This window comes from Rhodoferax sp. GW822-FHT04A08 (assembly GCF_058801025.1).
Map to the genome: position 1 here is coordinate 57672 of NZ_JBXAMW010000014.1, position 56790 is coordinate 114461.

The 56790-nt window shown below is 60.7% G+C and carries 52 protein-coding genes, 2 tRNA genes, 3 pseudogenes and 1 riboswitch (2 of these 58 running past the window's edge); of the genes and pseudogenes, 30 read left to right on the forward strand and 27 right to left on the reverse strand.

Annotated elements, in window-relative coordinates:
- The 5 genes from AC1RMF_RS21235 to AC1RMF_RS21255 all read right to left on the reverse strand — a co-directional run.
- A protein-coding gene (locus AC1RMF_RS21235) for an alpha/beta fold hydrolase (RefSeq protein WP_493144144.1) crosses the window boundary here: on the reverse strand, positions 1-184 show its beginning. 728 nt of this gene lie to the left of the window's left edge; only the first 184 of its 912 coding nucleotides appear in the window; it begins with the start codon at positions 182-184; its stop codon lies off the left edge, out of view.
- Between the two features lie 69 nt (positions 185-253).
- Positions 254-724 (reverse strand): Mpo1 family 2-hydroxy fatty acid dioxygenase, encoded by a 471-nt coding sequence (locus AC1RMF_RS21240; RefSeq protein ID WP_493144146.1) that lies wholly within the window; start codon positions 722-724, stop codon positions 254-256.
- Positions 721-1905 (reverse strand): FAD-dependent oxidoreductase, encoded by a 1185-nt coding sequence (locus tag AC1RMF_RS21245; protein WP_493144147.1) that lies wholly within the window; start codon positions 1903-1905, stop codon positions 721-723. The genes AC1RMF_RS21240 and AC1RMF_RS21245 overlap by 4 nt, the downstream gene beginning before the upstream one ends.
- The gene (locus tag AC1RMF_RS21250) at positions 1833-3992 is read right to left on the reverse strand and encodes a dihydrolipoyl dehydrogenase family protein (protein WP_493144148.1); all 2160 of its coding nucleotides are present in this window, start codon (positions 3990-3992) and stop codon (positions 1833-1835) included. The genes AC1RMF_RS21245 and AC1RMF_RS21250 overlap by 73 nt, the downstream gene beginning before the upstream one ends.
- Positions 3989-4594: a CDP-alcohol phosphatidyltransferase family protein gene (locus AC1RMF_RS21255; protein ID WP_493144150.1), complete on the reverse strand. Its 606-nt coding sequence runs from the start codon at positions 4592-4594 to the stop codon at positions 3989-3991. Before AC1RMF_RS21255 ends, AC1RMF_RS21250 begins: the two co-directional genes overlap by 4 nt.
- A gap of 167 nt (positions 4595-4761) precedes the next feature.
- Between AC1RMF_RS21255 and AC1RMF_RS21260 the strand changes: the two genes are divergently transcribed.
- On the forward strand, positions 4762-5328 hold the full coding sequence (locus AC1RMF_RS21260) for a nitroreductase family protein (RefSeq protein WP_493144152.1): 567 nt from the start codon (positions 4762-4764) through the stop codon (positions 5326-5328).
- The gene (locus AC1RMF_RS21265) at positions 5306-5977 is read left to right on the forward strand and encodes a class I SAM-dependent methyltransferase (RefSeq protein WP_493144153.1); all 672 of its coding nucleotides are present in this window, start codon (positions 5306-5308) and stop codon (positions 5975-5977) included. Before AC1RMF_RS21260 ends, AC1RMF_RS21265 begins: the two co-directional genes overlap by 23 nt.
- On the opposite strand, the gene AC1RMF_RS21270 is transcribed toward AC1RMF_RS21265, so the two are convergent.
- The 8 genes from AC1RMF_RS21270 to ftsY all read right to left on the reverse strand — a co-directional run bounded on the left by AC1RMF_RS21270 (position 5974) and on the right by ftsY (position 14614).
- Complete coding sequence (locus AC1RMF_RS21270; protein ID WP_493144154.1) at positions 5974-7473, reverse strand: bifunctional aminoglycoside phosphotransferase/ATP-binding protein; 1500 nt, start codon at positions 7471-7473, stop codon at positions 5974-5976. The genes AC1RMF_RS21265 and AC1RMF_RS21270 overlap by 4 nt on opposite strands.
- Before the next feature lie 110 nt (positions 7474-7583).
- Positions 7584-8216 carry an ATP-binding cassette domain-containing protein gene (locus AC1RMF_RS21275; RefSeq protein ID WP_493144155.1) on the reverse strand — a complete coding sequence of 211 codons (633 nt, stop codon included), beginning with the start codon at positions 8214-8216 and terminating at the stop codon, positions 7584-7586.
- Positions 8213-8626 (reverse strand): Rieske (2Fe-2S) protein, encoded by a 414-nt coding sequence (locus tag AC1RMF_RS21280; protein WP_493144156.1) that lies wholly within the window; start codon positions 8624-8626, stop codon positions 8213-8215. The genes AC1RMF_RS21275 and AC1RMF_RS21280 overlap by 4 nt, the downstream gene beginning before the upstream one ends.
- Positions 8623-10305 (reverse strand): ABC transporter permease, encoded by a 1683-nt coding sequence (locus AC1RMF_RS21285; RefSeq protein WP_493144158.1) that lies wholly within the window; start codon positions 10303-10305, stop codon positions 8623-8625. Before AC1RMF_RS21285 ends, AC1RMF_RS21280 begins: the two co-directional genes overlap by 4 nt.
- Before the next feature lie 18 nt (positions 10306-10323).
- A complete protein-coding gene (locus AC1RMF_RS21290; protein ID WP_493144160.1) occupies positions 10324-11607 on the reverse strand; it encodes an Hsp70 family protein in 1284 nt (427 codons plus the stop codon).
- The gene (locus tag AC1RMF_RS21295; RefSeq protein ID WP_493144162.1) at positions 11604-12284 is read right to left on the reverse strand and encodes an alpha/beta hydrolase; all 681 of its coding nucleotides are present in this window, start codon (positions 12282-12284) and stop codon (positions 11604-11606) included. Before AC1RMF_RS21295 ends, AC1RMF_RS21290 begins: the two co-directional genes overlap by 4 nt.
- A gap of 31 nt (positions 12285-12315) precedes the next feature.
- The gene (locus AC1RMF_RS21300) at positions 12316-13527 is read right to left on the reverse strand and encodes an ABC transporter substrate-binding protein (RefSeq protein WP_493144164.1); all 1212 of its coding nucleotides are present in this window, start codon (positions 13525-13527) and stop codon (positions 12316-12318) included.
- A gap of 10 nt (positions 13528-13537) precedes the next feature.
- Complete coding sequence (ftsY, locus tag AC1RMF_RS21305) at positions 13538-14614, reverse strand: signal recognition particle-docking protein FtsY (RefSeq protein WP_493144167.1); 1077 nt, start codon at positions 14612-14614, stop codon at positions 13538-13540.
- A gap of 29 nt (positions 14615-14643) precedes the next feature.
- On the opposite strand from ftsY, the gene AC1RMF_RS21310 reads away from it, so the two are divergent.
- The 5 genes from AC1RMF_RS21310 to coaD all read left to right on the forward strand — a co-directional run bounded on the left by AC1RMF_RS21310 (position 14644) and on the right by coaD (position 19461).
- The gene (locus tag AC1RMF_RS21310) at positions 14644-16071 is read left to right on the forward strand and encodes a M16 family metallopeptidase (RefSeq protein ID WP_493144168.1); all 1428 of its coding nucleotides are present in this window, start codon (positions 14644-14646) and stop codon (positions 16069-16071) included.
- 23 nt (positions 16072-16094) lie between these two features.
- The gene (locus AC1RMF_RS21315; RefSeq protein ID WP_493144169.1) at positions 16095-17438 is read left to right on the forward strand and encodes a M16 family metallopeptidase; all 1344 of its coding nucleotides are present in this window, start codon (positions 16095-16097) and stop codon (positions 17436-17438) included.
- A gap of 58 nt (positions 17439-17496) precedes the next feature.
- Positions 17497-18174, forward strand: coding sequence for a hypothetical protein (locus AC1RMF_RS21320; RefSeq protein ID WP_493144171.1), 678 nt, complete (start codon positions 17497-17499; stop codon positions 18172-18174).
- Positions 18175-18280: 106 nt separating this feature from the next.
- Positions 18281-18910, forward strand: a complete 630-nt coding sequence (gene rsmD / locus AC1RMF_RS21325) for a 16S rRNA (guanine(966)-N(2))-methyltransferase RsmD (RefSeq protein ID WP_493144173.1) — start codon at positions 18281-18283, stop codon at positions 18908-18910.
- Positions 18911-18972: 62 nt separating this feature from the next.
- Entirely contained in the window at positions 18973-19461 is a 489-nt protein-coding gene (coaD, locus tag AC1RMF_RS21330; RefSeq protein WP_342616451.1) for a pantetheine-phosphate adenylyltransferase, read from the forward strand.
- Here the strand turns inward: coaD and AC1RMF_RS21335 are convergent.
- On the reverse strand, positions 19451-20875 hold the full coding sequence (locus AC1RMF_RS21335; RefSeq protein ID WP_493144175.1) for an amidase: 1425 nt from the start codon (positions 20873-20875) through the stop codon (positions 19451-19453). The two genes, coaD and AC1RMF_RS21335, sit on opposite strands and share 11 nt — an antisense overlap.
- 81 nt (positions 20876-20956) lie before the next feature.
- Between AC1RMF_RS21335 and AC1RMF_RS21340 the strand changes: the two genes are divergently transcribed.
- Complete coding sequence (locus tag AC1RMF_RS21340) at positions 20957-21226, forward strand: YfhL family 4Fe-4S dicluster ferredoxin (RefSeq protein ID WP_342616453.1); 270 nt, start codon at positions 20957-20959, stop codon at positions 21224-21226.
- A 28-nt stretch (positions 21227-21254) separates the two neighbouring features.
- On the opposite strand, the gene AC1RMF_RS21345 is transcribed toward AC1RMF_RS21340, so the two are convergent.
- The 8 genes from AC1RMF_RS21345 to AC1RMF_RS21380 all read right to left on the reverse strand — a co-directional run bounded on the left by AC1RMF_RS21345 (position 21255) and on the right by AC1RMF_RS21380 (position 27538).
- On the reverse strand, positions 21255-21713 hold the full coding sequence (locus AC1RMF_RS21345) for a hypothetical protein (protein WP_342616454.1): 459 nt from the start codon (positions 21711-21713) through the stop codon (positions 21255-21257).
- A 33-nt stretch (positions 21714-21746) separates the two neighbouring features.
- A complete protein-coding gene (pth, locus tag AC1RMF_RS21350; protein ID WP_493144178.1) occupies positions 21747-22400 on the reverse strand; it encodes an aminoacyl-tRNA hydrolase in 654 nt (217 codons plus the stop codon).
- 81 nt (positions 22401-22481) lie between these two features.
- A complete protein-coding gene (locus AC1RMF_RS21355; protein WP_342616456.1) occupies positions 22482-23147 on the reverse strand; it encodes a 50S ribosomal protein L25/general stress protein Ctc in 666 nt (221 codons plus the stop codon).
- A 103-nt stretch (positions 23148-23250) separates the two neighbouring features.
- Positions 23251-24228: a ribose-phosphate pyrophosphokinase gene (locus AC1RMF_RS21360; protein ID WP_342616457.1), complete on the reverse strand. Its 978-nt coding sequence runs from the start codon at positions 24226-24228 to the stop codon at positions 23251-23253.
- A 77-nt stretch (positions 24229-24305) separates the two neighbouring features.
- Positions 24306-24382 (reverse strand) — tRNA-Gln (locus tag AC1RMF_RS21365).
- The gene (gene ispE / locus AC1RMF_RS21370) at positions 24381-25259 is read right to left on the reverse strand and encodes a 4-(cytidine 5'-diphospho)-2-C-methyl-D-erythritol kinase (RefSeq protein ID WP_342616458.1); all 879 of its coding nucleotides are present in this window, start codon (positions 25257-25259) and stop codon (positions 24381-24383) included. The genes AC1RMF_RS21365 and ispE overlap by 2 nt, the downstream gene beginning before the upstream one ends.
- 33 nt (positions 25260-25292) lie before the next feature.
- Positions 25293-25790, reverse strand: coding sequence for a lipoprotein insertase outer membrane protein LolB (locus tag AC1RMF_RS21375; RefSeq protein WP_342616459.1), 498 nt, complete (start codon positions 25788-25790; stop codon positions 25293-25295).
- A complete protein-coding gene (locus AC1RMF_RS21380) occupies positions 25787-27538 on the reverse strand; it encodes a tetratricopeptide repeat protein (protein ID WP_493144181.1) in 1752 nt (583 codons plus the stop codon). Before AC1RMF_RS21380 ends, AC1RMF_RS21375 begins: the two co-directional genes overlap by 4 nt.
- Before the next feature lie 30 nt (positions 27539-27568).
- On the opposite strand from AC1RMF_RS21380, the gene mutM reads away from it, so the two are divergent.
- Genes mutM through mutY form a run of 3 tightly spaced genes read left to right on the forward strand, consistent with a single transcriptional unit; the run spans position 27569 to position 31431 of the window.
- Entirely contained in the window at positions 27569-28384 is an 816-nt protein-coding gene (gene mutM / locus AC1RMF_RS21385; protein WP_493144183.1) for a bifunctional DNA-formamidopyrimidine glycosylase/DNA-(apurinic or apyrimidinic site) lyase, read from the forward strand.
- A 48-nt stretch (positions 28385-28432) separates the two neighbouring features.
- Positions 28433-30385: a dynamin family protein gene (locus tag AC1RMF_RS21390; RefSeq protein WP_493144185.1), complete on the forward strand. Its 1953-nt coding sequence runs from the start codon at positions 28433-28435 to the stop codon at positions 30383-30385.
- Between the two features lie 2 nt (positions 30386-30387).
- On the forward strand, positions 30388-31431 hold the full coding sequence (gene mutY, locus AC1RMF_RS21395; RefSeq protein ID WP_493144187.1) for an A/G-specific adenine glycosylase: 1044 nt from the start codon (positions 30388-30390) through the stop codon (positions 31429-31431).
- A 13-nt stretch (positions 31432-31444) separates the two neighbouring features.
- Here the strand turns inward: mutY and rapZ are convergent, their stop codons facing one another.
- The 3 genes from rapZ to AC1RMF_RS21410 are packed head-to-tail and all read right to left on the reverse strand — an operon-like array spanning position 31445 to position 34923.
- Positions 31445-32338, reverse strand: coding sequence for an RNase adapter RapZ (gene rapZ, locus AC1RMF_RS21400; protein ID WP_342621102.1), 894 nt, complete (start codon positions 32336-32338; stop codon positions 31445-31447).
- A 29-nt stretch (positions 32339-32367) separates the two neighbouring features.
- Positions 32368-34017, reverse strand: coding sequence for a DNA repair protein RecN (gene recN, locus AC1RMF_RS21405; RefSeq protein ID WP_493144188.1), 1650 nt, complete (start codon positions 34015-34017; stop codon positions 32368-32370).
- Between the two features lie 3 nt (positions 34018-34020).
- Positions 34021-34923, reverse strand: a complete 903-nt coding sequence (locus tag AC1RMF_RS21410) for an NAD kinase (RefSeq protein ID WP_493144190.1) — start codon at positions 34921-34923, stop codon at positions 34021-34023.
- Between the two features lie 28 nt (positions 34924-34951).
- Between AC1RMF_RS21410 and hrcA the strand changes: the two genes are divergently transcribed.
- On the forward strand, positions 34952-35959 hold the full coding sequence (gene hrcA / locus AC1RMF_RS21415; RefSeq protein WP_342616466.1) for a heat-inducible transcriptional repressor HrcA: 1008 nt from the start codon (positions 34952-34954) through the stop codon (positions 35957-35959).
- Between the two features lie 24 nt (positions 35960-35983).
- On the opposite strand, the gene AC1RMF_RS21420 is transcribed toward hrcA, so the two are convergent.
- Positions 35984-36256: a DUF6812 domain-containing protein gene (locus AC1RMF_RS21420; RefSeq protein ID WP_493144192.1), complete on the reverse strand. Its 273-nt coding sequence runs from the start codon at positions 36254-36256 to the stop codon at positions 35984-35986.
- A 787-nt stretch (positions 36257-37043) separates the two neighbouring features.
- On the opposite strand from AC1RMF_RS21420, the gene AC1RMF_RS21425 reads away from it, so the two are divergent.
- A tRNA-Ile gene (locus AC1RMF_RS21425) sits at positions 37044-37131 on the forward strand.
- Positions 37132-37407: 276 nt separating this feature from the next.
- On the forward strand, positions 37408-39084 hold the full coding sequence (locus AC1RMF_RS21430; protein WP_493144194.1) for a group II intron reverse transcriptase/maturase: 1677 nt from the start codon (positions 37408-37410) through the stop codon (positions 39082-39084).
- A gap of 403 nt (positions 39085-39487) precedes the next feature.
- Here the strand turns inward: AC1RMF_RS21430 and AC1RMF_RS21435 are convergent, their stop codons facing one another.
- Positions 39488-40405: a LysR substrate-binding domain-containing protein gene (locus AC1RMF_RS21435; protein WP_493144195.1), complete on the reverse strand. Its 918-nt coding sequence runs from the start codon at positions 40403-40405 to the stop codon at positions 39488-39490.
- A 98-nt stretch (positions 40406-40503) separates the two neighbouring features.
- On the opposite strand from AC1RMF_RS21435, the gene AC1RMF_RS21440 reads away from it, so the two are divergent.
- The 16 genes and pseudogenes from AC1RMF_RS21440 to AC1RMF_RS21515 all read left to right on the forward strand — a co-directional run.
- Positions 40504-41571, forward strand: coding sequence for a tartrate dehydrogenase (locus AC1RMF_RS21440; RefSeq protein WP_493144197.1), 1068 nt, complete (start codon positions 40504-40506; stop codon positions 41569-41571).
- A gap of 79 nt (positions 41572-41650) precedes the next feature.
- Entirely contained in the window at positions 41651-42955 is a 1305-nt protein-coding gene (locus tag AC1RMF_RS21445; protein ID WP_342616495.1) for a dicarboxylate/amino acid:cation symporter, read from the forward strand.
- Between the two features lie 26 nt (positions 42956-42981).
- Positions 42982-44286 carry a glycerate kinase type-2 family protein gene (locus tag AC1RMF_RS21450; RefSeq protein WP_493144199.1) on the forward strand — a complete coding sequence of 435 codons (1305 nt, stop codon included), beginning with the start codon at positions 42982-42984 and terminating at the stop codon, positions 44284-44286.
- Positions 44287-44399: 113 nt separating this feature from the next.
- Positions 44400-44760: pseudogene (locus AC1RMF_RS21455) on the forward strand (pyruvate kinase); the annotation flags it as partial.
- Positions 44761-44975: 215 nt separating this feature from the next.
- Positions 44976-45389, forward strand: a pseudogene (locus tag AC1RMF_RS21460) (hypothetical protein).
- A 126-nt stretch (positions 45390-45515) separates the two neighbouring features.
- Positions 45516-45692: pseudogene (gene eno / locus AC1RMF_RS21465) on the forward strand (phosphopyruvate hydratase); the annotation flags it as partial.
- Between the two features lie 129 nt (positions 45693-45821).
- Positions 45822-45968: riboswitch (FMN riboswitch) on the forward strand.
- Between the two features lie 227 nt (positions 45969-46195).
- A complete protein-coding gene (gene ribBA / locus AC1RMF_RS21470; protein ID WP_493144201.1) occupies positions 46196-47311 on the forward strand; it encodes a bifunctional 3,4-dihydroxy-2-butanone-4-phosphate synthase/GTP cyclohydrolase II in 1116 nt (371 codons plus the stop codon).
- A gap of 421 nt (positions 47312-47732) precedes the next feature.
- Positions 47733-48656, forward strand: coding sequence for a transketolase (locus AC1RMF_RS21475; protein ID WP_493144202.1), 924 nt, complete (start codon positions 47733-47735; stop codon positions 48654-48656).
- Positions 48653-49603, forward strand: a complete 951-nt coding sequence (locus AC1RMF_RS21480; protein WP_342616498.1) for a transketolase family protein — start codon at positions 48653-48655, stop codon at positions 49601-49603. Before AC1RMF_RS21475 ends, AC1RMF_RS21480 begins: the two co-directional genes overlap by 4 nt.
- 13 nt (positions 49604-49616) lie before the next feature.
- Positions 49617-51083 (forward strand): FGGY family carbohydrate kinase, encoded by a 1467-nt coding sequence (locus AC1RMF_RS21485; RefSeq protein WP_493144204.1) that lies wholly within the window; start codon positions 49617-49619, stop codon positions 51081-51083.
- 52 nt (positions 51084-51135) lie between these two features.
- On the forward strand, positions 51136-52116 hold the full coding sequence (locus AC1RMF_RS21490) for an ABC transporter permease (RefSeq protein WP_493144206.1): 981 nt from the start codon (positions 51136-51138) through the stop codon (positions 52114-52116).
- A gap of 30 nt (positions 52117-52146) precedes the next feature.
- Positions 52147-53079 carry a substrate-binding domain-containing protein gene (locus AC1RMF_RS21495; protein WP_493144208.1) on the forward strand — a complete coding sequence of 311 codons (933 nt, stop codon included), beginning with the start codon at positions 52147-52149 and terminating at the stop codon, positions 53077-53079.
- 69 nt (positions 53080-53148) lie between these two features.
- Positions 53149-54660, forward strand: a complete 1512-nt coding sequence (locus tag AC1RMF_RS21500; protein WP_493144210.1) for a sugar ABC transporter ATP-binding protein — start codon at positions 53149-53151, stop codon at positions 54658-54660.
- Positions 54661-54698: 38 nt separating this feature from the next.
- Positions 54699-55679 carry a sugar-binding transcriptional regulator gene (locus AC1RMF_RS21505; RefSeq protein ID WP_493144212.1) on the forward strand — a complete coding sequence of 327 codons (981 nt, stop codon included), beginning with the start codon at positions 54699-54701 and terminating at the stop codon, positions 55677-55679.
- 45 nt (positions 55680-55724) lie between these two features.
- Positions 55725-56492: an SDR family oxidoreductase gene (locus AC1RMF_RS21510; protein ID WP_493144214.1), complete on the forward strand. Its 768-nt coding sequence runs from the start codon at positions 55725-55727 to the stop codon at positions 56490-56492.
- Between the two features lie 23 nt (positions 56493-56515).
- On the forward strand, positions 56516-56790 hold the 5' portion of the coding sequence (locus tag AC1RMF_RS21515) for an SDR family oxidoreductase (RefSeq protein ID WP_342616505.1). 520 nt of this gene lie beyond the right edge of the window; only the first 275 of its 795 coding nucleotides appear in the window; the start codon lies at positions 56516-56518; its stop codon lies beyond the right edge, outside the window.

Genomic DNA, 56790 nt, shown 5'->3' on the forward strand with positions numbered 1-56790 from the left:
TGAAGTGCTTTGCCAGCGATGGCACTATTCGATGCCACGCCACATGGGTTTGCGGGTATCCATGCAAAAGCAGCAGAGGTGGCCCACTGCCACCCACTTCAGCGTGAATCACAGCCTGCCCGTGAGGAAATTGATGGACTTTGAAGTGGTGAAAGAAGGGGTTTGGAAGGGACATCTCGCCCATCGTAGAGCAAAGCGAATGGGCGTGCTTCTTTCGTGTCGATTACAGATTGGGTTGATGCATTGCCCGTCGTTACCAGCGCAGCCCCAAGCGCTCAAACAACCGACTCAGCACAAACAGCGGGCCTACCCAGAGATACTGCACGTCTTCCAGGAACGAAGGCTTCTTGCCCTCGATGCGGTGGCCTATGAACTGGAAGATCCAGGCCATCACAAATACCGTGACGCACACCGGCAGCAGAATCCCTTTGGCGTTCAGGCCCGCAAGGATGGCCAGCATGACTACGGTGATGGCCATCATGGTGACCAGGAATATCTTCGACAGGCGCCAGTAGTACACCAGGCTGGCCGCCAGAAACAGCAGCGCGGCCAACGGGCTGAGTGCATACAGCAGGCCCACCAGGCTGAGCATGATGCAGGGTATGGCCACGAAGTGGATGCGCTCGTTGCGTGGGTTGCGGTGGCTGCTGGCGTAGTGCGCCAGCAACTGGTCCACGCGGCGGGTGGCCGTGCTTGCGGTGTCGGGTTCCAGTGTGGTGGTCATGCAGTCTCCCTAAAGCGCCGCACAAAGCGGCGGTCAATCCAGTCCTTGAGTCGCCAGACCCAGTAACCCTGCGCACTGTACTGCCCCCAGCTGGCAATGGCAAAGCCGGCGCCGCAGGAAATCAGGTTGAGCGTGTGCTCGGGTGGCTGGTGCTCCACCAGGGGCTGACCCTGTAGCGCCGCCTGCAGGTTGGTGGCCAGCGCCGGGCCGCTGCGCACCGCATAGACACCGCTGCGGGGCAGTGTGCGGTCGGTGCGGCTGCTGACATCGCCAGCGGCAAACACCATGGTGTGGCTGGTGGAGCGCTGGCAGGCGTCCACCGCCACAAAGCCGTGCGCGTCCAGCGCCAGCCCGCTGTTTGCCAGCCATGCTGGCGCCTGCGCACCGGTGGCGATGATGGGCACGTCGCAGGCCAGGGTGGCACCGCTGGCCAGCGCAACTTCCCCTGCGCGCACACCACATGCACTGTCGCGCAGGATGGTGATGCGGCGCTTTTGCAATGCCGCGTGGATGCGGGTCTGCACCTTGGGCGGATAGCCAGCGCCCGGCACGGCATCTCCGCACAGCAGGGTGAGCGCTGCGTCCGGCAAGCGCTGGCGAATCGCCATCACCAGCTCGACACCGGCGGCTCCGGCACCGATCACGGCAATGCGTAGCGGCCGCGCCTCGCCCATGGCCGCGACCTTGGGCCAGAGCACGCCAAAGGCTTCGATGGGGCGCACGAACAGGGCATGTTCGCGCGCGCCCGGCATGGCTGCTTCCAGCAGTGCGCGGTTGTGTACTGGCCCGGTGTTGATGGAGACCCAGTCGTAGTGCAGCACGCTGCCGTCGTCCAGGGTCACGGTCTGGGCAGATGCGTCCAGGCCGCGCACACTGCGCTGAATCCAGCGGATGCCGCTGCGGCGCACCAGGGGCTCCAGCGGGATCACGCAGTCCTCCAGCGCGTAGCGTCCGGCCACAAAGCCCGGCACCATGCCCGAATACAGCTGCCGGTCATACGGCGCAACCAGCGTGACCTGGGCGCCGGACCAGGGTGTGCGGGCCATCTGCGCCAGTACCTGCACGTGGGCATGGCCGGCACCCAGCAGCAGCAACTGGCGCGCCGGACTCAACCGCGCCTCCAGGCATGGAAGCGTTCCACCCACTGCAGCAGTCTTTGCGGCTGGTGCGTGCGCCGCCATTGGCCCGCTGCATATTTGTTGGCCTCGGCCATGGTGGGGTAGGTGTGCACCGTGCCCAGTATCTTGTTGAGCCCCAGGCCGTGCTGCATGGCCAGCACGTATTCGGCCAGCAGCTCGGCAGCCTGCGCGCCCACGATGGTGGCGCCCAGGATGCGGTCCTTGCCTGGCGCAGTGAGCACTTTGACAAACCCGCGCGCCTCGCCGTCGGCAATGGCGCGGTCCAGGTCATCCAATGCATAGCGGGTGACTTCATAGGCAATGCCCTGTGCAGTCGCTTCCTGCTCGTTCAGGCCCACGCGGGCAAGCTCGGGGTCGGTGAATGTGGCTTGCGGAATGGCCTGGTAGTTGACGCGAAAGCGCTTGAAGTCCCCAAACAACGCGTTGACCGCGGCATACCAAGCCTGGTGCGAGGCCACATGGGTGAACTGGTAGGGCCCGGCCACATCGCCTGCCGCATAGATGTTGGGGTAGACGGTTTGCAATGTGTCGTCGGTGATGATGGTCTTGTCGGTGGCAATGCCCAGCGCTTCCAGCCCATAGCCGGTAAGGCGCGCCTTGCGGCCTACTGCACAGAGCAGTTGGTCAAACGGCATGCGTACCTCCTGCCCGTGGTGGGACAGCACCAGTACCTTGGCGTCTCCCAAGCGTTCGCAGCGCAGCGCCTGGTGGCTGGTGAGCACCTGCACGCCGTCGGCTTCCAGGCTGGCTTGCACCATGGCGCTTACTTCTTCGTCCTCGCGCAGCAGCAGGCGCGGCGCCATTTCCACCTGGATCACATCGGCGCCCAGGCGCGCAAAGGCCTGCGACAGCTCGCAGCCAATCGGCCCGCCGCCCAGCACCACCCAGCGCTTGGGCAGCGCGTCCAACGTGGCCAAATGCTCCCACAGCGTGTCGCTGGTGAGGTAGCCCACTTCCTCCAGCCCCGGCAGGGCGGGCACCACGGGTTGTGCGCCTGCGGCAATCACGATGCTGCGGGTGCTCAAGGTCTGCAGGCTGCCGTCCGCGTGCTGAATTTCCACCGTCCAGGGATTGGTGATGCGGGCATAGCCTTGCACCACGTCCACACCCAGATCGGTGTAGCGCGCCACGCTGTCATGCGGCGCAATGTCGGCAATCACCTGGCGCACCCGCTGCATCACGGCCTTGAAGTCCACCACCGGCGTGGCAGAAAGTCCGTAGTCGCGGGCACGGCGCATCTGGTGCGCGGCCTTGGCACTGCGTATCAGCGCCTTGCTGGGCACGCAGCCGTAGTTGAGGCAGTCGCCACCCATGACCTTGGCTTCCACCAGCGTGACCTTGGCCTTGACTGCGGCGGCTATATAGGCCGCCACCAGTCCGCCCGAGCCCGCACCGATTACCACCAGGTTGCGGTCAAAGCGGGCAGGGCGCACGCTGCGCCAGCGCGCCAGCACGCGTAGCCGCTCCATGTGCCGCACGATGCGCCGCACCACCAGGGGTAACAAGCCCAGCAGCGCCAGCGACCCCAGCAGCGCCGGGCTGGCTGCGTCCGACAGGCTGTGCAGCGAGCCGATTTGAATGCCTGCGTTCACAAAGGCGGCCGTGCCCACCAGCATGCCCAGCTGACTGACCCAGTAAAAGGTCCAGCTGTTGATGGAGGTCAGCCCCATGCTCAGGTTGATCAGGAAGAACGGCACGACCGGAATCAGCCGCAGGCTCAGCAGATAGAGCGCTCCGGCGCGCTCCACTCCGGCGTTGATCTCCTTGAGCGGTATGGCAAAGCGGGTCTGTACCGTATCGCGCAGCAGCCAGCGCGCCACCCAGAACGACACGGTGGCACCCATGCTGGACGCAAACGACACTAGCAGCAACCCCCAGAAGAAGCCGAAGATGGCACCCCCCGCCAGCGTCAGCAACACCGCGCCGGGCAGCGACAGCGCGGCCACCAACAGGTACATGGCAAAGTAGGCGGCGCGTACCTGCCAGGGGTGCTCTGCGTATAGCGCTGCAAAGTCCTGCTGGCGCTGTTGCAGATAGTGCAGGTTCAGGTATTGGTTCAGGTCCAGCGTGAAGAAAAGGGTGCCGACAACCAGCAGCAAGGCGATCACGATCCAGCGCGATGCCTTCATTGAAAAGCCCTCCAGCCCCAGACGATGCGGGTCGCAGTGGTGATGGCACACAGGGCCGCAAAACCGTAGGCCAGCACGGCGAAGTACTGCGGCCACAGGCACATGGCAAGGAACACACCCAAGGTCTCGGTTGCCTCGGTCAGGCCGCCCAGAAAGTAGATCGATTTGTCGGGGTAGTCGGTGTTGTCCATGCCGCGCTTGGCCGCCAGCGCGGCAAAGGCCAGAAAGCTGGAACTGGTGCCCATGAAGGCCGTCAGCAACACCGCCGCGGGCAGGGCGTTGGTGCCAGGCTCTGCCAGCGCGAAGGCCAGCGGAATGCTGGCGTAGAACAGGAAGTCCAGTGCAATGTCCAGAAAGCCGCCCGCATCACTGGCGCGCGTCTGCCGGGCCACGGCGCCATCCAGTGCATCACAGCTGCGCGACAGCAGGATCAAGACCGCCCCGGGTGCGTACCTGGCGCTGGCGATGCAGGTCGCCGCACCCAGGCCCAGTGCAAAGCCCAGCAGGCTGATGCTGTTGGCACCAATCCCCATGCGCGCCAGCACCACGGCAGCTGCTGTCACCGGTTTGCGCAACAAACGCACGGCAAGGCGGTCTAGCATGGAAGGGTGGGGTTGGGCATGGCAGGCTGCATGGTAACGTGCTCCTGCGGGTTGTTTGATGGCGGTCAACGAAGGTTTGTGACAAAGGTCCATATTGAGGGGTGGGGCTTGTGCGCCCAGTCCATGCGGGCAGAGGCAGACCCTGTGGACGCAACGAAAGGACCATCATGCATGCTTCTTTGGAAACCATGGCACTACGCGATGCCATTCAGGGGCGCCGGTCGGTTCGTATCTTTGGCCCCGAACAGATAGAACGAACCACATTGCTGGAACTGCTGGAACTGGCGGTCCAAGCCCCTACGGCCATGCACCTGGAGCCCTGGGGGTTCATCGTGGTGCAGGACAAGAAAGTGCTGCAGCGCATTTCCGAACAGGCGCTGGGCAGCATGGCGGATCTGCCCCCCAGCTTGCACCGCGACTCGGACGGAGTGGCCGATGTGTTTCACGGGGCGCCTACCCTGGTCGTGATCTACGCTCCGAGTGCTGGGCGCTTTTCCCAGGCGGATTGCTGGCTGGCGGCGCAGAACCTGATGCTCGGTGCCTACGCCATGGGCCTTGGCACTTGCGTCATCGGCATGTCAGTGGCAACGCTCAACTCGCCGCCGATCCGTGCCCTCATCGGGTTGCCGCCGGATGTAGAGGCAGTGGCGCCTATCATCGTCGGGCAACCGCTGGCGGTACCGCCGCCGGTCGGTCGCAAGACGCCGCGCATTGCCTCCTGGATTGCGGGCTGACGCTGACAAGGAGCACATCATTCCATCCCGTCCTGCACTGGCCCAGTACCGTATGCGTGCCAACGCATACGACATGGAGTTGCTCGCCTTCGAATCCCTGCGCCGCGATGCCATTGAACAGCTGGACCTCAAGCCGGGCGACACGGTGCTGGATGTGGGTTGCGGCACGGGCCTGAGCTTCGAGCGGCTGCAGCAGATCATCGGGACGGAAGGCCGCATTGTTGCGATCGAGCAGTGTCCCGAGATGATGGAGCGGGCGCGCCAGCGTGTGCAGGACAAGGGCTGGACCAATGTCACGCTGCTGGAGTCATCCGTGGCGGATGCGCAGATTCCCTGCATGGCCGATGCGGCGCTGTTCATCTTCACACACGACATACTGCGCCAGCCCGAAGCCGTGCGGCGCGTCCTGTTGCACCTCAAGCCACACGCCAGTGTGGCCGCTGTCGGCCTGAATTGGGCGCCGCCCTGGGACGTGGCAACCAATTGCTGGGTGATGATGGCCGCACTCTATTCCGTTACTTCGCTGGAAGGGTTGGCGGCGCCCTGGAGCCTGCTGGCCGATCAGCTCGGTACGATGGAAGTCCAGCAGATGGGTGGACTGTTTACCGCAGTGAAACACGGAGCCGCAGTTCTGGCCAATGACGGCTAGGCCGGTTCAGTAACCGGCCACACGGGCTCATCCGGTTGCAGGGGCTCCACTGCAGCAAGCTGCGCGTCCAGCACCTGCAGCGAGGCTTCGGAGGCGTCGTCTCCCCGCTGCGCACGCTCCTGTATCCGCTTGCGCAATTCGTCCTGGCTTGCGCCCGGCGCCAGGATGCAAAAGCGTGCGTGGTGGCTGCGGGCCAGCTGGTGAAAGGCATCGCGTTGGGCGCGCTGCAAGAAGGTTCCATCCACCAGCACCGACCAGCCGGCGTGCAGCAGCGTGTCGGCCATGGAAAGCAGCTGGGTGTAGGTGGCCTCGTTGGCCTGTGGCGAATAGACACCGGCATTCAATGCGGAAGCGCTGGAAGCCAGCGCAGGAATGTGGAACGCACGCTTGCGTTCCAGGTCGGTGCGCAGACGCAGGATGGCGGGCTGCGCGTCATCCAGCAGTAGTTGGTTGGACGCATAGGTTTTGCCACAGCCGGACACACCGTGGGTGATGATCAGCTGCAGTTCAGCTGGTGCCGCCAGCTGAACTGCCAGCGCAATGCACTCCAGGGCATGTTCCTTGGGTTCACCGTTCTGCAGGTAGTGCACCATGGCCACCTTGGCCCGCACCAGCGCACGGTACACCGCATAAAACCGCAGCAGCGGGGCACAGGCATAGTCGCCGCTCTGGGCCAGCACCTCATTCACAAACCAGTGCGCCAGACCCGGCTGGTGCTGGGCCAACAGATCCTGGTAGGTAAAGGCAATGTCGCTGGCCACATCGATCCAGCGCAACTCGTCGTTGAACTCCAGACAGTCAAACAGGCGCATGCCGCCGTCCATCAACACCAGATTGGCCAGATGCAGATCACCGTGGCACTCACGTACGAACCCGGCCTGCTTGCGCGCCTGCAGTAGCGGGGTCAGTTGAGCAAATTGCTGCTGGGTCCAATCGCGCAGGGCCTGGAGCTGTTTTTGCTCCGCTGGCTCCGGCAGCGCCTTTAGCAGATCGTCAAAATTCTGCAGGGCCTGATCCAGCACGGCCGCGGGTGCGCCAAACGCGGAGTCGGGTGGCGCTACGGCTGCCGTGGCGTGGAAGGCCGCGACGCTGCGCGCCAGCGCACTCACCAGCGGCGGTGTCAGTTCACCACGCGCACACACGTGGTCCAGCCTGGCCTCCTGGTCGAAGCGGCGCATTTTGACTGCGTACTCAATGGGCGGACCGTTGCCTTGCCAGTGAGGGTCTTCTTGCGTGTGGAAGATGCCCACCACCTCCAGGTAGATGTCCGGCGAGAAGCGCTGGTTCAGCCGCAGTTCCTCATCGCAGAAATGTTTGCGTAGTTCCAGCGTGCTGAAGTCCAGAAAGGACAGCTTGACTGGCTTCTTGATCTTGTAGGCAAACGCGCCAGCCAGCAGCACCCAGGAGATGTGGGTTTCCACCAGACTGACTTGCGTCACGCCCTCGCCATAGCGTTCGGGCGCGAGCAGCGATTGGATCAGCACAGGCAATTGCATGGGAAGTCCTCCGGGGGAGGCGGCCACAGGCCTCAGATTCGATGGTGATGCCTTTTGCCCCACGCCGTCTTGAGAAATGTCAATTGAGTCAGTGTGCGCGCATTGCTTCGTCAGCCGGGTTCCGCAAGTCGGGTGAGCAGGGCCGGGTCGGCTACGTCCTGTGCGTCGTGGGTCACCAGCAGGGCCGGAATATTGCGCTTGCGCACCAGGTCAAACACCAGTTCCCGCATGCGCGCACGCAAAGCCGCATCCAGCCGTGAGAAGGGCTCATCCAGCAGCAGCGCCTGGGGCTGGGCCAGCAACGCCCGCGCCAAAGCAACGCGTACGCGCTGCCCACCGGACAGGGTGGCGGGATCGGCCTGGGCCAGCGGCGCGATCTCCATGGCCAGCAGGGCTTGATTCACTTGGCTCTCGCGGGTGGCGGCATCACCGCGCGGCACAGCGAACAACAGGTTCTCGCGCACCGTCATGTGGGGAAACAGCAAGGCGTCCTGGAACAGAATGCCCACCCGCCGCGCTTGCGGCGGCAGCCCATCGATGCGCTGCCCGTTGAGCAGCACCTGGCCGTCGAAGCGCAGGGCAGGGTCCAGCGTGCCGCACACCGCCGCCAGCAGGCTGGACTTGCCACTGCCACTTTCGCCCATCAGCGTGTGCACGGTGCCCGGTGCAATGCGCAGATGCAGATCCCGCAGCAACAGCTGCGACGGGGTCGCCAGTTGCCTGACCTGCAGCTCCAGGCTCATGCGCTGCTGCCTATGCGCAGCATGCCTTCGGCATCGCACTGTAGCGGCACAGCAATCAGCGACTCGCCCACGCAATCACCCTGCTCGCACATGCCGTCCGCCCAGCGGTAGCGCGCGTAGTGCACATTGCAGGTGATGCTGGTGTGGGCCTTGTAGATCAGCTTGTCCTGGCTGTTGGCCAGGGGCACGCCAAAGTGGGCGCATCGGTTGGCAAAGGCGGTCACGGTGTCACCGCTGCGCAGCAGCAGCAGGCGAAAACTGGCGGGAGCTGCAGTATCCGCCGACGTCACCACGCTGTGCATCAGCACCGCGCCATCCGGCACGGCATCGCGGTGCAGCAGCGCCGTGCCCGGCGCGGGCGCATGGGGTAGCTGATGCCACAGGGGCGGCAAAGAGGGCGTATCACTCATGGCGCGATTGTGCCCAAGGCCCGTGGCGCAGGTGCAAAGTGTCGCTGGCGTCCCAGCCGCGTCGCCAGCGCAAATACCGCCGCGGGCAACAGGAATTGCAGCGCGGCGTAGGCGGCCATCAGGCCGCGCTGCCCCCCAGCGGCCAGCGCTACCGCTTCGGTAGTGACGGTGGCAAAGCGACCGGCCCCCACATACAGGGTGGGCAGGTACTGCGCCACGCTGACGGCGAAGCCCACCGCCAGCGCAGCGGCCAGACTGGCACGTAGCAGAGGCCACTTGATACGCAACATGAACTCCCAGCGTCCATGGCCCAGCGTTGCGCTCAATTGGTACAGCCGGGTGTCAAAGCCGTTGTACGGGCCTTGCAGTGTCAGCAGCACATACGGCAGGCAGGCAACCCAGTGCGCCAGCCACAGCCCCCAGGCGGTGCCGTCCAGGCCCCAGGACAGGGTCAGGCGGTGCAGGCCAAGCACCCACAGCAAAGCAGGCAGCACCAGTGGCAGCAAAGTCAGCCCCGGCAGCCTGTGTTGCCAACGCATAGGTGCCAGTTCCAGCCAGGCAACGACCCACAGCAGGGCCGCCAGCGCGCTGCCGGCTGCAAGCCACACCGTGGTCCCCAGCGTGTCCGTGCTCTGCGCCACCGAGCGCCAGGCCGACAGGCTCCATTGCGTCGGCACGAGCTGCGGAAAAGGCCACACGCCGCTGACGCTGGCCAGCAGCAGTGCCAGTGCTACCAGCACATAGATGCCCCGGAGCCAGAAGTCGCCGCCCGTCAGGTGTGGGCTGTGCCTAGTGGCGTTGCGAAGCCGGCTGGAGTCCGGTGCGCCCCGCGTGCGGCGGACGCGCCAAAGCGGCATGCGATGCAAGTACATCGCCACGCCAGTAACCACCGCGAGGGTTGCTACCAGCAGCCAGGCTGCGGCGGCGCCTTTGGCGTTGGTCTGCAGGTCGGCATCCAGCAGCCATTGCCAGGCCAGCACGGCCAGCGTGGGCGGGGACGCTGGGCCTATGACCAGGGCCACGTCCACCACGCAGAGGCCGTAGGCCAGCACGGCCAGCAAGGGCGCCGTGAGCCGCGCCAGCAGCTGGGGCCAGACGATGCGCCACCAGGCGCTGCGTATCGGGTAGCCCAGGGTTGCAGCGACCTGGAGTTCCTGCTGCAGGCGCTGAGCCACATCCGGGCGCAGCAAATGGGCGCCTGCAGCCCAGAGGAGAAACGGCGTCTCCTTGAACGCCAGCACGGCAATCAGTCCCAACCCCCAAGGGTCTTGCGTAGTGGGCCAGTCCGGCGGGCTCTGCAGACCGGTGGCCCAAGGCGAGAGCAGGCGTAACAGCCAGCCCGACGGTGCTACCAGCAGCGCCAAACCCATGGCAAAGGCAGCATGGGGCAAGGCCAGCATCCAGGACTGGCGGCCGATTAGTCGCTGCAGGTTCTGCCCCATGCTGCAGCCCGCCAGTATCCAGGCCGCAGTGGCTGTGGCCAGGGTGGTGCTGGCCAGCCCGGTCCACAGGCTCAAAGCCAGCGCGTGCCCGGTCTGCGGGTCAGCCCACAACGCGGCCCAGGCCGCGCCATCGCATCCCGCCAGCAAGGCCTGCCACAGGCTCCAAACCAGCGGGACGGCAACCAGCAGCAGCACCAGGGTGGCGGCAGCACGGTAGGTGGGTGCGGGCCGGACCATGGTGTGCTCCGTCGCCAGCTACTGCCAGACTTGCTGCGCCGAACCGGCTACGGCCAGTCCGGCAGCCACACCGCCAAACTGGTTGCCCGACACCAGCGTGGCCTCGGGCATGGCGGCCTGTAGTGCGGCCACCAGCGGACGCAGGGCCGAGGAGCCGCCGGTCAGGTACACCGCGTCTACGCGCGACAGGCCGGACTGCTGCACGCACTCCTGGGCGCAGCGCACTACCTGGGCGATCGCCTCGGTCAGCGTCAGCTCCATGGCCTCTGCGGTGATGGACGTCGCCAGTGCGCGTTCCAGAAAATCCAGTTGTACCGGGTGGGTTTCGCCGGTGATGGAGCAGGCAATCTTGGCGCTCTCCACCGCGGCCAGCATGCGGTGCCCGTACTGGCCTTCCAGCGCCGTCATGAGGCGCTGGTGCAGCGTGCGGTCGGCAAAGTCGGCCCAGAGCTCCTTGGCGAAGTGCATGCCCTTGCGCGTGTAGGCCTGGTGGATCAGGTGCCAGGTGCTGAGGTCAAAGAACACGCTGTTGGGCACAGGCCGGCCGCCGGTACCCACGTGGCGGTAACCCAGCAAGGGCATCACCGTCGAGAGGTCCAGCAGGCGGTCGAAGTCGGTGCCACCGATGTGCACGCCGGTGGTGGCCAGGATGTCGCCACTGCGGTCGCTCAGCACACTGCGCTGCGGGTTCAGGCGGATGACGGTGAAGTCGGAAGTGCCGCCGCCAATGTCCACCACCAGCGCCGTGCGTTCCTCGGATATGCGCTGCTCATAGTCCAGCGCTGCCGCAATGGGTTCGAGTTGGTAGGCGATGTGGGTAAAGCCGGCCTCGCGTGCAGCACGGCCTAGTGTCTCTTGTGCCAGGGCGTCGCGCTCGGGGTTGTCGTCCACAAAGTGCACCGGACGGCCCAGCATGGCGTGCGTGAGGGGCTGGCCCGCACAGGCTTCGCTGCGGCGCTTGAGCTCCTTGAAGAACAGCACCACGATGTCGAAGTAGCGCATGCTGCGGTCGCCCACGGCGGTGTGTTCTTCCATCAAAGCGCTGCCCAGCAGGCTCTTGAGCGAGCGCAGCAGGCGGCCCTCGGTGCCGCTCAGGTAGGCACGCATGGCCTCGCTGCCGAACATCAGGCTGTGGGTTTCCGTGCAGAAGAACAAGGCGGTGGGCATTTCGCTGCGCTCACCATCCAGCGGTACGACCTGCAGTGCTCCGTCTGGCTGCATGAAGGCCGCTGCCGAATTGGATGTTCCAAAGTCTATGCCCAGCACCTTCTCGCTGCGACCCAAGGGTGGCCGCGCGCTCACGGGGCTTCGGGCAGTATCTGCCGCAGAAACGCCGATACGTCATCCAGCTCTTGCGGGGTGATGTTGTGCTCGGTCGGGTAGCTGTGCCATTGCACCGTGTAGCCCAGCGATTGCAGGACGTTGCGGGTGGTCTCGCCGCGGCCGTGGATCACGACCGTGTCGTCCAATCCATGGCCCATGAATATCGGGGTGAAAGCGTTGGCGCTGGAGCGTTCCTGGGCAAAGCGGTCTGCCAGTGGCAGGTACCCGGACAGGGCGATGATTCCTGCAATGGCGTAAGGCAGACGCAGCCCGGTGTGCAGGGACATGGCCGCGCCCTGGCTGAAGCCGGCCAGCACGATATGGTCCGGTGCAATGCCACGCTTGATCTCATGGGCCACCAGCGCAGTGATGGCCAACTCGGATTGCTGAATGCCTTGTACGTCCTGGCGGCTGATGAGGTCGGTGCCGGTGATGTCGTACCAGGCTGGCATGACATAGCCGCCGTTGACCGTCACCGGCATGTTGGGTGCATGCGGAAAGATGAAACGCATGGGCTGGCAGCCCCGCAGATTCAGTTCGGGGACCACTCCAGCCAGGTCATGGCCGTTGGCACCCAGGCCATGCAGCATGATGACGGAGGCCGTGGGCCGGGGTGCCGATTCCATTTCGAACCGGGTAAGCATTTTGGTAGTCATGGTGTGCGGGGACTGTCGGTTGGCGCAGGCTTCACACACCGTAGCGTGCCAGCCATTCTTTTTCCAGCGGTTCCACCCAGGAACCGTGGGGCTCGGGCAGGGCAGGCGCCGACTGGCGCACCTGTCCGGGCACGGCGTCTCCTGCAAACAGGGCCTGCTGCTGCGCGTTCAGGCGTTTGGTGTCCAGCACCGTGGGGTCGCCCCAGACGCGGATATCGGCCTTGCGGGCCTGGGCTTCGGGCTCGAGCAGGAAGTTGGCCAGTACCAGGGCGCCTTCCTTGGCGCGGGCATTGAACGGAATGGCCACGAAGTGGGTGTTGCCAATGGTTCCTGAAGGGAACTGGTAGCTGACCACGCTGGCGGGCAAGCGCCCAGCGGCGATTTCGTTGGCTGCATCGTTGGGGTTGAAGGTGAGGGCCCAGCGCAACTCGCCATCGGCCAGCATCTGGCGCATGGCGGCCGCATTGTTGGCAAACTGCTTGCCAGCGCGCCACAGATGCGGGTGCAGTGCGTCCAGATAGCTCCACAGCGGTGCAGTCGCCTTGGCCAGGGCCGGGACAGCAAACGGTTTGTAGAGCGCGTCGCGCTGGGGGGTCAGGTCCAGCAGCAGTTGCTTGAGGAATGTGGTTCCGTGGAAGTCTGGTGGCCGTGGATAGGTGACCCGCCCCGGGTTGGCACGGGCGAAAGCCAGCAACTCCTGGATGCTCTGTGGCGGTTTAGGTGTGCGCTGGCTATCCGCCATGAAAGTGAGCTGGGCCATGCCCCAGGGCGATTCCATGCCTTCTACGGCTTCAGCAAAGTCCAGACGGGTGGTGGGCTTGCCCTGCAGGTCCACCAGCGCAAAGTTAGGCAGGCTGTCGGTAAACGGGCCGTGCAGCAGGCCTTCGCGTTTCATGGCCAGAAAGTTCTCGCCATTGATCCACACCAGGTCCACCGAGCCGTCTTGCTTGCCCGCAGCTTTCTCACTGCGCACGCGCTTGACCACGTCGGCGGCGTCGCTGATCTTGACGTGCTCCAGGCGCACGCCAAAGCGCTGCTGCACCTGTTGCCCGGCCCAGCGGATGTAGGCATTGATGGGTTCGCTGCCGGCCCAGGCGTTGAAGTACACCGTCTGGCCCTTGGCCTTGGCGGTGGTTTCCTGAAAAGCATCGGCGGCGTTTGCCGGGTTGGATACGGCCAGGCTGCCCAGGCCCAGCAGGGAGAGCACATGGCGGCGATGGAGGTGCAGGGTGTCTTGGGGCATCAAGGCATTCTCAAGCGAGCAGGGCCTGCGCAAACTCGCGGGCATTGAAGGTTTCGAGCTCGTTGAGCTGTTCACCCACACCAATGAAGTACACCGGGATGGGCCTGTCGCGTGCAATGGCCGCCAGCACGCCGCCCTTGGCCGTGCCGTCAAGCTTGGTGACGATGAGTCCGGTCAGCCCCAGTGCGTCATCAAATGCCTTGACCTGCGCTACCGCGTTCTGGCCGGTGTTGCCATCAATCACCAGCAGCACTTCGTGCGGCGCACTCACGTCGGCCTTCTGGATCACGCGTTTGATTTTTTTCAGCTCTTCCATCAGGTGCAGCTGCGTCGGCAGGCGGCCCGCCGTGTCGATCAGCACCACATCCTTGCCGCGCGCCTTGCCGGCGGATACGGCGTCAAAGCTCACGGCGGCTGGGTCGGCTCCGGCCTGGCTGATGATCTCCACCGTGTTGCGGTCGGCCCAGATGCTGAGCTGCTCGCGCGCGGCGGCGCGGAAGGTGTCGGCTGCGGCCAGCAGCACGCTGGCGCCTTCTTCCGACAGATGGCGCGTGAGCTTGCCGATGGAGGTGGTCTTGCCAGCGCCATTCACACCCGCCATCATGATGACGGTGGGCGTCTGCTGGCCTATCACCAGTGGCTTTTGCAGAGGCTGCAGCAGCTCGGTCAGATCGGCAATCAGCTGGTTCTTCAGAGCTACCGGGTTGGTCAGGTTGGAAGACTTGGCCTTCTTGCGCAGGTTGTCGGTGAGGAACTGGGTGGCAGACACACCCGCGTCGGCCATCAGCAGGGCGCTTTCCAGCTCTTCAAAAAGGGCTTCGTCTACCTTGTTGCCGCCAAACACGCCTGAGAGGCTGCTGGCGGTCTTGCCCAGACCAGCCTTGAGACGGTCCAGCCATTTCTGGCGTTCGGGCTTGGGTGCAACAGGTGCCGCAATCGCATCGGGCACCGGTACCGGTGCTGCCAAGGCACTGCCGATTTGTGTGCCTGCGGCTGTGGGCTGGGCTGGCGCGGTGCTGCCATCAGGTACTGCAGCAGGAGCGGCAACCGGTGCGGGGGGGGATTTTTTCTTGAAAAAACTGAACATGGAAACCGTTCTTAGAATGGCTCCATTCTATGAAACACACCAATCACTGGCGCCGATGCGCGCAAATCGCATTCCTGGGCGTGCTGGGTCTGGTTACCAATCAGGCAGTGCAGGCAGCAACGCCTGCCGACGCGGTGCGCCAATACACCCTGGCAAACGGCATGACGCTGATCGTACGGCCCGATCACCGGGCGCCTACGGCGGTGCACATGCTGTGGGTGCGCGTGGGTGCCACAGACGAGGTGGACGGCACCAGTGGCGTGGCCCACGTACTGGAACACATGATGTTCAAGGGCACACCCACGGTAAAGGCCGGTGAGTTCTCGCGCCGCGTGGCGGCACTGGGTGGGCGTGAAAACGCCTTCACCAGCCGGGACTACACCGGCTACTACCAGCAGATACCGGCAGCTCGCCTGGAAGACGTGATGCAGCTGGAGTCAGACCGTTTTGCCCACAACCAGTGGAGTGACGAAGAATTCCGCAAGGAGCTGGAGGTGGTGAAGGAAGAGCGCCGCCTGCGTACCGAAGACAACCCGCACGCACGTCTGGGTGAGGCGCTCAGCGCGGTGGCATTCACCGCGTCGCCATACCGCCGCCCCATCGTGGGATGGATGAGCGATCTGGACGCGATGACACCCGATGATGCACGCGCCTTCTTCCAACGCTGGTACACACCTGCCAATGCGGCCGTGGTAGTGGCGGGCGATGTGGATCCGGATGCGGTTCTGGCGCTGGCGCAAAAGTATTACGGCGGCATTGCCGGGCACGCAGTACCCGCTCGCAAACCGCGTGAGGAGCCCGAGCAGGGCGGCATGCGGCGCCTGGACTTCAAGGCGCAAGCCGAGCAGGCCAGCGTGACGCTTGCCTTCAAGACGCCCAGCTTTGCCGCTGCGGCATTGGACAGCACTGCAGATGCCGCCAGCAACGATGCACTGGCGCTGACCATGCTGGCTGCGGTGCTCAGCGGTTACGACAATGCGCGGCTGGAACGCGCCCTGGCCCAGCCGCAGGACCATGTGGCCGACAGCGCGGGTGCCATGTGCGGGCTGGCCGCGCGCGGGCCGCAAATGTGCTACCTCTACGGCGTGCCGTCCACCGGCAAGACTGCAGCCCAGGTGGAAGCTGCCCTGCGTGCGCAGGTGGCGCTGATTGCCCGCGAAGGGGTGCAGGAGCATGAACTCAACCGCGTGAAGAACCAATGGATTGCCAGCGAGGTGTACAAGCAGGACAGCGTGTTCAACCAGGCCCGCATACTGGGCTCCAACTGGGCCATTGGCTTTCCGGTGGACACCGACGAGAAGCTGATTGCCCGCCTGCGCGCTGTCACCGCTGCCCAGGTGCAGGACGTCGCTGCGCGCTACTTCGGTGACGATTCCCTCACCGTGGCCACCTTGCTGCCCCAGCCGGTAGACCCCAACCGCAAACCCCGCGTTGCCATTCCCGGTTTGCGCCACTGATGCCATCTGCAATGGCGCATTCCATGACTACTCCATTTCCGCATGCCATCCGTTGGCTTCTGACCGTTGTTGCTTCGCTGTGCTGTGCTGGCTCTGCCTGGGCGGCTATTCCCATCGTGCATTGGACCCATGCCAGCGGTGCCCAGATCTTTCTGGTGGAAAGCCCGGCCATTGCCATGGTGGATGTACAGATCGACTTTGACGCAGGCGCGCGGCGTGATCCGCGGGACAAGCCAGGGCTGGCCAACCTGATGGCTTCCAGCACGGCGTACGGCGTCAAGGCACGTGGCAGTGAGGCCGCCCTGGACGAGAACGGCCTGAGCGACGCCTGGGCCGATCTGGGGGCCAGTTTTGGCGGCAGTGCTGGCTCCGACCGCTTGAGCTTTGCCTTGCGCTCGCTCACCTACCCGGACATATTGCCCAAGGCCGCTGCACTGGCGGCGCGCCAGCTGGGCGACCCGGCCTACCCTGACGCCCCCTGGCTGCGTGACCGTCCCAAACTGGTGGCCAGCATCAAGGAAGCCAATACCCGGCCTGCCACGGTGGCTGGACGCGCATTTGCCAAGGCGGTGTATGGCGACCATCCCTATGGTGCGGAGAGTACCGAAGAGTCCCTGGGCCGTATCAGCGCCGCCGACATGCGTGCATTGCACGATAAGGCACTGCGCGCCTGCAGCGCCAAGGTGAGCATTGTGGGCGCGGTCAACCGAGCCCAAGCCGATGTGTTGGTCGGCCAACTGCTGGCGTATTTGCCCCAGGGCGGCTGTGATGCCTTGCCACCCGTGCCCGAGGTGGCCGCGCTGTCGGGGCCGAAAGAGGAGCACATTGCCTTTGCTTCGGCACAGGCTCACGTGCTGCTGGGCCAGCCCGGCTTCAAGCGCAACTCGCCCGACTTCTTTGCCCTCACCGTGGGCAACCACATCCTGGGCGGGGGCGGCTTCACCGCGCGCCTGACGGAGGAGGTGCGGGAGAAACGCGGGCTGACCTACAGCGTCTACAGCTATTTCGCGCCGGGCCTGCATGCGGGCGCCTTCACCGTCGGCCTGCAGACCCGGCCAGATCAGGCGCAGCAGGCGCTCAACCTGGTGCGCGAGGTGCTTGCCAAGTTTGTGAAGGACGGCCCCACCGAGAAGGAGCTGCAGGCCGCCAAGGACAACCTGATAGGCGGCTTCGCCCTGCGCCTGGACAGCAACCGCAAGCTGCTCGACAACGTGGCCAATATCGCCTGGAACGATTTGCCCCTGGATTACCTGGAAACCTGGACGTCGCGCGTGCAGGCGCTGACGACCGAAGACATCCGCTTGGCATTTACCCGCACCTTGCAGCCTGAGCGCATGGTGACGGTGGTGCTGGGGGCGGGCAAGTAGTTTATTTTGCCGTTTACCCCATGTCCGATATCATGGTTTCAAACTCAAGGAGACTGCCATGCGCACAATGTGGAAACCGGTTGGTTTGGCTGTAGTGATGTTGGGCTTTGCGGGGTTTGCCGCTGCTCAGACCAACGCCAAGGACATGACGTTTTTCGTGACCAGTACCGGCCCCGGCAACGGTGGCGATCTGGGGGGGCTGGAGGGGGCCGACAAGCATTGCCAAAGTCTGGCGCAAGCCGTAGGGGCGGGCAACCATGAATGGCATGCCTACCTGAGCACGCAAGCACCCAAGCTCACCGATACCAATTTTGTCAACGCACGTGACCGCATTGGTTCCGGCCCCTGGAAGAATGCCAAAGGCGAGGTGATTGCGCGCTCGGTGGACGAACTGCATTCCCCAGCCAGCAATCTGAACAAGGCGACAGCACTGACCGAGAAGGGTGAGTTAGTCAACGGACGGGGCGATACACCTAACGTGCACGACATGCTGACCGGTTCCCGCCCCGATGGCACGGCGTTCCCCGGTGCACCGTTTGCCGACATGACCTGTGGCAACTGGACCAAGTCCGGCCCCGACGGCTCCGCCATGACCGGCCACCATGACCGCAAAGGCCCGCTGGAAACCACATGGGCCACATCGTGGAATTCGGCCCACCCCACGCTCGGCTGCAGCGCCGAGAAGATCAAACCCACCGGGGGTGAAGGACTGTTTTACTGCTTTGCAGTGAAGTAGGTCGAACCAGCGTCCGGGCCAACCCGCCGCGCTGTTCTCGTCCGGGAGGGGAGTGCCACTGTTTGCCGATGAAGCACAACAACCAAAACCGGCTAAGCTCACCCACATGAGTACCAAAGCCGCAAAACCCGCATCCACCCAACCCAAGCGCCCCGCCAGACCCCGTGGTGTGCATAGCAACGAGGTCCGCATCATCGGCGGCCTGTGGAAACGCACCAAGCTCAAGGTGTCCGACAAGCCCGGCCTGCGCCCTACGCCCGATCGCGTGCGTGAAACCCTGTTCAACTGGCTGGGCCAAGACCTGACCGGCTGGCGTTGTCTGGATGCTTTTGCTGGCACCGGCGCACTGGGCTTTGAGGCGGCGTCCCGCGGTGCCACGAACGTTGTATTGGTGGAGTCGGACTCCGCCCTGATTGCCCAATTGCAGAAAACCAAAGACCAGTTGCAAGCCACTGCCGTGCAGTTGCAGCGTGGCGATGGCGTCGTATCCATCCGGCAGGCGGCACCGGCCAGCCTGGACCTGATTTTTCTGGACCCGCCTTTCGATGCGCCTTTGCTGGAGCCCGCACTGAATGCCTGTACCCGCGCATTGGCGCCCACCGGGGCTATCTATCTGGAAGGCCCGACCCGATGGACCGACGAGCTGTTGTCGCCCATGGGCCTGACCGTACACAAGTACCTCAAGGCAGGTGCGGTCCATGCGCATCTGCTGAAGCCGATCGGGGCTGCTCCATAGGCCTAGGCCTTTGCATAATCGACGCACGATAGACGTTTAACCCTTTGTACGTTGGAGCCATCATGTCCAAGGCAGTGACTGCAGTTTTCCCCGGCACATTCGATCCCATCACGCTGGGCCACCAGGACCTGATTCGCCGCAGCGCAGGTCTTTTTTCCACGGTCATCGTGGCAGTGGCAGTGGCACATCACAAGAAGACCCTGTTCACCCTGGACGAGCGGCTGCAAATGGTACGAACCGTGTTTGCGCCATGGGCCAACGTGCAGGTGGAATCGTTTACCGGGCTGGTGCGTGACTTTGCCGTGGCACACGGCGCCGGCGCCATGGTGCGCGGCGTGCGTTCGGTGACCGACTTTGACTACGAGGCGCAACTGGCCGGCATGAACCGGGCGCTGGCGCCCAATGTCGACACGCTATTCCTCACGCCGGACTCGCGCTACCAGTTCATCAGCAGTACGCTGGTGCGTGAAATCGCCACGCTCAGGGGCGATGTGCAGCAGTTCGTGGCACCCGAGGTGCACGCCATGCTGCTGGAAAAGCTCAAGGCTTAGGAGGAAGCGGCCAGGGCCTTTGGGGTTCGCGCAGGACTTCGAAGGCGCGGCTCATTTGCAGCACACCCAGATCATCAAAACGTTGCCCTGCAATCTGCAGGCCAATCGGCAAGCCGCTGCGGGTGTAACCGCAGTTGATGCTGGCCGCAGGTTGCTCCGACATGTTGAACGGCACCGTGAAGGCAATGTGCTCCAGCGGTCGCAACGGGGCGTTGGTAGGGGAGGGCAGCTCTGCTGCAAAAGCCGGGATGGGCGAGGTGGGCGACAGCACGTAATCAAATGCCTGGCAGGCTTTGACGGTGGCTATGCGGGTGGCGTGGAACTGGCTGGTGGCGGAAAACATGGCAGTACCTGACATGCTGGCAGCACTGTCGGCCCAGGTGCGGATATAGGGCAGCACAGAAGCGCGCCGTTCGGGTGAAAGGGCTGCAAGATCCAGGTGGGAGCGCATGCGCCAGGCGTGGTCCATGCCGTCCAGCATCTGCCGCGTCAAAAATGGCTGCATGGGGATGATGATGGCGCCAGCCTGCTCCAGCAGCTGCGCGGCGCGCTCCACCGCGATCTGCACTTCCGGGTCGACCGGCAGGCCGCAGCCGGCATCCAACAGCAGGCCGATGCGCACGCCTTCCAGGTGGCTCACCGGCGTATTCCAGTTGCCCCAGTCAATGGCCTGGAAGGGCAGGCTCATGCTGTCGCGCGCATCCGGCCAGCACAAAGCCTGCATCATTAGGGCGGCATCTCCCACGCAACGTGTCATGGGGCCGGCAGCACGGCCGGTGTAGGGCGGATCAATCGGTATGCGGCCCAGGCTGGGTTTGAGGCTGTAGATGCCGCACCAGCCCGCTGGCAGGCGCAGTGAACCGCCGATGTCGGTGCCCACATGCAACGGGCCGTAACCAGCGGCCGCCGCAGCTGCAGCACCGGCGCTAGAGCCGCCCGGTGTCTTGCTCAGATCCCAGGGGTTGCGCGCCAGCGCATGGAAGCTGGATACGCCGGAGGACAGCATGCCGTAGTCGGGCATGGTGGTCTTGCACAACAGCACGGCGCCGGCCTCGCGCAGTCGGGCTGCAGGCGGCGCGTCATTGGGCGCGGGTGTACTGTCGGTGGCCTGGGTCCCTAGTGGCATGGGATCGCCGCGCGTGGCTATGTTGTCCTTCAACGTGACCGGCACGCCGTCCAGTGGACTCAAAGGGTTTTTTTGCAGCCAGCGCATTTCAGAAGCGCGTGCGCTTTCCAGGGCCTGCTCCGGATTGAGCAGGTAGCTGGCGTGGATGTGGGGCTCCCAGAGCGCAATGTGCTGAAGCACGTCCTGCACCACTTCGACCGGTGACAGTGCACGGCAACGGTAGGCGTCGGCGAGCGCGGAGGCGCTCCAATCGTGCAGGGGGAGGGATTGCTCGGTGGCAGTGCTCATGTCGTTAGTGGGTGTAAGGGGGCTGCGTCCGGCGGATTATCGATCGGGTTGCGATAATCGGGGCATGAAACCGAGAACAGCATGGCACTGATCATTACCGACGAATGCATCAACTGCGATGTATGCGAGCCCGAGTGCCCGAACGAGGCCATTTTTCTGGGGCCGGAGATATACGAGATCAACCCGGACAAGTGCACCGAATGCGTGGGCCACTTTGATGAGCCGCAGTGCGTGCAGGTCTGCCCTGTGGCCTGCATACCGGTCAATCCGCAGCATGTGGAGAGCAAGGAAACCTTGTGGGAAAAGTACCGTCGCCTGCAAGCGCAAGCAACGGTTGCCAAGGAGGGCTGAAGGCGCAGGCTCCGCCTGGCAAAGGCGGTTACTTTGACTTTGGGGTGTGTTTGCTGTCCGGTTTGCTGCCTGGGACATTGACCGTGAAGACTTCATGGTCCTTGGACTTGGCCTTGCCGCCGGACTTCTTGCTTGCGGCTTTTTGCTTCTCTTCCGCTTTTTTGTTTTCCATCTTTTGCTTGGCGGCCTGTTTGGCGTGGGCTGCCAAGGCAGCCTTGTCACGCGCCAGCGCCTGGGCTTCGTCTTTGCGGCGGCTGGCCTCCATCTCCTTGCCCAGAGCCTTGTCGCGTGCCAGCCCTTCTTTTGCAGCAATCCGTTGCGCCTCGGTACGTGAGTCATCCACCGGTACTTCGGTCGCTCCTGTGCACGGAGTCTGGCTGTAGCTGTTGCCGCAGCGGTAGACCGTTTGGGCACCAGCTCCGGCAGCAAATGCCGCCGTTGCCAGCAGTACCAGGGGCTGGAGGGTGTTGCACTTAAAACTCTTCATGGTTTTTTCCTTTGCAGTGGAGGGAGAGAGGGGCTACGTCGGCCCTGCCTCGCCAGGGGGTGGCGCGGACGGTGGGCTTTCGGGTTGCGGCGGGCGCGGTGGCTTGGGCCTGGGTGGCTTGCTGGTATGGATCAGCAGCGTGGCCTTGTCCATGTCACCGGAGAGAAAGTGAGGCAAGGCCTTGAGTGCGCGGTCCAGCGTCTGTTCAATGGCGATGCGATGGTCTTGCGAGGGTTTTTTGAGAACCCAGTTCACCACCTCGGACTTCACGCCGGGGTGTCCTACGCCTATGCGCAGTCGCCAATAGTCCGGTGAGCCCAGCTGGGCGTGGATATCGCGTAAGCCGTTGTGGCCGGCGTGGCCGCCACCGCGCTTGAGCTTGGCTTCACCGGGGGCGATGTCCATCTCGTCATGTGCCACCAGGATTTCTTCCGGCAGGATCTTGAAGAAGCGTGCCAAGGCGGCCACGGATTTTCCCGAGAGGTTCATGAAGGTCTGAGGCTGCAACAGCCACACCTGCTTGCCGTCTACAGTGGCGCGCGCCACAAAGCCGTGGTAGCTGCGGTCCATCACCAGCGGGACTTTGAGTTCGCGGGCCAGTGCGTCAATCCACCAGAATCCAGCGTTGTGGCGGGTAGCTTCGTATTCCGGGCCTGGATTGCCCAGGCCGACAAACAGTTTGATCATGCAATGATGGTAGAGCAATTGGGCTGTACAAATGACAACGGCCCACCGAAGTGGGCCGTCGACAGCTAGCGCGGAAGTGGATTACTTCTTGGCAGCAGGTGCCTTGGCGGCTGGCTTGGCACCCTTGGCTGCTGGTGCTGCAGCAGGTGCAGCGGCTGCGTCAGCAGCAGGTGCTTCCGGTGCGGCGCCAGCGATGGCCACCACGGAAACGATCACGGGGTTGTTCTTGCCGTGGGTCACAGCAGACACGCCCTTGGGCAGAACGATGTCGTTCAGGTGCAGGGAAGCACCCTTCTTCAGGCCGCTCAGGTCCACCTTGATGAATTCAGGCAGGTCGGTGGGCAGGCACAGGACTTCGATTTCGGTCACCACGTGGTTGGCGATGCAACCGTCGGTCTTGACCGCAGGCGACAGCTCGTCACCGAAGAAGTGCAGTGGCACCTTCATGTGCAGCTTGGTGGTAGCGTCCACGCGCTGGAAATCGATGTGCAGGATCAGTTGCTTGTAGGGGTGCATTTGCACGTCACGCAGCAAGACCTTGTGTTCCTTGCCAGCCAGTTCCATGTCCAGCACGGACGCGTGGAAGGCTTCTTTCTTGATGGCATGCCACAGAGCATTGTGGTCGAGTTCGATCAACAGAGGCTCACCTGCGCCACCGTAAACGATGCCGGGGGTACGACCTGTATTGCGGAGACGGCGGCTCGCACCCGTGCCCTGCTTAGCGCGCTCAAAAGCGACAAATTTCATAACTTACTCCTGAAAGAGTCCACCGCGACCAGTGTGACTCCGGTTTAATAAAAACGCCGCAGCACCATGCGGCGGCGTTTGCTTTTTGTCCCGATCAAAAAACCTAAAAAAGGTTCTCCTGATCCGAGAACAAACTCATGACCGACTCACCCTTGGCAATACGCTGGATCGTTTCGGCGATCAGCGGAGCCACGGTGAGCTGGCGGATTTTTGTGCACTGCGCAGCCGCAGGGCTGAGCGGAATGGTGTTGGTCACCACTACTTCATCGAGTGCGCCGCCATTGGCAATGCGCTCGATGGCCGGGCCCGAAAAGATCGGGTGGGTGCAATAGGCGTAGACCTTCTTGGCGCCGCGGGCCTTTAGCACTTCGGCAGCTTTGACCAGGGTGCCGGCGGTGTCGATCATGTCGTCCATGATGACGCAGTTGCGTCCTTCGATTTCACCGATGACGTGCATCACTTCGGACACATTGGCCTTGGGGCGGCGCTTGTCGATGATGGCCAGATCGCAGCCAAGCTGTTTGGCCAAGGCGCGAGCACGCACCACGCCACCCACGTCGGGAGAGACCACGATCAGGTCCTCGTAATTCTTTTGGCGCAAGTCACCCAGCAGCACGGGCGAGGCGTAAATGTTGTCCACCGGGATGTCGAAGAAGCCCTGGATCTGGTCGGCATGCAAGTCCATGGTCAGCACGCGTGCCACACCGACGGCTTGCAGCATGTTGGCCACCACCTTGGCAGTAATGGGCACACGGGTGGAACGCGGGCGGCGGTCCTGGCGTGCGTAACCGAAATAGGGAATGACGGCGCTGATTCGCTCAGCAGATGCGCGCTTGAGCGCATCCACCATGATCAGCAGCTCCATCAGGTTTTCGTTGGTAGGCGCGCAGGTGCTCTGCACCACGAACACATCACGGGCACGCACGTTCTGATTGATTTCCACCGTGACTTCGCCATCGGAGAATCGGCCCACGGTTGCAGCGCCAAGGGAAATACCCAGGTGGTCTGCGATGGAAGCGGCCATGCCAGGATTGGCATTGCCAGTGAAGACCATGAAATCAGGTGGAGTGGGTGCCTGCATGCGGATTCCAGCGAAAAGAGTGGGTTTACTTTGTAACTTTGCGCATTCTGTCGCAAGAACCTAACTTGCAACAGATTTGGCAGGGGAGGAAGGATTCGAACCTTCGCATGCTGGAATCAAAATCCAGTGCCTTAACCAACTTGGCGACTCCCCTACACGGGTTGGCAGTGAACACTACCCACCGATAAACCGTCGCTGGTTGCCCACCCGAGGAGGGGATGAACATCCAAACTACTGCACAACCTGACTTGCATACTGCCTGGGGCACTATCCAAGTTCACGCCATGCGCTACATGTGCAAACACCGCGCTACCTGAACCCGTCATCCGGCCGTTGAGACCGAGTGATGCGAGCCACGCAAGGGCTTGATTCACACCGGGGCACAACTTCTGGGCAACGGCTTGCAGGTCGTTTCGGCCAAAGGCCAGTGCGTCTGCAGCGAAGCCTGTGATTATAGCAGGCTCTGAATCGCGTTTTAGCTCAGGGTCCGAAAAAATCAGTCGGGTATCCAATCCGGCCTCTGGTTTCGCCACCAAAAACTGTGCGTTGGGTAACGTAATGGGCGTTATTTTCTCGCCGATGCCCTCCACCCAGGCATGGCGCCCGCACAGGAAAAAAGGCACGTCTGCACCCAGGGTTAGACCGATTTTCATCAGGCTTTTCACAGGAAGATGCAGGTTCCACAAGCAGTTGAGGGCCAGCAGGGTGGATGCTGCGTCCGAAGAGCCTCCGCCCATGCCGGCCTGTGCGGGCACCGATTTGCTCACGCCGATGTGCACGCCCAATGCACAACCCGTCGCCGTCTGTAGCGCGCGTGCCGCACGGGTGCTGAGGTCGTCCACTGGCAATTCCCATGTGAGGTCCTCGCGGGAAACATTGCCGTCCTGGCGCAGCGAAAAGTGCAACGTATCGCACCAGTCAATCAGCATGAAGGCCGATTGCAGCAGGTGGTAGCCGTCTTCCCTGCGCCCAGTGATGTGCAAAAACAGATTGAGCTTGGCCGGAGCGGGGATGTCGTAGAGCGACTGCATGGGCAGCATTATCCCTTTGGCGGCAGACCCGCTTCAGCGCTCCAGGATGATTTTGACTTCCGACTGCACTTCTTCCAGGTGCTTGGCGCTGATTCGGCCATTGGCCGCATCCTGCAGATCGGCCTGCCAACCAGGCACCGCTTCGTCAACGCCTTGCAACCAGGCAAACAGGCTGGCCACGGGAAGGTCCGCACCCGTGACTTGACGGGCCAGTTCCTGCACCGAACTGAAGCTGCGTTGACCTCCCTGTGCGTCCAGCGTGGCGGAATTTGCGTCCCAGCGCATGCGCGCCACGGTTGTGCCCAGTGGCGAAGTCAGCAGCAATTCACCTTGCGATGGTCTGCCCTGCAAATCGAAGTTTGCGAAAAAAGCCTGCGGTGGTTTGCTGTAGACGCGAACGGCCAGTTTCCCCTGCCAATGGGCCTCATCTGGCGCACGTGTCTGCAGCGGGGCATTGTTGGCGCAGGCATTGAGCAGGGCGATAGCGCACAAGGCGACCACACTTCGCCAAGTGCAAAAGGTGCGATTCACGGTGCGCTCAGACGTTTGATGGTTTCACGCAGCGTTTCGTTGTCCGGGCTTTGCGCCAGACCTTCTTTCCAGATGGCTTGCGCCTCAGGTTTGAGGCTGAGGGACCACAGTACCTCGCCCAGATGGGCTGCAATTTCCGGGTCGGGACGGTTCCGGTATGCGTCCTGCAAAATCTGCCGCGCCTGGGCCAGATTGCCACTGCGGAATTCCACCCAGCCCATGCTGTCCTGGATGAACGGATCGTTGGGGGCCGCTTCCAGCGCCTTGCGGATCAGTTCACGTGCTTCGTCCAGGCGCAACTTGCGATCTGCCAGTGAATAGCCCAATGCGTTGTAGGCCTGGTAGTAGTCGGGCCTGGCAGCGATCAACTGGCGCAGCAAGGTCTCCATCTCGTCGACCTTGTCCAGCTTCTCTGCTGCCATGGCCAGGTCATACGCGTAGTCCACGTCGTCCGGGTTGTTTTGTGCCGCCTGTTTCAGCAATTCGTAAGCGGCTTGGTACTGCCTGCTGTCGCGTAACAGCTGCACTTCCATATTGACCTTGGTGCGTGCATCTTCGGGTTGGAGTTCGGGCGCGGAACGGATCAGGGCGCGGGCTTTGTCCAGTTTGCCCTGGCGTGCCAGATTGGCAGCACGACGGCCCTGTACGCGCAAGGCATCCTGCGGGCTGTCGATAAGGTCCAGGTAATGCTCGGCTTCGTCCCATTGCTGGCTTTGCTCCGCCAAATCTGCCAGCATGAAGTAGGCTTGGGTCAAGCCCCGATCCTGCACGGCGTCGGCTGGAGCGTCACCCGCAGGCGCGCGCAGCTTCACAAATGTGTTGAGTGCAAAGCGGCCTTCGCTTTCATTTCTCTCCTGCAGGGCCAGCGAGCCACGTACCAGCCAAGCGTCGGCAAAGTCAGGCGTGCTGTCGTTGATGGCAATGACCTGTGCCTTGGCGTCTTGCAGGCGTTGGGCTTCCAGCAGCTTGCGTACATAGCCCATGCGCAGCTCAGGCCGTGAAGCGGCCTGCAAGTGCCGAAGCACCATGGCCTCGGCCGCTGGCAGTTTGGGGTCCATGAGGGCCAGTGCCAATTGCACCGGCTCTTCCGCCTTGGGGTTGAGTGCAGCCCCTTTTCTGGCCGCTTCGAGTGCGCCTTCGCCGTCACCGGCCAGCAGTCGCATGGTGCCTATTGTGGCGTATGCTGCCGGGCCGGTGGTGGCATTGCCGATCTCGTTGGACAATGCTTGTTCCACTACTTTGGCAGCCTGCTTTTTGTCATTGACCCGCACGAAGAAGCGCGGCAGTTGTCCGATGGCAGAGGCCCTTTCCATACCCTGCAGCAGCGCAAGGTCGCGCCTGACTGGCTCTATCGTTTCGGGCAGTCTGTTCAGGCCAATCAGTATCTGCAACACAAAGCGCAGTGCATTGCGGGAAGTAGGCTGGGCCTTGGCCCAGGCTTGTGCGGCCTGCAGGGCCGAGTCGCCTGCGCGAGCGCGCAATGCAATTTCCACGGCTCTCTCGAACAATTGCTCGGAACGGGTCTTTTGCGCAGCATCCAGCATCAACTGAAAGGCAGAGCCGTTGTCACCGCTTTGTGCACTGATCTCCGACACCAGCAACTCATACATCAGGTCACCGTTGAGTTCCGAGTTCTGCGGGGTTTTGAATTGCGCCCATGCCGGATGCAACCCCAAGGCCATGAGTAGCATCAGCGGGGCGAGCTTGGAGCGCTTGAAGAGTGTCATCAGGCCATAATAATCCAACACGAGAAGCCTTCGTCAACCTGTGACCACCCCATGCCCGAACTACCGGAAGTTGAAGTTACCCGCCTGAGTTTTGTGGATGCCATCCGGGGTGCCTCCATTGTCGCAGTCCGCATGGGCAAACCCTTGCGCTGGCCGCTGGGCGTGCAACCCGAGCGCCTCGTCGGGCAAACCGTGCGGGACGTGCGCAGGCGCGGCAAATACCTGTTGATTGATCTGAGCGACGGCCTGCTGCTGCTGCATCTGGGCATGTCCGGCAGTGTGGTCTTTACCCGGGATTTACCACCAGCCGGCAAGCACGACCACTTTGAGTTGCAAACCAGCCATGGCACTTTGCGCCTGAATGATCCCAGACGATTTGGAGCGGTGGTCTTTGCGCACGATGAAGCGGACCCGTTGGCGTGCAAGCTGTTGGGCAAGCTGGGGGTGGAGCCTCTGGGGGAGTCATTCCAGGTGGCGCAGTTCCACCAGGGATTGCAGTCGCGTAGTGCTCCTATCAAACAGGTGTTGTTGGTGGGGGACCTAGTCGTGGGTGTGGGCAATATCTACGCGTCCGAAGCCCTGTTCCTGGCGGGTATTCGCCCCACAACCCGGGCCAACCGCATCAGCCGGCCGCGTGCGGCGAGACTGCACCAGGCCATACGCGATGTGCTGGCGCGCGCCGTGGCAAAAGGCGGCAGCACCTTGCGTGACTTTTCCAACGCGCAAGGGGAGTCGGGCTACTTTCAGCTTGAAGCCATGGTGTATGGTCGGCAGGGCGAACCCTGTCGCGTCTGTGGCACCACCATCAAGTCACTGCGGCAGGGGCAGCGCTCCACATTTTTCTGCCCGGTGTGCCAGAAGCCCTGAGTGAAAACTGCAGGCGCAGTGCTATATTGAAGCAAAGCGGGGGAACACTTGGCCACATCGTTCAATGAGCAACTGGATCAGCATGGCGCATGGCGTCGTGCCTTTGCCTTGCGCCTGAAGTTGCTCTCGGAATGGATGGCCGATCACGAACTGTTGGATTCCGCGACCCGCGAGCGGCTGCAGCGCCTGGAAGCCCAGGTGCGCGCAGACAAGGTCATGGTGGCCTTTGTGGCGGAGTTCTCGCGTGGCAAGTCGGAGATGATTAATGCCATCTTCTTTGCCGGATACGGCAGGCGCATCATGCCCGCCAGCGCGGGGCGCACCACCATGTGCCCGACCGAAATGGGCTATGACGCCGAAGTACCGCCGTGCCTGCGACTGCTCCCCATAGAGACCCGTTTGCAACCCCAGGCCCTGATGGAATGGCGCATGGTTCCCGAAAAGTGGCACCGCGTCGACCTGGATGTACACAACCCCAAGCAGCTAGCCGCGGCTCTGGAAATGGTGTCGCAAACCCGCAAGGTCACGCAGGAAGAGGCGCGCGCCCTGGGCTTTTGGCAGAGCCAGACGCCCGAGGACAAACCATTGTTGGACGCGGACGGTCTGGTGGAAATCCCGCTGTGGCGCCACGCCTTGATCAACATCGCACATCCCTTGCTCAAGCAGGGGCTGGTGATACTGGATACACCTGGGCTCAATGCCATCGGCGCCGAGCCTGAGCTGACGGTGAGTCTGATACCGCAGGCCCAGGCGGTCATCTTCATTCTGGGCGCCGACACCGGCGTTACCAAGTCCGACCTGGACATCTGGCGCGAGCATCTGATTTCGGACAGCACCGGAACCGAGGCGCGTCTGGTGGTGCTCAACAAGATTGACACGCTGTGGGACGAACTCAGTACACCCGAGCAGATTGAGGCACAAATCGTGCGGCAAAAGGCCAGCACGGCCGAAATCCTGGGTGTCCGGGCCGAACAGGTCATTGCCGTGTCGGCGCAAAAAGGCCTGGTTGCCAAAGTCAACCGCGACGCAGAACTGTTGGAGAAGAGCTGTCTGGGGCAACTGGAAGCTGCGCTGGGTGATGGCATGCTGCTGGCGCGCCAACGCCTACTTCGGCTGGCCGTAGACAAGGGCATCTCCGATCTGCGTGATGAGACCGGTCGGGCCATCAATGTGCGCAAGCGCGACCTGACCGAGCAGAAGATGGAACTGCAGGGGCTGCAGGGCAAGAACGCTTCGGTCATCAAGCACATGCGGGCGCGCATCTCCCAGGAGCAGGCGGACTTTGATCTGGGCGGGGCCAAGATCCATGCGGTGCGATCCGTCAATCTCAAGCTGCTAAAGGAAGTGTTTGGCATGCTGGGCTCCAAGGCACTCAAGGCCGAGATGCAGCAGCTCACGGAGTTGCTGACACAAAAAGGTCTGAAGCTTGGCGTCAAGAAGGCGTATGGCGAAACGTTTGAGCGCCTGCGCGCCAATTTCGCCAAAGTGCAGGGGCTCACCACCGAGATGCAGACCATGCTCTCGGCGATGTTCAAGCAGCTCAATACCGAGTACGGATTCTCCCTTCAGACTGTCGCCGAACCGGACTTGGGTTTCTATCTCAAGGACCTGGAGATGGCGGAGCGTAGCCACCTGCAGTACCTGGGCATCAGCAATGTATTCCGCCTGGCCCAGCCGGAGTTTGTAGACCGGCTGGTGCGTGCGCTGTATTCGCGCATTCGCGCCATCAACGAAGTCGCACTGGGTGAAATCGAGTTGTGGAGCAAGTCAGCGGCAGCCCAGCTGGATGCCCAATTGCGTGAGCGCCGCCGCGCGTTTGCCCGGCGCATGGAAGCGATAGACCGCATCCAGCAGGCTGCAGGCGGCCTGGATGACCGGATACAGGAGTTTGATCAGCAAGAACAGGACATCGCGCAGCTCGAAGCCAAGTTGTTCGAGCTGACTTCGCACCTGATGGACACCGAACAAGCCAAGGCACCAGTGGACCTGGAGATCGCCTGAGCGTGTCCAGCAAGACGGATGATTTCGCCACCCGCGTGGTGCGGTGGCAAGCGCAGCATGGTCGCAACGACCTGCCCTGGCAGAACACGCGCGACCCGTACCGCGTGTGGCTGTCGGAAATCATGCTGCAGCAAACGCAGGTGACAACGGTCAAAGCCTACTTCGCACGATTTCTGAAAAAGTGCCCGGACGTGGCTGCCCTGGCTGCTGCCAGCCAGGACGAAGTGCTGGGCCTGTGGAGCGGCTTGGGTTACTACAGCCGGGCCCGCAATCTGCACCGTTGCGCGCAGGATGTCATGCGCCTGCATGGCGGCGCCTTTCCGGCGGATGCGCAAACGCTGGCAACTTTGCCCGGTATTGGTCCGTCCACTGCGGCCGCCATTGCCTCGCTGTGCTTTTCCGAGCGGGTTGCGATTCTGGACGCCAACGTCAAGCGGGTGGTGACGCGCGTGCGGGGCTTTGAAGGCGATGTTGCGGTAGCGGCCAATGCGCGCGCCCTATGGGATGCCGCCAGTTCGCTGTTGCCCACACCCCAACGTGCCGAGCAGGATATGGCGCGCTACACGCAAGGCATGATGGATCTGGGTGCCATGGTGTGCACACCCAGGAAGCCGATGTGCCTGCATTGCCCGGTGCAACAGGACTGCATTGCCTTCAAGAACGGGAACCCCGAAGACTTCCCGGTGCGTAGCCGCAAGCTCAAGCGCAGTAGCCAGTCAATCTGGCTGCTATGGGCGCAGACACGCGCGGGCGCGGTGTGGCTGGATCGGCGACCCACGCCGGGCGTGTGGGCGGGGCTGCATTGCCTGCCACTGTTCGAGAGTGAGGCCGACCTGCGCAACGCATTGCCAGGCAGGTTCCAGGAGCTACTGCAGTGCGAGCCGGCCTTCACACACGTGCTGACGCACAAGGACTTGCACCTGCACGCCTGCCGCGTACAGCTCGCTGCAAGCAACCGGTTGGGTGAGGGGCGCTGGGTGATGCCGGAAGAGTGGCCCACCCTGGGGCTTCCGGCACCGGTACGCAAATTGCTGGAACGCGGCTGACAGCCGTTTTGCGCTAGTGGTGGGCGCGCCCGTCCATTTCGCGGTGCCGCTTGAGCGTCACCCATTGGGCTTCAAAATGGCGTGCCAGTTGCTCCACCAGATACACCGAGCGATGCTGACCGCCGGTGCAGCCGATGGCCACCGTCACATAGCTGCGGTTGTCACGGGCCAGGTCGGGCAGCCAGCTTTCCACAAAACCGCTGATCTGCTCAAACATGCGCCGCACATCGGCCTGCTCTTGCAGAAAGTCTGCAACCGGTTTGTCCTGTCCGGTCAGTGCCCTCAGTTCGGGCTCGTAGTGCGGGTTGGGTAGCATGCGCACATCAAACATGAAGTCCGCATCCGTAGGTACACCGCGCTTGAATGCAAATGATTCGAACACCAGAGTCAGTTGCGCACTTGGACTGGACACCAGCGCTTTGACATAGCCCTGCAGCTGGGCCGGGCGGATCATGCTGGTATCGATGACGTGGGCCTGTGCGCGCAGCGCAGCCAACAGGTCGCGCTCCAGTTCAATGGCCTCTATCAGCGCGTGCCGCTGGTCCGTGCTGGCGGTGTCGGTTGCAGCAATCCGAGTCGGTGCTTGCGAGAGCGGATGTTTGCGCCGGGTTTCTGAGTAACGCCGGACCAGAGTATCCGTGCTGGAGTCCAGAAACAGAGGTTTGACCACCACCCCCTGGGCCCGCAGAGCATTCAGCTGTTCGGGAACCTGGGGCAGGGACGTCGCGCTGCGAACGTCCATGGCGATCGCAAGCTGACGGGCCCTGTGCTGCAGCTCCAGTTGCACGAAGGGCAGCAGCAGTTCCGGGGGCAGGTTGTCGACGCAATAGAAACCGGCATCTTCGAGCGCATGCAGCGCCACCGATTTGCCGGAGCCCGACATGCCGGTGATGAGCACGATCTCCATCGGGCTGCCGCTGTCTTTGGAGGTGGTCGTCATGTGCCGGCCTGCAGCATTTCTTTGGCATGTGCCAGGGTGGTGCTGGAGAGTTTCTCGCCACCCAGCATGCGCGCAATTTCGCCCACCCGTGCTTCGCCCAGCACCGCGGTAACGGTGCTGAGTGTGATCTTGCCTTGCATCTGTTTGGACACTCGCATGTGGTGATCGGCGCAGGCAGCCACCTGGGGCAAATGGGTCACGGCCAGTACCTGACGGTCCACGCCGAGCTGGCGCATCAGCCGCCCCACGGTCTCGGCCACGGCGCCACCCACGCCGGAATCCACTTCGTCAAAGACCAGGGTTTGTGCGGTGCCCAATTGGCTGGTGGTCACGGCAATGGCCAATGCCATGCGAGAGAGCTCACCGCCGGAAGCCACCTTGCCCACCGGTCGTGGGGTACTGCCGGCGTGGCCAGCCACCAAGAACTGCACCTCTTCCAGGCCGCTTTGTTGTGGCTGAGCCAGTGGCTCCAGCGCCACCACGAACTGCCCACCCTGCATGCCCAGACCCTGCATGGCTTGGGTGATAGAGGCTGCCAGTTTGGGCGCGGCTTTGGTGCGCTGGCCCGACAGCACCTTTGCTTCGGCCATATAGGCCGCGTGCGCCTTGCGCTCGGCCTTTTCCAAGCCTTGCAGATCGGTGGCGGCGTCCAGCTGGGCCAGCTCTTCGCGCCATGAGGTGAGCAGGGTTGGCAACTCTTCGGGGGCGCGTTTATAGCGGCGCGCCAGGGACACCCACAATGTCATGCGGGCATCCAGTTCGGCCAGCCGTTCGGGATCGAGTTCGGTGCGCCTTGCATAGCCGCGCAGGGTGCGCACCACGTCTTCCACCTGGGCCACACTGCTGGAAAGTGCCGCGACAGGTTCGGCAAAGTCGGGCTCCAGGTGGGCCTGGTGTTGCAAGGCCAGCAGCGCTGCATTCAAGGCGTGCAGGGCATTGGTGTCGGCGTCTTCCAGCAATTCCACCACGCCTTGTGCGGCGTCCAGCAGGGCCTGCCCATTGGCCAGACGGCTGTGGTTGGTGTTGAGTTCGGGCCATTCGTCGGCCTGCGGGTTGAGCTTTTCCAGCTCGCCGATCTGCCAGGCCAGACGCTCACGCTCACGTTGCAGCGAGTCCTGTGCTTGCGTGGCTTTTTCCAGTGCAGCCTGGGCAGTGCGCCACGCGGCCCAGAGCTGGCTGAGTGTGGCTGTGGAAATCTTGGCGTACGCGTCGAGCAGTCCGCGTACCGCATCGGGTCGGGTCAGGCTTTGCCAGGCGTGCTGTCCATGGATGTCCAGCAACTGCTCGCCGATGCTGCGCAGCTGCTGCGCGGTGGCCGGGCTGCCATTGACCCAGGCGCGGCTCTTGCCCTGGGTGTCCACCGTGCGGCGCAGCAGCAGCGAGTCGCCCGCTTCAAAGCCAGCTTCATCCAGCAGGGCCTGCAAGGCTGGCGCATGGTCAAACTCTGCGCTCACGTCCGTGCGCGAGGCGCCTTCGCGGATCACTCCCACATCGGCACGCGCACCTGTGACCAGCTGGAGCGCGTCCACCAAAATGGATTTGCCCGCGCCCGTTTCGCCGGTCAGCACGGTGAAACCGCGCTCCAGCTCCAGCTCCAGTTCGCTGACGATGACAAAGTCCCGCAGGACGATGCGCTTCAAGGCCATGGCTCAGACTACCCCTTCATTCCAATGCATTTTCTGACGCAGCGTATCAAAGTACGACCAACCTTTGGGATGTAAGAACTTCACCCGGTGCTCGGAGCGCGTGACCACAATGCGGTCGCCGTGCATCAGGGATGCCAGACTTTGCGTATCAAAGCTGGCGCTGGCATCGCGCCCGGCAACGATCTCCACCGCGATTTCGCCCGCGCTGGTCAGCACAATGGGCCGGTTGGACAGGGTGTGCGGCGCGATCGGCACGATCACCCAGCCGTCAATGGCTGGATGCATCAGTGGCCCGCCAGCGGACAACGAATAGGCGGTAGAGCCGGTGGGGGAGGCGATGATCAGGCCGTCGGCGCGCTGGTTCGCCACAAAGTGCCCATCCACCTCCATGCGCAACTCCACCATGCCCGAACTGGCGCCGCGGTTGACCACCACGTCGTTCATGGCCAGCGCGCTGAAGACGCAAGTGCCATCGCGAACGACCCGGCCCTGAATCAGGCTGCGCTGGTCTTCCATGTAGTCACCCGCCAGCATGGGCGCCAATACTGCCTTGTACTGACCAAAGGGGATATCGGTGATGAAGCCCAGCCGACCCTGGTTGATACCGATCAGCGGCACCTTGTAGGGCGCCAACTGGCGGCCCACACCCAGCATGGTGCCATCACCACCCACCACCAGACACAGGTCGCATTGCTGGCCAATCGCGTCCACATTCAGTGTGGCATAGCGCGTCATGCCCATGTTGGAAGCGGTTTCGGCCTCCAGATACAGGTCGCAGCCCAGGTCCAGAACGTAGTTGGCGATTTCCTCCAGCGCCTGGCGAGAATGCGCGCCAGCCGGCCCGGAAATGGTGCTCTGGTACTTGCCGACCAAAGCGACTTGGCGAAATTGAGACAGCGACTTCATTCGCAAATTAGAGCACTAAAATGTTTACATGCTCGATGAACGTTCCAAGTTGTTGCTGAAAGCTCTGGTAGAGCGCTACATAGCCGACGGACAACCTGTTGGCAGCCGCACACTGTCAAAAGCATCGGGCCTGGAACTGTCGCCTGCCACCATCCGCAATGTGATGTCGGATCTGGAGGAACTGGGGCTCATCGTCAGCCCCCACACTTCGGCCGGGCGCATACCCACGGCGCGCGGCTATCGCCTGTTTGTGGACACCATGCTCACGGTGCAGCCTTCGCAATATGCATCGCACAGCCTGGCTCCGGACCAGCCGCAAAAGGTCATCTCCAATGCGGCCAACCTGCTGTCCAACCTGTCGCAGTTTGTGGGTGTGGTGATCGCGCCACGCCGCACATCGACCTTTCGCCACATGGAGTTTTTGCGCCTGTCGGAGAAACGACTGCTGGTCATCATTGTCTCGCCCGACGGCGATGTGCAAAACCGCGTGATCTTCACCGAGGTGGACTACTCACAGTCCCAATTGGTGGAAGCGGCCAATTTCCTCAACAGCAACTACGTGGGGCTGGACATCGACCAGGTCCGTACGCGCCTTCAGGGGGAGGTGGAAAGCCTGCGCTCCGAGATAGCCAATCTGATGCAGGCGGCGGTGAACGTCAGCTCGGAGGCCATGAGCAATACCGAGGATGAGGTGGTGATCGCTGGTGAGCGCAACCTGCTCTCCGTGTCCGACTTTTCCAGCGATATGAGCCATTTGCGGCGCGCCTTTGACCTGTTCGAGCAAAAGGCCCAGCTCATGCGTCTGCTGGACATCGCCGGTCAGGCTGAAGGAGTGCGCATCTACATTGGCGGCGAGAGCCAGGTGGTGCCGTTTGAGGAGCTATCCATCGTCAGCAGCCCCTACGAAGTGGATGGCAAGGTGGTGGGTACGTTGGGCGTTATCGGCCCAACACGCATGCCCTATGACCGCATGATCCAGATTGTGGACATTACGTCCAAATTGGTCAGCAACGCGCTAAGCCACCACAGCAAATAGGGCTGCGGGGCGCTGGCGGGGCCGTCAGGCCAGTGAAATGGCGTTCAGGCCGAATTCGTGCATGCCCTCGCGCAGCTCTTCAATGGAGACGATGAAGTGCTTGGAAACAATGGTGACGGCATCATTGTTGGCCGCCTGCTCCAGTGGAATGAAGGAGCGGGTGTCATTGAGCAGATCCTGCAGCCGGTGTTCCTTGGGCAGGTGAATGTAACCGCGGTAGCGTGAACCATCGTGCATCAGCACGGAAACCAGGATGGCGTTCGTTTCTTTACGCGGATCGCTTGATGATTGAGTCATGGAATTCCCCCTTGCCGTTGCCGACAATGCGCACTTGTTTGCCAGAGATTCTATCCAGCCTGGGTCCTTTTGAGAGGGTTTTCACGGATGCTGATGTTGCGCCCAGGTTTGGTGCGGCGTCAACCCCATTACAATCTCGCCTTCGGTTGGGCCGTTAGCTCAGTTGGTTAGAGCAGAGGACTCATAAGTGCGCCTTGGATAGGGCGCTTTTTCGTGGTATTCGAAGGAATACGTCCCTGGGGAATGGGGACTAAAGCAGCGACTTAGCTGACCGAAGGCAAACGTGGCGACACGAGCCTGAAATCAGCGATACCTGATGGGGAAAGCCCAAATGGGACAACAGCATGTCGTTAAAAGGCGAGTGAGGGGTAATTTGCAGCCCCGAGAGGTTCGTCAGCTATGCAAGGTATGGTGAAGGTTGAATTACTTGAACTCTAGTCCGACCGGGGTATGTTCGACAACCCTCAGACACGCAAGTTTACGTCTGAGATTTACGGTCGGGGGTGACGATTATGAGCACCCCCGAATCCTCCCGTAAGAACGGCTCCCAAGTAGGGATGACAAGGACGAAAAGAGCACCTAACCCTTGACAACGGAAAAGTGTTAACCAAGGGATTGCCTACGGGAAGTAATTCCTAGAAGTGATCAAAACTCCAGAGGTGAAAGCCTCTATAGGACACGTCATGAACGTTCTAGGGGTGAAAGATCACGGATCTTCTTTTTCCGGCGACGGGAGAAGTTATGATTGGCAACGGAACAGTGATAGTACTAGGGTCAGAGAAAAGTTGGGACGGACGCCGTATTGGTTGCAGGCAGCGGACTCATAATCCGTCGATGAAAGTCCATTGTGGGTTCAAATCCCACCCGTCCCACCAAGTATCTGATATGTGACCCCGGTAATGCGGGGTGAATAGGAAGCACTGTAGTTAGTGGTCTTCCATTGTTCCGAAAGGTTGACTCGGATGAGTCTTAAGGACCTGGATAGACTGGAAGTTCTGCGCAAGAAGAACGCCAACCCAAAGTGGATCAACGATGACCTTTACAGGCTCATGTACCGCCCTGACTTTTATGTTGTGGCATACGAGAGACTGAAAAGCAAACCGGGAAACATGACGCCGGGGTCCGACGGTAGTACTATAGATGGATTCTCGATGTCCAGCATCGAAAATATCATCCTTCAAGTCCGCAATGAATCCTTTGGATTCACGCGTGCGCGAAGAGTGCGAATTCCGAAGGCCAAAGGCGGAACGCGACCGCTTGGCATCGCTTCACCAAGGGATAAAGTAGTGCAAGAGGTCATTCGCATGATCCTCGAAGCTATCTACGACAGTCCATATGGTCCAAGTTTCAGTGACAAAAGTCACGGATTCAGGCCCCATAGAAGCTGTCACACGGCACTCAAATCGATTCGCAACACGTGGACTGGCGTTTCTTGGATTGTTGAAGGGGACGTGAAAGCGGCTTTTGACAACATCGACCATGAAGCCCTCATTGGTGTACTGAGAAAACGCATCTCTGATGAACGTTTCCTCAACTTGATTAGAAAGGCCCTGACAGCAGGGTACTACGAGTTCAAGACACCGATTAATAGCGTAGTTGGCACCCCGCAAGGGTCAATCGTATCGCCCATTTTGTGCAATATATTTCTACATGAATTAGATAAATTCTGTGAGTCTCTGATAGTCAAATATGAATCTGGCACTGCTCCCACTGGGAACCCAGTGTACCGACGATTAGCGGCTAAAACAGCACGTATCCGCAAGGGTATGGGGGCACACGCTCCCCGCTCGGACTCACGCTGTGAACTGGCTATGGAACTTCACAATGCCACGGTATTGTTGAGGCGCACAAATCCGGTCATAGGTGATGGAAAATATATACGCCTCAAATATGTCCGATACGCTGATGACTGGTGCATGGGTGTCAACGGTCCAGTAGCAATCGCAGAGAAAATTCGTGAGGAAGTATCTGAATTCATGTCCGGAACGCTAAAGCTGGAATTGAATATGGAGAAGACCCACATCCGTCATGCGAAAACCGAAGAAGCATTCTTCCTAGGAACTCGCATTCGTGTCGGCTCCGAATCCCCTCGGGTATCTAGAGTCCTGCGTAACGGAAAAACATTCTTGAAAAGGAATGCAGGGTGGAATCCAGTCATGATGGCTCCAGTCCATAAGCTGGTAGAGCGTCTGAACTTGAAGGGTATGTGTGACAAAGCGGGTAACCCGCAGGCTAAGTACACATGGTCTGCTCTGGACGACGATCAAATCGTCGATATGTTCAGTGCAGTTTGGCGTGGGTTGGCGAACTACTATAGATTCGCTGACAACATTGCAACCATGACAAGGGTGCAATACATCCTAAAATACTCAGCGGCAAAAACCCTCGCATTGAAGCACAGGTCATCCGTGAGAAAGATATTCCTAAAACATGGAAATGATCTGCGTGTACAAAAGAAAACTTTGAAAGAAAAATTGGTGCAAACCCAATTCTTCAATCTTCAAGATTGGTCCAGAAAACCGACCGCTTTCAGCATAGGTATACAGGACACTCCTGATGAAGTTCTCCAAAGACACCTGCGACTAAGGACTAGAAGTAAGCTAGGAGAAGACTGCGTGATCTGCGGTGGAGACGAGTTAATTCATATGCACCATGTTAGATCAATCAGGAAAATCGGGGATAAGGTAGAAGGGTTTACACGCCTACTAGCCAAAATAAACCGGAAGCAAATTCCGGTATGTGTCTACTGTCACCAGAAGATACACAATGGCTCGTATGACGGGTTGTCTCTATCTGACCTCGCCAATCCAGATGTGGCGGCAAGGTGAAAACCATGCGCGGAATACACTAATGGAGAGCGCAATGCTTGGAAACTTGCACGTTGCGTTCGGAGGAAGGTGGTTGCTTTCCTGCTTGCAGGAAGTGGTCACCCATCCTACTCCTTTGGTCGAGTGTTCAAGTCACTCACGGCCTACCAATTAAACAAAGGAAAGCTTGCTATTTAAAAGGTAGCAAGCTTTTTCTTTTTTTGGTTTCATGTAGCCACTGTGTAGCCACAATTGTGGCATGCAGACGTTGGCGAGCATCGCCAGTGTGCCCACAGCGGGTCTTCCAGGGACGACACTGAAAATCTGCTAAGTGATTTCGCTGTCATCCACAGTCCTGCTTGGGCGTCGACTTCCTTGTAACTGAGTTCGCCGAGCTTCGCGGTAACGATGGATTCTCTGAGTCTTAAGCCTTGGCAGGTGATGTTGCCGCAAACGCGTCGACCACATGGTCGACGAAAGCTTTTACGCGCGCAGCGGTTTGCAGACGCTGGGGATAGACCGCGTAGATATCCGCAGGTGGTGTTTGCCATGTCTCTAGTACTTGGCGCAAACGACCGCTGTGCAGGTACTTGGTGATGTCCCATTCCGCCCGCATCAGCAGGCCGTGACCAGCAAGTGCCCAGTTCACCGCAATCTCACCGTCATTGGTGCTCAGGTTTCCCCGCACCTTGACGGTCTCCGTCTTCTGGCCAGCACTCAGGTGCCAGATGCCATAAGCCTCATCACCTTGGCGAATACCTATGCAATTGTGTTGGGCCAGTTCATGCGGAGCACGTGGCGTGCCATGAGCCTTGAGATAAGCAGGTGATGCGCAAATCAACCGTCGGTTCCCAGCAATACGGCGCGCTATCACCCTTGCGTCCGGTGGTTCGCCAAAGCGGATGCACACATCGAATGTGTCTTCGGTCAACGCGGGCGGATTGACTGTGAGTTGCAGTTGCACCTGCACATCCGAAAACTTCTTGGCAAAGCTGGAGATCAGCGGAGCAATGTGGGTGCGACCAAAGCCCAGCGTGGCATTGACGCGCAACAGGCCTTTGGGCTTGGCAATGGCACTGCTGATCAGGCGCTCCATGTCCTCAATGTCGGCGAGGATGCGCCGGGCGTGCTCCAGGTACAGCTCGCCCTCGGCAGTGAGGCTGATACGGCGCGTGGTCCGGTTCAGCAGTTGCACACCCAGGCGCGCCTCCATTTGGCTCAGGCGCTTACTCGCCGCCGGTGTGGTGACATTCATTTCTCTGGCGGCCGCAGAGAAGCTGCCCATGCGTGTCAGAAGGCTGAAAAAGGCCATCTCCGAAGGAGCAGAGGAGGGGGTGGACATTGTTAAATCATAGTAAACAATGGAGTCACTTTAAGATGAACCGTGAAATTCAGCAATAGGTACATTCCGTCCCCACCACAACCCATTTTGGAGACGTTATGAAGACATACAAGATTGCTTGCATCCCCGGTGACGGTATCGGCAAAGAGGTCGTTCCCGCTGGACAGACTGTGTTGGAAGCCCTCGCCACAGCCAGCAGCACTTTCAACTTCGATTTCGAGAACTTTGGCTGGGGCGGTGACTGGTACCGCATCCACGGTGAAATGATGCCTGCCAACGGACTGGATGCATTGCGCAACAAAGACGCCATTCTGTTTGGCTCCGCTGGTGACCCGGAGATTGCGGACCACATCACGCTCTGGGGTCTTCGCCTGAAGATCTGCCAAGGGTTCGATCAGTATGCCAATGTGCGCCCCACGCGCATCCTGCCTGGCATTGATGCGCCCCTGAAGCGTTGCAAGCCGGAGGACCTGAACTGGGTCATCGTGCGCGAAAACTCCGAAGGCGAATACTCTGGCGTGGGTGGTCGCGTGCACCAGGGGCACCCCATTGAGGCCGCTTGCGAAGTCACCATGATGACCCGTGTGGGCGTGGAGCGCGTGATCCGCTTTGCCTTCAAGCTGGCACAAAGCCGCCCCCGCAAGCGGCTCACCGTGGTGACCAAGAGCAATGCCCAGCGCCATGCCATGGTGATGTGGGACGAGATTGCATTGGAAGTGTCCAAGGACTTCCCCGATGTGAAGTGGGACAAGGAACTCGTGGACGCCGCCACGGCCCGTATGGTGAACCGCCCCGCTACCCTGGACACCATAGTGGCCACCAACCTGCACGCAGACATCCTGAGTGACCTGGCCGCAGCACTGGCAGGCAGCCTGGGTATTGCACCGACCGGCAACATCGACCCCGAGCGCCGCTATCCCTCCATGTTTGAGCCTATCCATGGTTCAGCCTTTGACATCATAGGCAAGGGCTTGGCCAATCCGGTCGGAACCTTTTGGAGCTGCGTGATGCTGCTGGAACACCTGGGTGAAGTGGATGCTGCCAAGAAGCTGATGGCAGTCATTGAGCAGGTCACCGCCGACGTCTCCCTGCACACAGGTGACCTGGGCGGCAAGGCCACTACCGCCCAGGTGACCGCCGCTGTCTGCGCCCGCATAGCTGCATAAGACCGCAATTGCATTTCTGGAGAAGCGGCCAGCAAGAGCCGCGATCCACTGGTTCGAAATAAATATTTAGGAGACAAACATGTTGCGTCGTTTCTTTGGAAAGCTGTATGTGCAGGTGCTTATCGGCGTGAGCGCCGGTGTGCTGCTGGGGATTTTTTACCCAACCCTGGGCGCGGACTTCAAGCCATTGGGCGATGTCTTCATCAAGCTCATCAAGATGGTGTTCGCACCCATCATTTTTGCCATGGTGGTGCTGGGCATCGCCAAGATGGAGAGCATGAAGGAACTGGGCCGCGTCGGTGTAAGGGCGCTCATCTACTTTGAGGTTGTTTCCACCTTCGCGCTGGCACTCGGTCTGGTAGTGGTCAATGTGTTCAAGCCGGGCGTGGGCATGAATGTGGACCCGGCAACGCTGGACACCAAGGCGATTGCCAACTACACCGCCGCGGCATCCAAATCCGGTGGCTTTGTAGACTTTCTGGTCAACATGGTGCCCTCCAGCATCGTGGAAGCCCTGGCCAAGAATGACATTCTGCAAATCCTGGTGTTCGGCATCTTCTTTGGCGTGGCCCTGTCTCACATGGGGCGTAAGGCCAAGCCGGTAGTGGACCTGCTGGATGCCTTCTGCAACAGCATGTTCGGCATTGTGGGCATGATCATGCGCCTGGCCCCGCTGGCTGCCTTCGGCGCCATGGCCTTCACCGTGGGCAAATACGGTCTGGCTTCGCTTTCCGCGCTGGGTCAACTGATGCTGTGCATGTACCTGACTTGTGTGGCTTTCGTGTTTGTGGTGCTGGGCTTCATCGCCAAGCTATCGGGTTTCAGCATTTTCAAGTTCCTGCGCTACATCAAGGATGAAATCTTCACCGTGCTGGGCACCAGTTCTTCCGAATCGGTGGTGCCTCAGTTGATGCGTAAGCTGGAACACATTGGAGTGTCAAAACCGGTAGTCGGCCTGGTCATACCGTCGGGTGTGACCTTCAACCCCGATGGTCAGTGTATTTACTACACCATGGCGGCGATCTTCATTGCACAGGCCACCAATACGCCGCTGTCCATGACCGACCAGATCGTTATCCTGGGCGTGCTGATGCTGACCAGCAAGGGCTCTGCAGGGGTCACCGGCTCCGGCTTCATTACCTTGGCCGCCACGCTGGCCTCTATGGGCAATATTCCGGTTGCCGGCATGGTGCTGCTGCTCGGTGTGGACCGCTTCATGTCCGAGGCCCGTGCCATTACCAACACCATTGGCAATGCCGTGGCCACTATGGCGGTGGCCCGTTGGGTGGGTGCCCTGGACATGGTCCGCATGAGCCGTGTGCTAGACCAAGACACTACCGTGGAGGCCCTCTACGAGGCCGAAGAGGCAATTGCCAAAGCCTAAGCTGCCTAGCGGACGGAGCGCAAATCATGGCGACTGAAAACTTTCAAACCGGAGCGCCAGAAGAAGAGATCCCTCTGGCAAAGGGGTTGCTGCAGTCCATGTTTGCGGTGGCCATCGCGGCCGCACAGCCCAACCAATGCATTGCGGCGCATCTGCCGGCGGTCCCGAAAGGGCGCCTGATCGTCATTGGTGCGGGCAAGGCGTCGGCCAAAATGGCGCACGCGGTGGAGCAACATTGGAGCGGCCCGCTTGAGGGACTGGTGGTCACCCGCTACGGCTACGCCGTGCCTTGCAAGCGCATCGAAATCGTGGAGGCGGCACATCCAGTGCCCGACGATGCAGGACTCACTGCTGCACAACGCATCCTGCAAAAGGTGCAGGGACTCACCGCCGATGACACCGTGTTGTGCCTGATCTCGGGTGGCGGATCTTCTTTGCTGCCGTTGCCTCTGGAAGGCATCACCCTGGAAGACAAGCAGAGGGTGAACCGTGAGCTATTGAAGTCGGGTGCCAGCATCAGTGAAATGAACTGTGTGCGCCGCCACCTTTCTGCTATCAAAGGTGGTCGACTGGCGGCCGCTTGCTATCCTGCCAAGGTTGTGACGCTACTGATTTCGGATGTGCCAGGAGATCGGCCCTGCGACATTGCATCCGGCCCCACGGTAGGTGACTCCTCCACATGCGCCGATGCATTGGCCATCATCAAACGCTATGGCATTGTCCTGCCGGACAACGTCCGCAAGGTGCTGACCGATGGGCGAGGGGAGTCCATCAAGCCAGACGACAAACGTTTGGAAGGAATGGAAGTCCACATGATTGCCACGCCTCAAATGGCATTGGAAGCAGCGGCGAAAGTGGCCGAAGCAGCGGGCTTGTCTGCCTACATCCTGGGTGACAGCGTGGAAGGCGAGGCGCGCGAGGTTGGCAAGGTGATGGCTGCCATGGCACTTCAGGTCGCTCGCCACGGCCAACCATTTCAGGCACCTTGCATTCTTCTGTCTGGCGGAGAAACCACCGTCACCATCCGGGGAGATGGCCGCGGTGGACGCAACGTCGAATTCCTTTTGTCGCTGGGTGTGGCCCTGCAAGGCGAACCCGGCATCCATGCGCTGGCCGGAGATACCGATGGTGTGGATGGGATTGAAGAAATAGCTGGCGCGTATTTGTCTCCGAGTACGCTGGAGCGTGCCTGGGCACTAGGCATCAATCCCAAGGACAGCCTGGACCGCAACGACGGCCATGGTTTCTTTCAGGCGCTGGGCGACTCCCTCGTCACTGGCCCCACGCTCACCAATGTGAACGATTTCCGCGCCATCCTGATCGGCCGGTAACGCGTTCTCAACAACAAAGACTTTCATGCACCGCAAACGCAATGCCAAGATCGTGGCAACCCTCGGACCCGCCAGCGCAGACCGGTCGACCATCCAAGCCTTACCACGAAAAACCCGGTGACCAGATGCGGGCACCCATGCCGCACCCCGAAATCTTTTCTGCACTGGAGGTCGGCACCGACCTGTTGCTAGACGATGGCCGGTAGCGCCGTGTCGGACCGCAAGGGTGTGAATGTGCCCGGTGTGGTGCTGCCCCTATCGGCGTTAACCGGAAAAGACCGGGCCGATTTGACTTACGGCCTGACCTTGGGAATCGACTGGATTGCCTTGTCGTTTGTTCAACGACCAGAAGACATTGTGGAAATCAAGTCCATCGTCATGGGGCGCGCCGATATTGTGGCCAAGCTGGAAAAGCCCGCAGCCATCAACGGCCTGGAGGCCTTCGTCGCCGAGAGCGATGCCATCGGCGTAGCGGTGCGGGGTGTCGCAGACCTTCTGAAGGTGGCTGCCGTGGTGGCGTACACCAGTTCAGGATATTCCGCCTTGCGCATGGCCCCTGAGAGGAAGGGCTGGGCCAGGCCGGTCAGACCATCATGATTTCCACCGGTGTTCCCTTTGGAACTTCGGGCACCACCAACCTGATGCGTATTGCCCAAATTGCGTAACGGGTGAGACTACGGTGTTAATTCATCAGGCTTGCAGCATCTCCTTCTGGGGCTTCGACAGGGACGCGCGAGGTATTGGAATTGGGAGAGGAAGACGCTTGTCGCTATCTTGGCACGGGCGCTCAGAAAGCTGTTTCTCACGTCAACGGTGAACTGCGCAGCGCACTGCTGGGTCTCAATGTCATGGAACGGGTGACGATTGCGCTGGACGGTACATCCACCATCCCGCCTGGGAATGTGGATATGCAGGAATTCATGATTCTGCAAGTGGGCGCACCCAGCTTCTTCGAGATGTTGCGCTTGGGCGTGGAGGTCTTTCATTCCCTGAAGCGCCTGCTCAAGTAGCAACGCTATGCCACGGCATTCGGTGATGATGGCGGCATTGCGCCAAACTTGCCTTCCAATGAGGCTGCCTTGCAGCTCATTGGAAGGTGTTGAGAAAGCTGGGTAGAAGGCAGGAGTAGACATTGGCCATGTGCTGGATCTGGCCAGTTCATGGACCACCTCGCCGCATCGGTCGACCAATACCCCATCATGACCATTGAGGACGGCATGGCCGAAGACTACAGTTCCGTGATTTCTCACCGCTCTGGTGAGACCGAGGACGCCACCATTGCAGACCTGAGCGTCTGTACCCTGGTCACCCAGATTTAGACGGGTTTCTTATGCCGGTCCGACCCGGGTGCCAAGTACAACCGCTTACTAATGATTGAGGGAGAACTTAGCGTCGTCATTTCCTAAGTCAATACGACGATGCCTGGAAGGGTGATTGCACTCATACGCTCATCGCCGTTTTGCCGGGAAGGTCAACAGCTGCGACGTCCACCATTCCTTTGTGCTCTAAAATTCGCTCGTCGGCCAATTGGTCGACAGCGTTCTCAGGGCGGGGTGAAACTCCCCACCGGCGGTAAGGCAGCAATGCCAAGCCCGCGAGCGCCCGATGTCAAACGTCGGGGTCAGCAGATCTGGTGAGATTCCAGAGCCGACGGTCACAGTCCGGATGAAAGAGTAGCGCGATACCAAACTCCATCTGCCTTGCTGGTCAGGTGCGTCTGTGCTCGTGTGCCCTGATTCTTTGTTCTTTCTTTTACTGAAGAGTTCATGAATCAGTTTGTTTTTACCCACCCGCTTTACACCTCCCACTGGCCCCCATGGGGCGCTCAGTTCTGCGTGAATCCTTGCGGCCGTTCGATACGGCCGCCGCTGACAGATATTTCGAGTTTGATTGAATTGGAGTGCAAGGTATGAGTGGAAATGGTTTTGCGACGGTCCCCGAGTTGGTGGCTGACATCAAGGCAGGAAAAATGGTGATCCTCGTCGACGACGAAGGACGCGAGAATGAGGGGGATGTGATCCTGGCGGCTGAGCACGTAACGCCCGAGGCGATCAACTTCATGGCCCGCTATTGCCGCGGACTCATTTGCCTGACCCTGACTCCTGAGCGTTGCGACCAGCTGGGACTGACTCCCATGGTGAGTAATAACGGCACCAAGCATGGCACTGCATTCACCGTGTCGATTGAGGCTGCCGATGGGATAGATACAGGGATATCCGCAGCAGACCGCTCCACTACTGTCCGGGTGGCGGTGGCCAAGGATGCCAAATCGACCAATCTGGTGAGCCCTGGTCACGTTTTCCCTCTGCGGGCGGCTAATGGGGGGGTGCTTATGCGCGCTGGCCACACGGAGGCAGGTTGCGACCTGGCTGAAATGGCAGGCCTCATGCCTGCCTCGGTCATTTGCGAAGTCATGAACGACGATGGAACCATGGCCCGAGTTCCTGACCTGATGATATTCGCCCAGCAGCATGGGCTCAAACTTGGCAGCATTGCGGACTTGATCAAGTACCGCACCGAAAGTGAGCAGCTGGTCTCGCTCAAGGGCAAGCGCTCCATCACCAACAGCTTTGGAAAATTCGAGCTGCAGACCTACCAGGATCGCTTTGGTGGTGTTCACCTTGCCATGGTGGCCGGGACTTGGTCCACGGATGAGGCTGTCATGGTTCGCGTGCACGAACCGCTGTCGGTTTTGGATTTTCTGGAAGACGTTGATGGCGCTCATTCCTGGCCGCTGCCGGCTGCACAGAAAGCCATTCAAGCTGAGGGCAAAGGGGTCATCCTGTTACTCAACGTCGTGGAGAACCAAGACAATCTGGTTCGCAATGCAATGGGTGAGGCTGAGAAGCCGGCCCCGAAGACTGGAAAGATCGATAGCGATCTACGCTCCTATGGCGTAGGCGCACAAATCCTACGTAGTCTTGGTCTCAAGCACATCAAGGTGCTGGGCAACGAGCGGCGCTTTCCCAGCATGGGTGGCTTCGAGCTCAACGCCGTGGAGTTTGTCAGCCACGCCAAGCCCTGAGCTTAGCTCGTACCAATCCCTTTGAAACGCCCAGCACTGCTGGGCGTTTTTGTTGTGACGGAAAAAACAAAGGCACTTCGACCAAAGGTGCGCTCTGTGGCAACCGCGTCCCTTTTCAGTACCTACGGATTCATGTGTCGTTCAATGGGTTTGACCGAGGTGCGTGGATGGCAGCTGCCACTGTTGAGGACCGCACGCGCCTGTTGCAAGGCACTTGGCGCAGCTGACGAAAGCTGGCAGAGCTAGTTCGAAGGCTCTTTGACCAACTGTCTCGACCAGTGAGTCGGATATCGCGCTTTCGATGAACCTGATCAGGTATCCCTCAATTCCTACCGACAAACCCTTGATCTGGGGAAAACCCTAGTGCATAACGATTCAACAGTGAATATACTAATGCATAACAAGTCAATAGTGAATAAATATGCAACATACTCAAAAGGCAGTCGGTGTCGAGGTCTCGGCTCCTCTGGTGGTCGATGGTGCTGCGGTATCGCAGTGGCGTGCACGTCGTCAGGACTTTGTGCAGGCCGATGAAAGTAAAAAGATCGAACGGTTGGCGGCAACCAGCCGCTTCATTCGCAGCCAAGTCCTCACCACGATCAACACCGCAGGCCTGGGTCACATCGGTGGCGACTTCTCGGTGACGGACATTCTGGTCACCCTCTATGAAGGTGTTTTGGCCGTAGACCCGGCCAACATCAGCCTGCCCACCCGTGACCGCTTCATCCTGAGCAAAGGCCACTGCGCGGCAGCCCTGTATTCCGTTCTGGCCCACAGTGGCTACTTCAGCGCTGACCGCTTGGTGCATTTCGCCAAGGACCTGTCCCCGCTGAACGGCCACCCCAACCGCAACAAAATCCCTGGCGTCGAAACCAACACCGGTCCTCTGGGGCATGGCTTGCCGGTGGGCGTGGGTTGTGCAACGGCTGCCAAGCTGCAGGGTATGAATTTCCGGACCTATGTAGTGGTCGGCGACGGCGAACTGCAGGAAGGCAGTAATTGGGAGGCGGCCATGTACGCTGCCCAGCAGAAGCTTGGAAACCTCACGCTGATCGTGGACCGCAATCGTCTGCAGCAAGGTGCCACCACGGCCGAGACCAACGAGCTTGAGCCCCTGGCGGACAAGTGGACCGCCTTCGGCTGGGAAACCCACGTAATCAACGGGCACTCGTATGAAGAACTTCTGCATGTGCTTTCCATGGCCCCCGGTGAGCGCCCCCGCGCAGTGATCGCCAACACGGTCAAGGGCAAGGGTGTGTCATTTATGGAGAACGGGGTGGAGTGGCACCACAAGGTCCCAAGCGCCGCCCAGTACGAAGCAGCAATGAAAGAGGTGGCAGCGTGAGCAAGGTTGATAGCAGCGTAGGTTTCGATTGCCGCCAGGCGTTCGCGGACGAGCTGGAAAAGATGGCGCGCGAGGATTCGCGCATTGTGGCGGTCTGCAACGATTCCGTGGGATCGAGCAACCTGGGTGCCTTCAAGAAGGCGTTCCCCAATCGGCTGGTCAATGTCGGCATCGCCGAACAGAACATGGTTGGCGTGGCCGCAGGCCTGGCCAACGCAGGTATGCGTCCTTTTGTGTGCGCCGCATCGCCCTTCCTGACAGGTCGCGCGCTGGAGCAGATCAAGGCAGACGTGGTGTATTCCAACTTTCCCGTGGTCCTCTGCGGCATGAGCCCCGGAATGGCATACGCCGAACTGGGACCAACCCACCACTCCATTGAAGATCTGGCGTGGACACGTGCCATCGGCGATCTGACCGTTGCCGTTCCGGCCGACCCCGATGAAACACGTGCCACCATGCGCTGGGCCCTGAAATCCGGCCGCCCCTGCTTCATGCGCATCGGCCGCACCAAGGTACCCGCCGTTTCCCGCGAAGGTGTGAGCTTTGAACCTGGCAAGTTCGTGACCCTGCGCGAAGGCAAGGACGTGACCATCATCGCCGCGGGCACCATGGTTGCACGCGCCCTGGATGCTGCCAGCTTTCTGTCCGAAGGCGGTATCGAAGCACGCGTTATCAATGCTGCCTCCATCAAACCGGTGGACGTGCAGACCGTCGTTGCTGCTGCCAAGGAGACCAAAGGCATCGTCACCGTGGAAGAAGCCATTGTGTACGGCGGTTTGGGCTCAGCCATTTCGGAAGTGGTTGTGCAAACGCACCCCACCCGCATGCGTATTCTGGGCGTGACCGGGCTTGCACCGACCGGTTCCACAAACTTTCTGTTCGAGTACTTTGGTCTCACTGGACCTGGCATTGCCAAGGCTGCACTAGAGTTGATTGAAAACGCCTAAGTCGGATATCAACATGAGCCACATACTTGCCATTGACCAGGGAACCAGCGCCACGAAATGCGTGCTGGTCGACACCACGGGTCGCATCGTCGCCAAAGCCAGCGCTGCACTGGGTGAAAGCTACCCCCAGCCGGGCTGGGTGGAGCAGGATGCGCAAGCCATCTGGTTGAGTGTGCGTGAAGCGGTTCGTCTGTGCATTGAGCAAAAGCCGCAAACACGTGTGGCAGCCGTGGGACTGTCCACCCAGCGGGAGTCCGCCCTGATCTGGAATCGAAAAGATGCCAGCCCAGTGACTCCGCTCCTGAGCTGGCAAGACCGGCGCACTGTGGGTTTGCTCGAAGCGTTGGCCGCCGACCATGTCACCGACATGGTGCTGGACAAATCCGGCCTGCCCTTGGACCCCATGTTCTCGGCCCTGAAGATTCGCTGGTTGCTGGACCGCGTTGACCCCGACCGCACTGCCAGCCGCAACGCAGATCTGGTTGCAGGCACTGTGGACGCCTGGCTCGTGGCCCGCCTGGGTGGCGAGAGCACCATCGAAGTGGGCAACGCATCGCGCACCCAATTGCTCAATGTGGCCAATGCCGCGTGGGATGATGACCTGCTGCGTCTCTTCAACATCCCGGTGCAGATGCTGCCAGAGGTCGTGCCTTCCATCAGAAAACATGCAGACGCTGCAGGCCTGCATCCGTCCCTGGCGGGTGTTCCGGTCTCATCGGTGATGGCGGACTCCCATGCCGCGCTGTACGCCCACGGCGTGCGTGAAGTGGGCTCTGTAAAGGCCACCATGGGAACCGGATCTTCCGTCATGGGCCTGGCTCGCAAGGGCGCGCAACGGCTGGAAGGCATGTGCCTGACCGTCGGATGGGATGCAGGCACCGGTCCACGACTGGCACATGAGGGAAATATCCGGTCTGCCGGGGCAACCCTGCGGTGGGCTGCAGACCTGTTTGGCATCGACGCTGAGGTTGCAGCGGCTGAAGCCGTATTGGCTCCGGCTGGTGAACTGTGCATCGTCCCTGCCTTCTCCGGCCTGGGGGCACCCTACTGGGACGCACGGGCTGTGGGCCTCATGAGCGGTCTCACCCTGGATACCAACCGGCAGCAGGTCCTGGCTGCGGCACTGGACTCCATTGCCCACCAGGTGGCCGACGTCGTCGCAGCCGTGGACGGAGGTGGGGACAGCGTGCAGAAACTGTTGCTGGATGGTGGCCCCTCCCGCAACGCCACGTTGCGTGCATCGGTTGCTGCATACATCAAGCGGCCCGTGGTGCACTGCACGGACCCAGAGCTCTCGGCCCTGGGCGTCGCTCACCTGGCTGGGCTGCGTGAAGGCGCATGGGATGAAGCGGCCTTGCAAAGCCTGGCGAGATCACAGGTCACGACCGAAGTGCCGGAACGTTCCGAAGAAGAAATCTCGCGACTTCGCAACAACTGGGCACTGGCAGTTACCAGGTCGCGCACACAACGCAGTGCCTGAACACAACGCACAAGAGACACAGCACGAAATACATGAACAAGGTAGCAAGCAAATGAATGCCGTCGAAACCAAAGCACAAACCAAGCCGAGCAGCATCGCTTGGAAAGAGCGCTTGTCGGAGCACATTCCACTCATCAGCCTCATCGTCCTGTGTGTGGTCTTTTCCATCCTCTCGGATGTGTTTCTGACCACACGCAATTTGCTCAACGTGGTGGACCAGCTGACCGTACTGGGAATCATGGCGTTGGGAATGACCGCAGTGATCGTGATTGGCGGCATTGACCTCTCGGTCGGATCGGTTCTTGCGCTGTCCATGATGGTCATGGGTTGGCTGGCCAATGTGGTCGGATGGCCCATGCCCATCGCTATCCTGGTTGGGCTCATCGCCGGTGCACTGTGCGGCGCGTTCTCCGGCTTCCTGGTCGTCAAGGTCAACTTGCCGCCCTTCATCGCCACCTTGGCCGTGATGTCCATTGCACGCGGGCTGGCCAACATCATCACCGACGGCAGCCAGATCGTGGGCTACCCCGGTTGGTTCTCTGACCTGTCCATTGAACGCTACATGGGCTTCCTCTCCGTCTCTGTGGCGTTGTTCCTGGGTCTTACCCTGGTAGCAGGCATCTTCATGAAGTACCGCGCCACGGGGCGTGCGCTCTATGCCATTGGCGGCAGCAGCGAAGTGGCCCGCCTGGCAGGTATCTCGGTGAAACGTGTCACCTTGGGTGTCTACACGGTGTGCGGTCTCCTCTCCGGCTTGGCCGGTGTGGTGATGTCCACACGCCTGGACTCCTCGCAGCCAGCAGGTGGTCAGGGCTATGAGCTCGACACCATTGCAGCAGTAGTGATTGGCGGCGCCAGCTTGTCTGGCGGCGTAGGAAGCATCTTCGGCACGCTCATGGGCGTGTTGACGATCGGTGTGTTGCGCAACGGCTTAAACCTTATCGGGACTTCGCCGTTCGTTCAGCAAATCGTGATCGGTGTCGTCATCGTCATCGCTGTGATGTTCGATACCAACAAGCGCAAGTCCCGATAAAACCATTTTTAAGTTCAATTAGGAGACGTCATGATCAAATTCAAAAAACTCGTGTTGGCTGCTGTGGCAACAACAGTGCTGGCCGGAACGGCATACGCCCAGGGCGCTGGCAAGACCATCGGCGTAGCAGTGCCCAACCTGCAAGCTGATTTCTTCAACATCATCAAGCAGGGTGTTGAAAATTACGGCAAGGAAAAAGGCTATAAGGTTGTGGTGGTCGACGCAAAAGGGGATGCTGCGACGCAGGTCAATCAGATCCAAGATTTGATCGCCCAAAAGATTGACGCACTCGTCTACATTCCGGCTGGTGCAACCGCCGCGGCTGTGCCTGTTCGTGCTGCCCGAAAGGCCGGTGTCCCCGTGATTAACGTGGACCGCAATGTGGACTCTGATCCTGGCGACACCTTCATCTATGGCCGCTCAGTGGCTGCTACGACTGAACTGGGCAAGTGGATTTGTGAGAAGACAGGCGGGAAGGGCACTGCTGTCATGATCCATGGCCAACGTGGCACCACCCCTGAGAAGGAACGTACCGAAGGCTTTACTGCTGGTCTGGCTTCCTGCGGCATCAAGATTTCACAACACCAGTGGACCGAACGCTGGGCTGCTGACGAAGGCAACCGCATTGCCCAGGACATGCTGCAGCGCGACCCGTCCATCAACATCATCATCGGCCAGGCCGACGGCATTGCCATGGGTGCGTCCCAGGCAGTCAAGCTGGCCAAGCCCAACCACAAGGTGTGGGTGGTTGGCTTTGACGGAGACCCGGGCGCCCTGCTGGCCATGAAGAACAACGGCACCCTGGATGCCACTGCTACACAACAGACCTGGACCATGGGCAAGATGGCCGTGGATGCTGTGACAGACGTATTGGCCGGCAAGGCTGTGCCCAAGGATCAGCCGACCGATGCCCGCGTGACCACCAAGGAAAACGTGGACCAGTTCATCAAGCAGCACCCTTAAGCCCAGTCTGGAAAGGGAAGGCGGTTATCCCCCTTCTCTTTCCAACCATTTGCACTGTCAGCACCGATCATGTCATCCACGGAATTTGTACCACCACACACCGGTCTTGTTGCCCGCAACATGGGCAAGACCTACGGCTCCATCACCGTCTTGCGCGGTGTGAACGTCGAGATCCGACCCGGCGAATGTGTGGCCCTGTTGGGTGAAAACGGTGCTGGCAAATCCACACTGTCGTCCATCATTGCCGGACTGACCCACTCCGATGCGGGCGGTCAAATGTGGTGGAAAGGTCGCCCTTACAACCCCCGCACGCCGGGAGACGCACTTCAGGCTGGCATTGGGCTGATCCACCAGGAAATGCGTTTGCTGCCCCATCTGACGATTGCCGAAAACGTGTTCGTCGGACGCCTGCTGATGAAGAACGGTCGCATCGACATGGACACCATGGTGGAGCGGGCGCAAGAACAGTTGCATAGGCTGGGGCTGAGTGTATCGGCCAGGACCAAAGTGAGCAGCCTGAGCGTTGCCGCCCAGCAGCAAGTGGAAATTGCCAAAGCCCTGACGCTCAATGCCACCATGCTCATCCTCGATGAACCCACTGCGGCATTGGGAGACGAGGAAACGGACCGTCTGTTCGAGCAGGTCAGGCGCCTGAAGGCAGAAGGTGTCTCGTTCATATACGTAAGCCACCGCCTGGCTGAAATTGCACGTATTTGTGACCGGATCGAAGTGCTGCGTGATGGCCGTCTGGTTGCCAGCCACGCCAGTGCGCAACTGGAACGCAATCTGCTGGTGCGCGATATGGTGGGCCGCAACGTGGACCGGCTTTTCCCGGAAATTCCGGCACCACCCGCAGATGCCCCAGTCGCGCTGTCGGTGCGCAAGCTGACCGCAGTGGACGGTCGCTTCAAGAATTTGAGTTTTGATGTCCGACGTGGTGAAGTCCTCGGCTTTGCCGGCATCTCGGGTGCCGGGCGCACGGAAGCTATGCGCGCCATTGCCGGCGTGGACCCGATTGCCTCGGGCGAGATTGTCATCGGCGGTAAAAATGTTCGTCCCAAATCTCCTATAGACGTCATTCGCAAGGGGCTAGTCATGGTGCCGGATGATAGAAAGGCCTTGGGAGTAGTTCTGTCGCATTCGATCGCCGAGAACATTGCATACAGCAATGCCGACCTGGTGGGGGCGGGCGGATGGATCTGGCCCAAAAAGCGCGACTCCTTTGCTCAAGAATTGATTGAGAAGCTCACTGTCAAGGGCGTTCCCGAGCAATCTGCGGGTTCCCTGTCAGGGGGAAATCAACAAAAGGTCGTGATCGCCAAATGGATAGCTCGCAACCCCAACGTCATCATCTTGGATGAGCCAACTCGTGGTGTAGACGTGGGTGCTCGTGCTCAAATCTACGAGGTGATTGCCGAGCTGGCTCGCGAGGGCATGGCGGTGATTGTGGTGAGTTCTGACCTGGACGAGGTTTTGGGCTTGTCCCACCGCGTGATCGTATTGGCACGGGGCGAAGTTCGGGGTGAGCTGAAGCGTGGTGCAGCTACCAGCCAGAACGTGATGGACCTTGCGGTCCACTGAACGGTGCATTTTTAGGGTCTGGTGCGAGAATCTGCCGCATGAAAAACCACCGCGCCGCCACACCTGAAATCCTTCGTTTAGCCACACGCATTGCCAGCATGTACTTTGAGCGATCAATGGGACAAGCTCAAATTGCGGAACAGCTGGGCTTGTCCCAGGCCAAAGTCTCACGACTTTTGAAGCAATCCGAGCAGCTTGGGATTGTGAAAATCACGGTGCACGTTCCGCCTGGCGTCCATGCGGAGGTGGAGTCTCGCGTCGAAAGCCTCTTTGGCATTGACGAGTGCCTGGTGGTGGAGGTTCCTGATGCACAACTGGATGTTGACGACGCCATTTCCCAGGCATTGGCGTCTTCGGTTGCGTCCTACCTGGAGCTGATGGTACCGACGATGGAGTCCATCGCAGTGTCGTCCTGGAGCTCCACACTGTTGGCGGCAGTGAACGTGATGCGGCCCACGGCCTCAGGCGTCACGCGCCATGTGGTCCAAGCTTTTGGTGGTGTTGGGCAACCCAGTGTGCAACGCTTTGCGACCCAGCTTACCGAACGGCTGGCGCACCTTTCTCATGCCGAGCCCACTTTCATGATGGCGCCTGGCATCGCTGCCTCACCCGAGGCCAAGCGGGCCATAGAAGCCGACGCCGCCTGTACCCACGTGCTGACCATGTTTGACAACCTGTCGGGCATTTTGATGGGGATTGGCTCCACCGCACCATCGCGCATGCTGCGTGATAGCGGCAACATTTTTTCAGACCGCGATATTGAAGAACTCAAGGCCGCAGGCGCGGTTGGCGACGTCTGTCTGCGTTTCTTTGACGCAAACGGCAAGCTGGTTCGCACAGGTCTGAATGACCGAATCATCGGCATAGAAGCCGATCAGGTGTTGAAGGCCCGCCGCCGCATTGGCGTTGCAGGCGGTCCAAGGAAGTTCGAAGCCATCAGGGGCTCCCTGCGTGGCAAATGGATTTCCACATTGATTACTGATCTCGATACGGCAAAACGGCTTATCGAGAGCCCATAGAGCAGGCCTTAGTGCCATTAACGCAGCGATGCAAGGAGTGTCCAAGTGAATTTGTTTGATCTAAAAGGTGAAGTGGCCATGGTGACCGGCGCCGGAAGCGGTATCGGTCAGCGTCTGGCGATTGGCCTGGCAGAGGCCGGCGCAGATGTGGCGTGTTTTGACTTGCCGGGACAGCAAAAGGGCTTGGAAGCGACCGTTGAAAGCATTCAGAAGTTGGGGCGCAAGGCGATCATCACTACCGGCGATGTCACCCAAGCTGCAGACCTGAAGGCGAGCGTTGACCGCATCGAAGCCGAGCTGGGCGCACTGAGCATTGCCTTGAACTGCGCCGGCATTGCCAATGCAGCGCCTGCCGAAGACATGGGCTACGACCAGTGGCGCCGCGTGCATGCCATCAATGTGGATGGCGTGTTTCTCAGCTGCCAGGCCCAGGCACGCGTCATGCTGCCCCGAAAGAAAGGCTCCATCGTGAACATTGCTTCCATGTCGGGCTCCATCGTGAATCGCGGCCTTCTGCAAGCCCACTACAACAGCTCCAAGGCCGCGGTGATCCACATGAGCAAGAGCCTGGCCATGGAATGGTCTGAACGCGGCATCCGCGTGAATTCCATCAGCCCCGGCTACACCGCCACGCCCATGAACCTTCGCCCGGAGGTGGCTGAGCAGGTCAAGATTTTTGAGCGCGACACACCGCTCGGTCGCATGGCCACGGTGGATGAGATGGTGGGCCCTGCGGTGTTCCTCTCCAGCCGGGCTGCGTCGTTTTGCACAGGCGTGGACTTGATTGTGGACGGTGGATTTGTCTGCTGGTGATTTGATTTCCGAAGGAACCCATCATGAGCAGAAGATTTGCCGGCAAGGTTGTTGTCGTCACGGGTGGCAGCAGAGGCATAGGCAAGGCCATTGCACAACGCTTTGTGCGCGAGGGGGCCAGCGTCTGTGTGGCCGCCAATGAAGCCTTGGTCCATGACACAGCAAAGCAGCTGGGCACACTGACCGTCGAAGGCGCCAAGGTCATAGGCGCAGAGCTGGATGTGACCAACAAGGAGCAAGTAAAGGCTCTCTATGCGCGTGTGGCGGTCGAACTGGGTGAGGTGGACATCTCCATCCA

Coding starts and splice junctions, on each gene's coding strand:
- AC1RMF_RS21240 (WP_493144146.1), bottom strand. CDS start 724: ATGACCACCACACTGGAACCCGACACCGCAAGCACGGCCACCCGCCGC.
- AC1RMF_RS21245 (WP_493144147.1), bottom strand. CDS start 1,905: ATGGCGGCGCACGCACCAGCCGCAAAGACTGCTGCAGTGGGTGGAACG.
- AC1RMF_RS21250 (WP_493144148.1), bottom strand. CDS start 3,992: ATGAAGGCATCGCGCTGGATCGTGATCGCCTTGCTGCTGGTTGTCGGC.
- AC1RMF_RS21255 (WP_493144150.1), bottom strand. CDS start 4,594: ATGCTAGACCGCCTTGCCGTGCGTTTGTTGCGCAAACCGGTGACAGCA.
- AC1RMF_RS21260 (WP_493144152.1), top strand. CDS start 4,762: ATGCATGCTTCTTTGGAAACCATGGCACTACGCGATGCCATTCAGGGG.
- AC1RMF_RS21270 (WP_493144154.1), bottom strand. CDS start 7,473: ATGCAATTGCCTGTGCTGATCCAATCGCTGCTCGCGCCCGAACGCTAT.
- AC1RMF_RS21275 (WP_493144155.1), bottom strand. CDS start 8,216: ATGAGCCTGGAGCTGCAGGTCAGGCAACTGGCGACCCCGTCGCAGCTG.
- AC1RMF_RS21280 (WP_493144156.1), bottom strand. CDS start 8,626: ATGAGTGATACGCCCTCTTTGCCGCCCCTGTGGCATCAGCTACCCCAT.
- AC1RMF_RS21285 (WP_493144158.1), bottom strand. CDS start 10,305: ATGGTCCGGCCCGCACCCACCTACCGTGCTGCCGCCACCCTGGTGCTG.
- AC1RMF_RS21295 (WP_493144162.1), bottom strand. CDS start 12,284: ATGACTACCAAAATGCTTACCCGGTTCGAAATGGAATCGGCACCCCGG.
- AC1RMF_RS21300 (WP_493144164.1), bottom strand. CDS start 13,527: ATGCCCCAAGACACCCTGCACCTCCATCGCCGCCATGTGCTCTCCCTG.
- ftsY (WP_493144167.1), bottom strand. CDS start 14,614: ATGTTCAGTTTTTTCAAGAAAAAATCCCCCCCCGCACCGGTTGCCGCT.
- AC1RMF_RS21310 (WP_493144168.1), top strand. CDS start 14,644: ATGAAACACACCAATCACTGGCGCCGATGCGCGCAAATCGCATTCCTG.
- AC1RMF_RS21315 (WP_493144169.1), top strand. CDS start 16,095: ATGACTACTCCATTTCCGCATGCCATCCGTTGGCTTCTGACCGTTGTT.
- AC1RMF_RS21320 (WP_493144171.1), top strand. CDS start 17,497: ATGCGCACAATGTGGAAACCGGTTGGTTTGGCTGTAGTGATGTTGGGC.
- rsmD (WP_493144173.1), top strand. CDS start 18,281: ATGAGTACCAAAGCCGCAAAACCCGCATCCACCCAACCCAAGCGCCCC.
- coaD (WP_342616451.1), top strand. CDS start 18,973: ATGTCCAAGGCAGTGACTGCAGTTTTCCCCGGCACATTCGATCCCATC.
- AC1RMF_RS21335 (WP_493144175.1), bottom strand. CDS start 20,875: ATGAGCACTGCCACCGAGCAATCCCTCCCCCTGCACGATTGGAGCGCC.
- AC1RMF_RS21340 (WP_342616453.1), top strand. CDS start 20,957: ATGGCACTGATCATTACCGACGAATGCATCAACTGCGATGTATGCGAG.
- AC1RMF_RS21345 (WP_342616454.1), bottom strand. CDS start 21,713: ATGAAGAGTTTTAAGTGCAACACCCTCCAGCCCCTGGTACTGCTGGCA.
- pth (WP_493144178.1), bottom strand. CDS start 22,400: ATGATCAAACTGTTTGTCGGCCTGGGCAATCCAGGCCCGGAATACGAA.
- AC1RMF_RS21355 (WP_342616456.1), bottom strand. CDS start 23,147: ATGAAATTTGTCGCTTTTGAGCGCGCTAAGCAGGGCACGGGTGCGAGC.
- AC1RMF_RS21360 (WP_342616457.1), bottom strand. CDS start 24,228: ATGCAGGCACCCACTCCACCTGATTTCATGGTCTTCACTGGCAATGCC.
- ispE (WP_342616458.1), bottom strand. CDS start 25,259: ATGCAGTCGCTCTACGACATCCCCGCTCCGGCCAAGCTCAATCTGTTT.
- mutM (WP_493144183.1), top strand. CDS start 27,569: ATGCCCGAACTACCGGAAGTTGAAGTTACCCGCCTGAGTTTTGTGGAT.
- rapZ (WP_342621102.1), bottom strand. CDS start 32,338: ATGGAGATCGTGCTCATCACCGGCATGTCGGGCTCCGGCAAATCGGTG.
- recN (WP_493144188.1), bottom strand. CDS start 34,017: ATGGCCTTGAAGCGCATCGTCCTGCGGGACTTTGTCATCGTCAGCGAA.
- AC1RMF_RS21410 (WP_493144190.1), bottom strand. CDS start 34,923: ATGAAGTCGCTGTCTCAATTTCGCCAAGTCGCTTTGGTCGGCAAGTAC.
- hrcA (WP_342616466.1), top strand. CDS start 34,952: ATGCTCGATGAACGTTCCAAGTTGTTGCTGAAAGCTCTGGTAGAGCGC.
- AC1RMF_RS21420 (WP_493144192.1), bottom strand. CDS start 36,256: ATGACTCAATCATCAAGCGATCCGCGTAAAGAAACGAACGCCATCCTG.
- AC1RMF_RS21430 (WP_493144194.1), top strand. CDS start 37,408: ATGTCCAGCATCGAAAATATCATCCTTCAAGTCCGCAATGAATCCTTT.
- AC1RMF_RS21435 (WP_493144195.1), bottom strand. CDS start 40,405: ATGTCCACCCCCTCCTCTGCTCCTTCGGAGATGGCCTTTTTCAGCCTT.
- AC1RMF_RS21440 (WP_493144197.1), top strand. CDS start 40,504: ATGAAGACATACAAGATTGCTTGCATCCCCGGTGACGGTATCGGCAAA.
- AC1RMF_RS21445 (WP_342616495.1), top strand. CDS start 41,651: ATGTTGCGTCGTTTCTTTGGAAAGCTGTATGTGCAGGTGCTTATCGGC.
- AC1RMF_RS21450 (WP_493144199.1), top strand. CDS start 42,982: ATGGCGACTGAAAACTTTCAAACCGGAGCGCCAGAAGAAGAGATCCCT.
- ribBA (WP_493144201.1), top strand. CDS start 46,196: ATGAGTGGAAATGGTTTTGCGACGGTCCCCGAGTTGGTGGCTGACATC.
- AC1RMF_RS21475 (WP_493144202.1), top strand. CDS start 47,733: ATGCAACATACTCAAAAGGCAGTCGGTGTCGAGGTCTCGGCTCCTCTG.
- AC1RMF_RS21485 (WP_493144204.1), top strand. CDS start 49,617: ATGAGCCACATACTTGCCATTGACCAGGGAACCAGCGCCACGAAATGC.
- AC1RMF_RS21490 (WP_493144206.1), top strand. CDS start 51,136: ATGAATGCCGTCGAAACCAAAGCACAAACCAAGCCGAGCAGCATCGCT.
- AC1RMF_RS21495 (WP_493144208.1), top strand. CDS start 52,147: ATGATCAAATTCAAAAAACTCGTGTTGGCTGCTGTGGCAACAACAGTG.
- AC1RMF_RS21500 (WP_493144210.1), top strand. CDS start 53,149: ATGTCATCCACGGAATTTGTACCACCACACACCGGTCTTGTTGCCCGC.
- AC1RMF_RS21505 (WP_493144212.1), top strand. CDS start 54,699: ATGAAAAACCACCGCGCCGCCACACCTGAAATCCTTCGTTTAGCCACA.